54 protein-coding genes (1 of these 54 cut by a window edge) are annotated in these 56,437 nt (G+C 66.3%); 22 read left to right on the forward strand and 32 right to left on the reverse strand.

The features are described from left to right. From AC5P5V_RS13160 to AC5P5V_RS13225, 14 genes are all read right to left on the reverse strand, one after another. The coding region (locus AC5P5V_RS13160; protein WP_046430467.1) for a flagellin N-terminal helical domain-containing protein at positions 1-219 on the reverse strand (219 nt) is incomplete at its 3' end. Between the two features lie 72 nt (positions 220-291). Next, entirely contained in the window at positions 292-1,509 is a 1,218-nt protein-coding gene (locus AC5P5V_RS13165; protein WP_061478704.1) for a flagellin, read from the reverse strand. Positions 1,510-1,908: 399 nt separating this feature from the next. After that, complete coding sequence (gene flgL, locus AC5P5V_RS13170) at positions 1,909-3,111, reverse strand: flagellar hook-associated protein FlgL (RefSeq protein WP_495215905.1); 1,203 nt, start codon at positions 3,109-3,111, stop codon at positions 1,909-1,911. Further along, a complete protein-coding gene (gene flgK / locus AC5P5V_RS13175; RefSeq protein ID WP_134968533.1) occupies positions 3,108-4,988 on the reverse strand; it encodes a flagellar hook-associated protein FlgK in 1,881 nt (626 codons plus the stop codon). Before flgK ends, flgL begins: the two co-directional genes overlap by 4 nt. 8 nt (positions 4,989-4,996) lie before the next feature. Beyond that, positions 4,997-6,196, reverse strand: coding sequence for a flagellar assembly peptidoglycan hydrolase FlgJ (gene flgJ, locus AC5P5V_RS13180; RefSeq protein ID WP_134968534.1), 1,200 nt, complete (start codon positions 6,194-6,196; stop codon positions 4,997-4,999). 1 nt (position 6,197) lies between these two features. Next, a complete protein-coding gene (locus tag AC5P5V_RS13185) occupies positions 6,198-7,328 on the reverse strand; it encodes a flagellar basal body P-ring protein FlgI (protein ID WP_061478735.1) in 1,131 nt (376 codons plus the stop codon). Positions 7,329-7,336: 8 nt separating this feature from the next. Then, the gene (flgH, locus tag AC5P5V_RS13190) at positions 7,337-8,029 is read right to left on the reverse strand and encodes a flagellar basal body L-ring protein FlgH (protein ID WP_005416456.1); all 693 of its coding nucleotides are present in this window, start codon (positions 8,027-8,029) and stop codon (positions 7,337-7,339) included. A gap of 22 nt (positions 8,030-8,051) precedes the next feature. Then, positions 8,052-8,837 (reverse strand): flagellar basal-body rod protein FlgG, encoded by a 786-nt coding sequence (flgG, locus tag AC5P5V_RS13195; protein WP_005416457.1) that lies wholly within the window; start codon positions 8,835-8,837, stop codon positions 8,052-8,054. Positions 8,838-8,939: 102 nt separating this feature from the next. Further along, positions 8,940-9,689 (reverse strand): flagellar basal body rod protein FlgF, encoded by a 750-nt coding sequence (locus AC5P5V_RS13200; protein ID WP_072166971.1) that lies wholly within the window; start codon positions 9,687-9,689, stop codon positions 8,940-8,942. Positions 9,690-9,721: 32 nt separating this feature from the next. After that, positions 9,722-10,945: a flagellar hook protein FlgE gene (flgE, locus tag AC5P5V_RS13205; RefSeq protein WP_061478699.1), complete on the reverse strand. Its 1,224-nt coding sequence runs from the start codon at positions 10,943-10,945 to the stop codon at positions 9,722-9,724. 32 nt (positions 10,946-10,977) lie between these two features. Beyond that, complete coding sequence (locus tag AC5P5V_RS13210) at positions 10,978-11,661, reverse strand: flagellar hook assembly protein FlgD (protein ID WP_005416460.1); 684 nt, start codon at positions 11,659-11,661, stop codon at positions 10,978-10,980. A gap of 23 nt (positions 11,662-11,684) precedes the next feature. Further along, positions 11,685-12,092 (reverse strand): flagellar basal body rod protein FlgC, encoded by a 408-nt coding sequence (gene flgC, locus AC5P5V_RS13215; RefSeq protein WP_005416461.1) that lies wholly within the window; start codon positions 12,090-12,092, stop codon positions 11,685-11,687. Between the two features lie 3 nt (positions 12,093-12,095). Next, complete coding sequence (gene flgB / locus AC5P5V_RS13220; protein WP_005409576.1) at positions 12,096-12,491, reverse strand: flagellar basal body rod protein FlgB; 396 nt, start codon at positions 12,489-12,491, stop codon at positions 12,096-12,098. A 156-nt stretch (positions 12,492-12,647) separates the two neighbouring features. Then, complete coding sequence (locus AC5P5V_RS13225; protein WP_019659622.1) at positions 12,648-13,592, reverse strand: chemotaxis protein; 945 nt, start codon at positions 13,590-13,592, stop codon at positions 12,648-12,650. 165 nt (positions 13,593-13,757) lie between these two features. Here AC5P5V_RS13225 and flgA point away from each other — a divergent pair, with 165 nt between their 5' ends. From flgA to AC5P5V_RS13245, 4 genes are all read left to right on the forward strand, one after another. Continuing rightward, the gene (flgA, locus tag AC5P5V_RS13230) at positions 13,758-14,414 is read left to right on the forward strand and encodes a flagellar basal body P-ring formation chaperone FlgA (protein WP_061478698.1); all 657 of its coding nucleotides are present in this window, start codon (positions 13,758-13,760) and stop codon (positions 14,412-14,414) included. A 75-nt stretch (positions 14,415-14,489) separates the two neighbouring features. Then, a complete protein-coding gene (flgM, locus tag AC5P5V_RS13235) occupies positions 14,490-14,795 on the forward strand; it encodes a flagellar biosynthesis anti-sigma factor FlgM (protein ID WP_134968536.1) in 306 nt (101 codons plus the stop codon). Further along, a complete protein-coding gene (locus AC5P5V_RS13240; RefSeq protein ID WP_014037132.1) occupies positions 14,792-15,130 on the forward strand; it encodes a FlgN family protein in 339 nt (112 codons plus the stop codon). The genes flgM and AC5P5V_RS13240 overlap by 4 nt, the downstream gene beginning before the upstream one ends. Before the next feature lie 91 nt (positions 15,131-15,221). Then, on the forward strand, positions 15,222-16,442 hold the full coding sequence (locus AC5P5V_RS13245; protein ID WP_053496680.1) for an ATP-binding protein: 1,221 nt from the start codon (positions 15,222-15,224) through the stop codon (positions 16,440-16,442). A gap of 93 nt (positions 16,443-16,535) precedes the next feature. Here the strand turns inward: AC5P5V_RS13245 and AC5P5V_RS13250 are convergent, their stop codons facing one another. Together AC5P5V_RS13250 and AC5P5V_RS13255 are read right to left on the reverse strand one after the other, a co-directional pair. Further along, positions 16,536-18,308, reverse strand: a complete 1,773-nt coding sequence (locus AC5P5V_RS13250) for an EAL domain-containing protein (protein ID WP_005416466.1) — start codon at positions 18,306-18,308, stop codon at positions 16,536-16,538. 3 nt (positions 18,309-18,311) lie between these two features. Beyond that, positions 18,312-20,414 carry a sensor histidine kinase gene (locus AC5P5V_RS13255; protein ID WP_061478697.1) on the reverse strand — a complete coding sequence of 701 codons (2,103 nt, stop codon included), beginning with the start codon at positions 20,412-20,414 and terminating at the stop codon, positions 18,312-18,314. 130 nt (positions 20,415-20,544) lie between these two features. On the opposite strand from AC5P5V_RS13255, the gene AC5P5V_RS13260 reads away from it, so the two are divergent. Then, positions 20,545-23,304: a bifunctional diguanylate cyclase/phosphodiesterase gene (locus AC5P5V_RS13260; RefSeq protein ID WP_231352711.1), complete on the forward strand. Its 2,760-nt coding sequence runs from the start codon at positions 20,545-20,547 to the stop codon at positions 23,302-23,304. Between the two features lie 202 nt (positions 23,305-23,506). Here the strand turns inward: AC5P5V_RS13260 and AC5P5V_RS13265 are convergent, their stop codons facing one another. The 8 genes from AC5P5V_RS13265 to AC5P5V_RS13300 form a co-directional block, all read right to left on the reverse strand. Then, positions 23,507-24,592, reverse strand: coding sequence for a GAD-like domain-containing protein (locus AC5P5V_RS13265; RefSeq protein WP_181357863.1), 1,086 nt, complete (start codon positions 24,590-24,592; stop codon positions 23,507-23,509). A 120-nt stretch (positions 24,593-24,712) separates the two neighbouring features. Continuing rightward, entirely contained in the window at positions 24,713-25,219 is a 507-nt protein-coding gene (locus AC5P5V_RS13270) for a hypothetical protein (RefSeq protein WP_134968268.1), read from the reverse strand. A 67-nt stretch (positions 25,220-25,286) separates the two neighbouring features. After that, the gene (locus AC5P5V_RS13275) at positions 25,287-25,502 is read right to left on the reverse strand and encodes a hypothetical protein (protein WP_134968267.1); all 216 of its coding nucleotides are present in this window, start codon (positions 25,500-25,502) and stop codon (positions 25,287-25,289) included. Between the two features lie 98 nt (positions 25,503-25,600). After that, positions 25,601-26,791: a methyl-accepting chemotaxis protein gene (locus tag AC5P5V_RS13280; RefSeq protein WP_014647075.1), complete on the reverse strand. Its 1,191-nt coding sequence runs from the start codon at positions 26,789-26,791 to the stop codon at positions 25,601-25,603. Positions 26,792-26,953: 162 nt separating this feature from the next. After that, positions 26,954-27,568: a high frequency lysogenization protein HflD gene (hflD, locus tag AC5P5V_RS13285; RefSeq protein ID WP_005416473.1), complete on the reverse strand. Its 615-nt coding sequence runs from the start codon at positions 27,566-27,568 to the stop codon at positions 26,954-26,956. Beyond that, the gene (gene mnmA / locus AC5P5V_RS13290) at positions 27,565-28,707 is read right to left on the reverse strand and encodes a tRNA 2-thiouridine(34) synthase MnmA (RefSeq protein ID WP_134968266.1); all 1,143 of its coding nucleotides are present in this window, start codon (positions 28,705-28,707) and stop codon (positions 27,565-27,567) included. Before mnmA ends, hflD begins: the two co-directional genes overlap by 4 nt. Next, positions 28,704-29,165 (reverse strand): NUDIX hydrolase, encoded by a 462-nt coding sequence (locus AC5P5V_RS13295; protein WP_061478690.1) that lies wholly within the window; start codon positions 29,163-29,165, stop codon positions 28,704-28,706. Before AC5P5V_RS13295 ends, mnmA begins: the two co-directional genes overlap by 4 nt. 1 nt (position 29,166) lies before the next feature. Beyond that, positions 29,167-29,640 carry a hypothetical protein gene (locus tag AC5P5V_RS13300; RefSeq protein ID WP_005416476.1) on the reverse strand — a complete coding sequence of 158 codons (474 nt, stop codon included), beginning with the start codon at positions 29,638-29,640 and terminating at the stop codon, positions 29,167-29,169. 112 nt (positions 29,641-29,752) lie between these two features. Here AC5P5V_RS13300 and clpS point away from each other — a divergent pair, with 112 nt between their 5' ends. Then, complete coding sequence (gene clpS / locus AC5P5V_RS13305) at positions 29,753-30,079, forward strand: ATP-dependent Clp protease adapter ClpS (protein WP_005416477.1); 327 nt, start codon at positions 29,753-29,755, stop codon at positions 30,077-30,079. 175 nt (positions 30,080-30,254) lie between these two features. On the opposite strand, the gene AC5P5V_RS13310 is transcribed toward clpS, so the two are convergent. Continuing rightward, a complete protein-coding gene (locus AC5P5V_RS13310; RefSeq protein ID WP_134968265.1) occupies positions 30,255-31,067 on the reverse strand; it encodes an APH(6) family putative aminoglycoside O-phosphotransferase in 813 nt (270 codons plus the stop codon). Positions 31,068-31,205: 138 nt separating this feature from the next. Here AC5P5V_RS13310 and clpA point away from each other — a divergent pair, with 138 nt between their 5' ends. The 3 genes from clpA (at position 31,206) to AC5P5V_RS13325 (ending at position 34,250) form a co-directional block, all read left to right on the forward strand. Further along, entirely contained in the window at positions 31,206-33,491 is a 2,286-nt protein-coding gene (gene clpA, locus AC5P5V_RS13315) for an ATP-dependent Clp protease ATP-binding subunit ClpA (protein WP_061478688.1), read from the forward strand. 184 nt (positions 33,492-33,675) lie between these two features. Further along, positions 33,676-33,954: a type II toxin-antitoxin system RelE/ParE family toxin gene (locus tag AC5P5V_RS13320; RefSeq protein WP_134968264.1), complete on the forward strand. Its 279-nt coding sequence runs from the start codon at positions 33,676-33,678 to the stop codon at positions 33,952-33,954. An 8-nt stretch (positions 33,955-33,962) separates the two neighbouring features. Beyond that, positions 33,963-34,250, forward strand: coding sequence for a HigA family addiction module antitoxin (locus AC5P5V_RS13325; protein WP_134968263.1), 288 nt, complete (start codon positions 33,963-33,965; stop codon positions 34,248-34,250). Between the two features lie 48 nt (positions 34,251-34,298). Here AC5P5V_RS13325 and AC5P5V_RS13330 read toward each other — a convergent pair whose 3' ends face one another. The 4 genes from AC5P5V_RS13330 to AC5P5V_RS13345 form a co-directional block, all read right to left on the reverse strand. Next, positions 34,299-34,679 (reverse strand): hypothetical protein, encoded by a 381-nt coding sequence (locus AC5P5V_RS13330; protein WP_134968272.1) that lies wholly within the window; start codon positions 34,677-34,679, stop codon positions 34,299-34,301. Between the two features lie 203 nt (positions 34,680-34,882). Beyond that, entirely contained in the window at positions 34,883-35,101 is a 219-nt protein-coding gene (gene infA / locus AC5P5V_RS13335) for a translation initiation factor IF-1 (RefSeq protein ID WP_005409596.1), read from the reverse strand. 86 nt (positions 35,102-35,187) lie between these two features. Then, positions 35,188-35,928: a leucyl/phenylalanyl-tRNA--protein transferase gene (aat, locus tag AC5P5V_RS13340; protein ID WP_134968262.1), complete on the reverse strand. Its 741-nt coding sequence runs from the start codon at positions 35,926-35,928 to the stop codon at positions 35,188-35,190. A 65-nt stretch (positions 35,929-35,993) separates the two neighbouring features. Further along, positions 35,994-37,118, reverse strand: a complete 1,125-nt coding sequence (locus AC5P5V_RS13345) for a GNAT family N-acetyltransferase (RefSeq protein ID WP_134968261.1) — start codon at positions 37,116-37,118, stop codon at positions 35,994-35,996. 168 nt (positions 37,119-37,286) lie between these two features. Between AC5P5V_RS13345 and AC5P5V_RS13350 the strand changes: the two genes are divergently transcribed. After that, positions 37,287-38,804: an N-acetylmuramoyl-L-alanine amidase family protein gene (locus AC5P5V_RS13350; protein ID WP_231352713.1), complete on the forward strand. Its 1,518-nt coding sequence runs from the start codon at positions 37,287-37,289 to the stop codon at positions 38,802-38,804. 80 nt (positions 38,805-38,884) lie between these two features. On the opposite strand, the gene trxB is transcribed toward AC5P5V_RS13350, so the two are convergent. Beyond that, positions 38,885-39,856 (reverse strand): thioredoxin-disulfide reductase, encoded by a 972-nt coding sequence (trxB, locus tag AC5P5V_RS13355; RefSeq protein WP_005416486.1) that lies wholly within the window; start codon positions 39,854-39,856, stop codon positions 38,885-38,887. 233 nt (positions 39,857-40,089) lie between these two features. Between trxB and AC5P5V_RS13360 the strand changes: the two genes are divergently transcribed. From AC5P5V_RS13360 to AC5P5V_RS13375, 4 genes are all read left to right on the forward strand, one after another. Continuing rightward, positions 40,090-42,450: a DNA translocase FtsK gene (locus tag AC5P5V_RS13360; protein ID WP_134968260.1), complete on the forward strand. Its 2,361-nt coding sequence runs from the start codon at positions 40,090-40,092 to the stop codon at positions 42,448-42,450. Between the two features lie 39 nt (positions 42,451-42,489). Further along, on the forward strand, positions 42,490-44,427 hold the full coding sequence (locus tag AC5P5V_RS13365; RefSeq protein WP_495215907.1) for a DUF3857 domain-containing protein: 1,938 nt from the start codon (positions 42,490-42,492) through the stop codon (positions 44,425-44,427). Between the two features lie 111 nt (positions 44,428-44,538). Beyond that, on the forward strand, positions 44,539-45,177 hold the full coding sequence (lolA, locus tag AC5P5V_RS13370; protein ID WP_005413289.1) for an outer membrane lipoprotein periplasmic chaperone LolA: 639 nt from the start codon (positions 44,539-44,541) through the stop codon (positions 45,175-45,177). Between the two features lie 241 nt (positions 45,178-45,418). Next, positions 45,419-46,696 (forward strand): replication-associated recombination protein A, encoded by a 1,278-nt coding sequence (locus AC5P5V_RS13375; RefSeq protein WP_227836677.1) that lies wholly within the window; start codon positions 45,419-45,421, stop codon positions 46,694-46,696. Between the two features lie 22 nt (positions 46,697-46,718). On the opposite strand, the gene AC5P5V_RS13380 is transcribed toward AC5P5V_RS13375, so the two are convergent. Next, a complete protein-coding gene (locus AC5P5V_RS13380; protein WP_134968258.1) occupies positions 46,719-47,003 on the reverse strand; it encodes a hypothetical protein in 285 nt (94 codons plus the stop codon). Between the two features lie 261 nt (positions 47,004-47,264). Between AC5P5V_RS13380 and AC5P5V_RS13385 the strand changes: the two genes are divergently transcribed. Continuing rightward, entirely contained in the window at positions 47,265-47,654 is a 390-nt protein-coding gene (locus tag AC5P5V_RS13385) for a DUF805 domain-containing protein (protein WP_100478078.1), read from the forward strand. Between the two features lie 73 nt (positions 47,655-47,727). Here AC5P5V_RS13385 and AC5P5V_RS13390 read toward each other — a convergent pair whose 3' ends face one another. Continuing rightward, complete coding sequence (locus AC5P5V_RS13390; protein WP_134968257.1) at positions 47,728-48,102, reverse strand: hypothetical protein; 375 nt, start codon at positions 48,100-48,102, stop codon at positions 47,728-47,730. Between the two features lie 280 nt (positions 48,103-48,382). Here AC5P5V_RS13390 and AC5P5V_RS13395 point away from each other — a divergent pair, with 280 nt between their 5' ends. The 7 genes from AC5P5V_RS13395 to fusA all read left to right on the forward strand — a co-directional run. Beyond that, a complete protein-coding gene (locus AC5P5V_RS13395) occupies positions 48,383-49,411 on the forward strand; it encodes an alpha/beta hydrolase (RefSeq protein WP_134968256.1) in 1,029 nt (342 codons plus the stop codon). Positions 49,412-49,533: 122 nt separating this feature from the next. Beyond that, a complete protein-coding gene (locus tag AC5P5V_RS13400) occupies positions 49,534-50,910 on the forward strand; it encodes a YncE family protein (protein WP_134968255.1) in 1,377 nt (458 codons plus the stop codon). A gap of 51 nt (positions 50,911-50,961) precedes the next feature. Beyond that, on the forward strand, positions 50,962-52,008 hold the full coding sequence (locus AC5P5V_RS13405) for a heme/hemin ABC transporter substrate-binding protein (protein WP_061478679.1): 1,047 nt from the start codon (positions 50,962-50,964) through the stop codon (positions 52,006-52,008). Beyond that, entirely contained in the window at positions 52,005-53,048 is a 1,044-nt protein-coding gene (locus tag AC5P5V_RS13410) for a FecCD family ABC transporter permease (RefSeq protein ID WP_134968254.1), read from the forward strand. The genes AC5P5V_RS13405 and AC5P5V_RS13410 overlap by 4 nt, the downstream gene beginning before the upstream one ends. Next, positions 53,045-53,806: a heme ABC transporter ATP-binding protein gene (locus AC5P5V_RS13415; protein ID WP_495215908.1), complete on the forward strand. Its 762-nt coding sequence runs from the start codon at positions 53,045-53,047 to the stop codon at positions 53,804-53,806. The genes AC5P5V_RS13410 and AC5P5V_RS13415 overlap by 4 nt, the downstream gene beginning before the upstream one ends. Positions 53,807-53,870: 64 nt before the next feature. Continuing rightward, positions 53,871-54,620, forward strand: coding sequence for a hypothetical protein (locus AC5P5V_RS13420; RefSeq protein ID WP_134968286.1), 750 nt, complete (start codon positions 53,871-53,873; stop codon positions 54,618-54,620). 415 nt (positions 54,621-55,035) lie between these two features. Further along, positions 55,036-56,437, forward strand: partial view of an elongation factor G gene (fusA, locus tag AC5P5V_RS13425; protein WP_134968285.1) — the 5' portion only. 635 nt of this gene lie beyond the right edge of the window; the window shows 1,402 of its 2,037 coding nt (coding positions 1-1,402); the start codon lies at positions 55,036-55,038; its stop codon lies off the right edge, out of view.

Here is a 56,437-nt window from a genome sequence, read left to right on the forward strand (position 1 = left end):
CGAGATGCCGTCGTTGGCATTGCGGATGGCGACGTCGGTACCGCGGATCTGCGTGCCGAAGCGCTCGGAGATCGCCAGGCCGGCGGCGTCGTCCTTGGCGCTGTTGATGCGCGAACCGGAGGACAGGCGCTGGATGGTGGTAGCCAGCGAGCTGCCGCTGGTGCTCAGGTTACGCTGAGCATTCAACGACATCGTATTGGTGTTGATGACTTGTGCCATGAGGAGAGGTCCTTGAGCGGTTGCACGTGAGTTGGGTCAGACGCCCCCGACGTGCCCCGGGGGCGGCTCATGTCAGCGCTGCAACAGGCTGAGCACGTTCTGCGGTACCTGGTTGGCCTGGGCCAGCATGGCCGTACCGGCCTGCTGCAGGATCTGGGTGCGGGTCAGTTCGGCGGTTTCCTTGGCGAAGTCGGTATCGCGGATGCGGCTGCGCGATGCGGACAGGTTCTCCGAGGAGGTCTGCAGGTTGGCGACCACCGAGGTGAAGCGGTTCTGGATCGCGCCGAGGTCGGCGCGGACGCTGTTGACCGATTCCAGGGCCTTGTCGACGATCGACATCGCCTTCTGTGCGCCTTCGGCGGTGGTGACGTTCAGGTCCTTGACGAAGCTGGCCGCTGCACCGGTCAGGGTGCCGCCGTCGGTGCTGGTCTCGGTCAGGCCCAGGCCGGCGATGGTCGCGGCGGTGACGCCGGCCGGCGGGGTTGCTGCGCTGACGCCCAAGGCGAAGGTCTGGCCATCCTTGACCGAAGCCAGACTGATGACGCCGGCATTGACCGAGGCCACCACGCCGGTTTCACCCAGCTTGTTGTTGATCGCCGCAGCGGTGGCCGAGGTGATCGACTCGCCGGCCTTCACGGTGAAGTCGCTGATGGTGACCGTGGTGGCGGTGCCGCCCGGCGGGGTGACCGAGACCTGCAGGCCGGAGTAGGTGGTGTCGGCCGTGGCCTTGTCCACCGCCAGCGCAGTGCCGGTGTAGCCGTTGGCGAAGGTGGCAGCTCCCAGCGAATCGGCCTTGGCGTTGACCACGCTGTTGATTGCGATGGCCTGGCCGGCGTTGGCGCCCACCTGGAACAGCTGGCTGGTGAAGCTGCCGTCCAGCAGCTTGGTGCCGTTGAAGTCGGCCTGCTTGGCCACACGATCAATTTCCGAGACCAGCTGGGTCACTTCAGCCTGCAGGGCCTTGCGGTCGCTGGCCGAGTTGGTGGCGTTGGAGGCCTGCACGCCCAGTTCACGGATGCGCTGCAGGTTGTTGCCGACTTCGTTCAGCGAACCTTCGGCGACCTGGGCCAGCGAGATGCCGTCGTTGGCGTTGCGGATGGCCACGTCCAGACCACGGATCTGGGTGGTGAAGCGCTCGCTGATGGCCAGGCCGGCCGCGTCGTCCTTCGCGCTGTTGATGCGCAGGCCGGACGAGAGGCGCTGGATGGTGGTGGCGAGCGAGCTGCCGCTGGTGCTCAGGTTGCGCTGAGCGTTGAGCGACATCGTATTGGTGTTGATTACCTGTGCCATGGGGTCGTCTCCTCTTATATGGAACCCGTTGGTGAATGAAACGAAGCGCCGCCTGTTTTTTTGTGTGGCTGTGTGCTTCGCCGTTGCCAAATGAATAACGGCGCTTTGTCAACAACCTTTAGCCGTGAATTCCGCTGAAGCCAGAATTCGTTGCCTGAAGCTGTTTTCCCGGGGTTTTCAGCCCTGTTGCCAGGGTGGAAGCGACCCCGGGAGGGGCGGTCGGGCAGGGCCTGACCAGCGCTGATGAAGGTATCGGCGGGGTGCGACCCGGCTTGATGGGCAATCACGGAGAATCGGCCGGAGATGGCCAGAGGGCCGCGTGGTGGCGGGCAGGCGCGCAAACGAAAAAGGCCGCGATGCAGGGCATCGCGGCCTATCAGGGGTGACGCAGGAGAGGCGTCAGCGCAGCTTGTTGAACAGCGACATCGACTGCATCTGCGAGAAGATCGTCTGCGCCGCCTGCAGTGCGGTGCTCTGCAGCTGGTACTGGCTCAGTGCATCGGCGTAATCCAGGTCGCGCATCTGCGACAGCGTGGTCTTCAGGGTCACGCCATTGGCCTCGCGCATTTCCGCCGCGTTGTCCAGCGCCTTCAACTGCGCACCACCGGCAGCGCGCGAATCGATCATCCGCTCCGAGGCGCGCGCCACGTCGCGCAGTGCGCTCTGCAGCTGATTCTGCTGCGCAGTCATCTGCGCGGTGGTACCGGTGTCGGCACCCAGCGCGGCGACCAGGTTGTCGATGGTGGCGAAGATGTCGCGGCTGCTGGCGGCCTGTACGCTGAAGCTGTCGCCCGCTGCGGGTGCGCCGGTGATGCGCAGGCGCACACCGTTCACTTCCAGGTCGTCGCCAGCCTTGTAGGCGCCGGTGCCGGTCACATTGCCCGCACCATCCACCACCTCGTACTGGGTGCCGGTGGTGAAGCGCACGCTGAAGCCCTGGCCGTTCCAGCTGTCGCTGCCGTCGCGGGTGATGTTGGTCAGCACGCCGTTGCCGGTGTTGCCGGCCGCGGCGCTGCCGTCAACGAAGCCGTCGCCGGTGGGGATGCGCATGAAGATCTCGCTGCCGGGCAGGGCGTCGCGCACATAGGTATCGGGGCCGACTTCAACCTGGCGCTGGGTCTGGTCGCCGCGATAGACGACCTTGCCGTTGATCTTGGCAAACGGCGGGTCACCGTCGTTGGTGCCACCGAACACATAGCGGCCGGTAACATCGTCGGCGTTGGCCAGCGACAGCAGGCCATCGCGGATCTGGTTGACCTCGGTGATCAGCGTCTTCTTGTCGGCCGCGCTCAGTGCCGGATTGCTGGCCTGGATGGTCAGATCGTTGACGCGCGCCATCAGGTCGTTGACCTGCGCCAGGGTGTTTTCCTGCACGCCCAGGCGGTTCTGCACATTGCCGGCGTTGAGCTTCATGCGGTCCAGTGCGGCCAGGCTGCGGTCAAGGCCGACTGCAGTGCCGGCGGCAACCGGATCGTCCTTGGCGCTGACGATCTTGCTGCCAGTAGCGATCTGCTGCTCCAGGTGGCTGAGCTTGGCCTGCTTGGCCATCATCAGCGACACCGACTGGTTGAACATCATGCTGGTGGAGATGCGGCTGCTCATCGGCGGACGGCTCCCAGGATGGTCTGGAACATGCTGTCGGCGGTGGAGATCAGCTGCGAGGCGGCCTGGTAGGCCTGCTGCAGGCGCAGCATGTCGGCGGCCTCTTCGTCCAGGTTCACGCCGGAGACCTCGTCGCGGGCTTCCTGTGCCTTGTCATTGATCACCAGCTGCGCATCGAGCGAGTACTCGGCCGAGCGGGCGGCGGCGCCGACCTGGGTGGTCAGGCCACCCAGTGCACCGTTCAGTGTCACTGTTCCGGCGTTGAAGGCCTTCGTGCTTTCCACCTTGGCCAACCTGGAGGCGTTGCTGTTGTCCGACGAACCGGCCGGGGTCGGGGTGATGTTGAAGGTATCGCCCACCTTCGGTGCACCGTCCAGTACGAAGCTCCAGCCGTTGGCACTGATGGTCTGGCCAGGCGTATAGGTCTGAGGCGGGCCACCGTCGATGGTGTAGGTGGTCGCCGAGGTGAACACGATCGCCGACGGATTGCGCAGGTTCGCGTTGGCCGAATCAGTGACGGTGACGCCGCTCAGCTTGCCGGTACCGGTGTTGGCGGTGGCGGCTGCGCCCTTGACTGCGGCGGCCGCGGCAATGCGCGACGGATCGGTGATGGCCATCTCCAGGCTGCCGGCCACGCCAGCGGTGGGCTGCAGCAGGAAGCGGTCATTGGCTGCCGGGGTGCCGCCGACGACCAGGTTCACGCCGTTGATCACCAGCGGATCGGCGGCGGTGCCGGTACCGGTCAGGGGAATGCTGGCGCCGGTGTCGGCGCGGCTGGCCTTCCAGGTGGTGCCATCGAACTGCAGCACCACGTTCTGCGCGTCCAGTTTGCCCAGGTCGCCATAGGTGGCGCTGAGGCTGGCGGTTCCGGTATTGCTGTTGTTGCCGGTCACGCGCGGGCTGCCGATGGTGAAGAAGTCCCCGCCCATCTGGCCATACAGATCCACACCCTGGTGGTGGACCTGATTGAAGCTCTCGGCCAGACCCACCGCCAGCTTGCCCAGTTCGGCCTGCGCAGGCGTCAGCACGGTGTCGCGGAATTCCAGCAGGCCCCCGATCTGGCCACCGACCGCTTTCGGGTCGAGACGGATGGTGTTGCCCTGGGTCTCCAGTGCCAACTGCAGGCGCTCGGGCTGGTACGGATCGGCCACGGTGGTGACCTTGGTCGCCGTGGTGCCCACCACCAGCGCGTTGCCGCCGGCAGTGTAGACATTCATGATGCCGCCGTCCTGGATCACCGCGGTGCCACCGGTGTAGCCGATCAGCTGGGAGATCAGCTGATCGCGGCGGTCGAGCAGGTCCGGTGCAGCCGAGGCGATGTTGGTTCCGATGGCACCGTTGATCTGCGCGATCTCCTGCGCAAGGCGGTTGACCTCGGTCGCACCGGCCAGCAGACCGTTGTTGACCTCGCTGTTGAGATTGTTCAGGTGCGTGTTGAGCTGCACGAAGCGGTTGGCCAGCGCCTTGCCACCGTCGAGCATGTTCTGGCGGTCGGCGGTGCCGGCCGCGTTGGACGACAGGCCACTGACCGAGTCGAAGAAGTTCGACCAGACGCCGGCCACGTTGGTGGCAGCATCGGAGAACAGCGCGTTGACCCGGTCGGCCATGCCCGAAAGCTGCTTCAGGCGCGCCAGCTCACCGCTGCTGTCGAGCAGGCGCGAGATCGCCAGCTGGTCGGCCGTGCGACGGATGTCAGTGATGCGGGTGCCGTTGCCGACCGTGCCGTAGCCATAGTTCTGTGGATCGGCGGTGGCGAAGTTGACCTTCTGCCGGCTGTAGCCGGGTGTATTGAGGTTGGCCACGTTGTGGCTGGTGGTCGCCAACGCTCGCTGGAAGGCGAGCAGGGCACCGGTACCGGTGGAAAGTACGCTGGACATGGTGTTCCTCAACGACGAGTGATACCCAGCGCCGCGGTCGCGGTGCTGGCGAAGGTCTGGCCAAGGCGCGAGCCGGCGTCGGCCACGGCGGCTACGGCGCGCTCGATGGTCGGGCCGCCGGCGATCGCAGCGATCTTGGCGGCGTAGCGCGGATCGGTGGCGTAACCGGCGCGCTGGAGGCCACGGGCGAAGCCCTGCACGTCGGTGCCGGCCTGCAGGGCCTGCTGGTAGCGCGGGCTTGTCTTCAGCAGGCGCACGTAGTCGGCAAAGCTCTCGGCCGGTGAACTGTAGGCGCGGAAGCTGGCGGTTTCGTTGCGGCGCACGCCATCAACATATTCATGGGTGCCGGCCGTGGCGCGCTGGCCGGTCCAGCCAGTGGCCTTGATGCCGAACAGGTTGTGCGAGGTGCTGCCATCGGCATGCTTGATGTGGCGCTTGCCCCAGCCGGTCTCCAGCGCGGCCTGGGCGACCAGGGCGCGGGCATCCACGCCCAGTTCCCTGGCCGCGCTCTGTGCGTGCTGCCAGATACTGGCGACAAAGCCCTCCGGGGTATGCTCGCCGAGCTGGGCGACGGCGGTGCGCGTGGCCAGGGCATCGGCCCGGCTCACGGCCGTGCCGCGATTGCTGGCCGTCGCCGTCCACTGGTCGCTGTTGGCGGCCCAGTCCTCGCCCTGCAGGCTGCCGATGTACGGATCCTCGGTGCCCAGCGAGCGGTGCAGCCCGCTGCTCTCACGGCCGGCGATCAGGTCCAGTGCCTGCTCCATCGGTGCCAGCGCGGCCTGCGCACCGTGCTGCGCGCCTGCGGCCATCTGCTGCAGCATGCGCACGGCCTGGCTGCCATCTTCCAGGGGCAGCGACAGTGCCGGCCTGGCCGGCGCGTTGAGCTGGTAAGCGCGGCTGGCCTTGGCCGGATCCACGCGGGTATCCAGTGCCGGACCTTCGGTGGCCTGGCCGGACAGCTGGCGGGTGATCATGCCGGACAGGCCCAGGCCCTTGCCGCGGGTCATCGCCTCGGCAATCTTCTGGTCGTACATGTCGCGGAACATCTTGTTCTCGCCGGGAAACAGCGAGTCGCCGAAGCTGGCATCGCGCATGCTCTTGACCAGCATCTGTGCGAACTGGCCTTCCAGCTGGCGTGCGACCTTGTCGATCTTTGCGGGATCGTTCTGCTGCGCCGGGTGCAGGTCGAATGCGGGATTGATGCGCATGTCAGATCACCTCAAGCTCGGCACTCAGTGCGCCGGCCTGCTTCAGGGCTTCCAGGATCGCGATCAGGTCGCCCGGTGCCGCACCCACGGCGTTCACCGCATGCACGATCTCGTCCAGGGTGGTGCCGCCGCTGAACTTGAACATGCGGCTGCCGTCGTTGGTGGCAGTGATGGTGGATTGCGGGCTGGCCACGGTACGGCCGCCCGACAGCGCATTGGGCTGGCTGACGTTGGTGTTCTCCTGGATCGTCACCGTCAGCGAACCATGCGAAATCGCCGCAGGGCCGACGCGCACCTGCTGGCCGATGACCACGGTGCCGGTGCGTGAATTGACCACCACCTTGGCCGGGGCGCTGCCCGGGGTCAGTTCCAGGTTCTCGATGCGCGCCAGCAGGCCGATGCGTGCGCCCGGATCGGTCGGTGCGGTGACGGCGACGGTCACGCCATCGATCGCGCGTGCCGCACCTTCGCCGAACGCGTTGTTGAGCGCGGCGACCATGCGCGAGACCGTGGTGAAATCGTTGTTGTGCAGGTTCAGGGTGATGTCGCCGCCGTTGGCCAGCGGATCGGGCAGGGCACGCTCCACGGTGGCGCCGTTGGGAATACGGCCGACGCTGGGCACGTTCACCGATACACGGGAACCGTCCTTGCCCTGCGCGCCAAAGCCACCCACGATCAGATTGCCCTGGGCGATGGCATAGATCTGGCCATCGGCGCCGCGCAGCGGGGCCATCAGCAGCGAACCGCCGCGCAGCGACACCGCGTTGCCGATCGAAGACACCGTGATGTCGATCGGCTGGCCCGGCTTGGCGAACGGCGGCAGTTCGGCGTGGATCGCCACGGCGGCCACGTTCTTCAGCTGCGGGTTGACGTTCGGCGGCACGTTCACGCCCAGCTCGCCAAGGAGGTTTTTCAGGCTCTGCACGGTGAAGGGCGCCTGGCTGGTACGGTCGCCGCTGCCATCCAGGCCGACCACCAGGCCATAGCCCACCAGCGCATTGCCGCGCACGCCGCCGACCTGGGCGAGGTCCTTGATGCGCTCGGCGCTGGCCGGGGCGGCGACGATCAGCAGCATCAGCGACGCGATCAACGTCACGCGTTGCTGCCAGAAGGTAGAGAAGGAGAAGTTCATGGCCATACTCAGAACGGCGTCAGGCCGGAATTGAAGAAGCGGCTCAGCCAGCCCATCGCGTTGGACTGCGCGACCGGTCCGCGGCCGCCGTAGACGATGCGGGCCTCGGCCACGCGGCTGGAGGGAATGGTGTTGTCCTGGCTGATGTCGCCCGGGCGCACGATGCCCTGCACCTGCACCAGTTCATCGCCCTGGTTCAGCCGCAGGTTCTTCTGCCCCTGCACCACCAGGTTGCCGTTGGGCAGGCGCTGGATCACGGTGACCGTGACGCTGCCCTGCAGGCGGTTGCTCTGCGCGCTGTTGCCCTTGCCGGTGAAGTCACGCGCGCCCTTGGCGGTGGCACTGAGGATGTCCTTGCCGCCCAGGGTGACCGGTGCACCGAGGATGGACGGCGTGCCCAGGCTCAGGTTGGATTCCTTGTTGGTGGCCGTGTTGGCGCTGGTCTGCGCGGTGGTGTTTTCCAGCAGGGTGATCGTCAGCAGGTCGCCGACATCGCGTGCGCGGCGGTCCGAATACAACTGCAGGGTCGGGCCAGCGGCGTAGATCGCACCGGCGGTGGGCGCGGCCTGCGGCGGCATGATCGGCTGGATCGGTGCCATCGCCGGATAGGGGCGCACGTCGCCCGCGATCACGCAGCCACCGAGCAGGGCGACCACAGTGCAGGCGAGGGCAGTACGGGCGAGGTTGGAAATGGGCGACATGGCGGTTTCCCGGTTGGGCCGGTCAGATCTTGTTGTTGAGATAGCCGAGCATCGAGTCGGTGGTGGAGATCGCCTTGGCATTCATTTCGTAGGCGCGCTGGGTTTCGATCATCGACACCAGCTCTTCCACCACATTGACGTTGCTGCCTTCCAGCGCACCCTGCACCACGGTGCCGAGACCGTTCAGGCCGGGATTGCCGTTCTGGGCCGGGCCCGAGGCCGTGGTTTCCAGGAACAGGTTCTCGCCGCGCGCCTGCAGGCCGGCCGGATTGACGAAGTCGGTCAGGGTCAGCGCACCGACTTCCACCGACGCGGCGTTATCGGCCATCTTTACGCTGATGGTGCCGTCGCTGCCGATGGTGACCGACTGCGCGCCCTCGGGAATCTGGATGCCCGGCTGCACCGGGTAGCCGCTGTTGGTGACCAGCTCGCTGTCCTGGTTGATCTTGAACGAGCCATCACGGGTGTAGGCCGAGCTGCCGTCGGGCATCTGCACTTCGAAGAAGCCGCGTCCGTTGACCATCACGTCCAGTGCGCGGCCGGTCTGCTGCTGGCCACCCTGCTCGAAGTTCTTGGCGGTGGCGACCACGCGCACGCCGGTACCCAGCTGCAGGCCGGTCGGCAGCTGCGTCTGCGCCGACGAAGAGCCGCCCGGCTGGCGCACCTGCTGGTACAGCAGGTCCTCGAAGCTGGCGCGGTCCTGCTTGAAGCCGGTGGTGTTGGTGTTGGCGAGATTGTTGGAAACCACCGACATGCGCATCTGCTGCGCATCCAGTCCGGTTTTCGCGATCCACAATGCCTGGTTCATCTTCGGTGTCCTGTCTGGTGAAGCCGGCCGCGTGGTGCGGCCCTTGGTAGCGGGTGTGCAAGCGGTGTGCCAGCGCCGCGCCCGGGCGGCGCCGGAAATCCGTCAGCTGCCCAGGCGGAGCAGGCTGTTGGCGCTGCGCGCGTTGTCGTCGCCGTGCTTGATCACCTGCACCTGCATTTCGTACTGGCGCTGCAGCTGGATCATCTGCACCAGCGCACCGGCAGCATCGACGTTGCTGCCTTCCAGTTGCCCGCTGTGCACGGCGGTGCCCTGTGCCGGTGCGAACGGCTGGCGCGGGTCGGTGTTGCGGAACAGGCCATCCAGGCCACGTTCGAGGCGCTCGTCCGGCGCCTGCACCACCTTGATCCGGCCGATCTGCGCCATCGTCTGCGGGCCTTCGCCCTGCGGGATGATCGAGATCGTGCCGTCGGCGCCGATCTCCATCGCCTGGTAGGGCGGAATGGCGATCGGGTTGTTGTTGTCATCCAGCACCGTGCGCCCGCCAGAGGTCACCAGCTGGCCGTTCGGCGTCACCGACAGGGCTGCGCCACGCGTATACGCTTCGCTGCCATCGCTCGCCTGCACCGCCAGCCAGGTGCCGCTCTGCAGTGCAAGGTCCAGCGGCTTGCCGGTGATGTGCTGCGCGCCGGGCCGGCGGTTGAAGCCGGCGTCGACGTGCAGCGCATCCACCCGCGAGGCAAAGCCCTGACCCTTGATCGGGAAGGCTTCGGTGTTGGCCAGCGCTTCCTTGAAGCCAGGAGTATCCGAGTTGGCGAGGTTGTGGCTGAGCGTTCCCTGCGCCTGCAGGGAGGCGCGGGCACCGGTCATCGCCACGTAAAGGGCTTTATCCATGCGGGGAGTTCCGTGACAGGGTCAGCAGCTCATCAACGGATGTTGATGACGGTCTGGGTGATCTGGTCCTGCGTGGTGATCATCTGCGCGTTGGCCTGGAAGTTGCGCTGCGCGGTGATCATGTTGACCAGCTGCTCGGTGAGATCGACGGTGGACGCTTCCAGCGAGCCGGCCTGGATCTTGCCGAGATTGGAGGTGTCCGGCATGCCGGTGCGCGGCGTGCCCGACTCGAAGGTCTCCACCCACAGGTTGTTGCCCTTCGATTCCAGTCCCTGGGTGTTGTTGAAGGTGGTCAGTGCGACCTGGCCCAGGGGCTTGTCGTCGCCGTTGGAGTAGCGCGCATAGACCACGCCCGACTCGGACACAGTGATCTCGTTGAGCTTGCCGGCGGCATAGCCGTCCTGCTGAGTGTTGCGCAGGGCGAACTTCTCGCCGTACTGGGTCGAACCGCTGATGTCCAGCGTCATGTTCAGCTGGCCAGCGCCCGTGGTCGGGGTGAAGGTGCCGAGGCCAACCTTGCCGTTGGCCGGGGCGGTCAGCTTGCCGCTGTTGTCGAAGGCGACCGCGGTCGGGGTGCCGGCGGGCTGGCCATCGACATAGTTGTGCACGGTCCATTCGTTGGGGTTGGCGCCCTTCACGAAGTACGAGACCTGGATATGGCTCACGCCCAGCGAGTCGTACACGGTGATGCCGCCGCTGGAGTGGTTGTAGCTGTTGGAGTCGGTCGGGTCGAACGTGGCCACGGTCGGCTGCTTGGCGTTGGCCGGCAGGGTGAAGCCCACCTTCACTTCGCTGGTCTGCTTCGGCGGGCTGTCGGTGGTCAACAGCTGCAGGTCGACCAGGCGGCCGGCATCGAAGTTGGTGCCATCGGCATTCGGCGCGAACACCTGCAGGCGCGCGCCCTGCGGATTGACCACATAGCCGGCCGAATCGGTCTGGAAGTTGCCGGCACGCGAGTACACACGCGAACCGTTCATGTTCATGGTGAAGAAGCCCTCACCGGAAATGGCCATGTCCAGGCTGCGCCCGGTCTGCTCGTTGTGGCCTTGGATGAACTGCTGGGCGACGTTGGAGACGCGCACGCCCGAGCCGGTCTGGTTCTTCGACAGGCCATAGCTGGTGGAGGCGAACAGATCGGCGAACTCGGCGCGCGACTGCTTGAAGCCGGTGGTGTTGACGTTGGCGACGTTGTTGGCGGTGACGCTCAGGTCGGTGTTGGCGGCATTGATGCCGGACAGTGAGACATTGAAGCCCATGGGATGCTCCTGGTTGATGCGGGATGTGCGGCTCAGCTGACGCGGAGCACGTAGTCGATCGGGGCCGTGCCCAGGCCCTTGAGGTTCAGGTACAGGCCGTCGGACCCGACGGTCACGCTTTCCACCGGCGCCTGCACATAGGTGGACAGCTTGGTGCTCTTGCCGGCGGTATCGACATGGTTGGCAACGATGGAATACTTGCCCGGTTCCATGCGCTTGCCGTTGGCGTCCTTGCCGTCCCACTGGAAGGCGGTTTCGCCTGCTGCCTTGGCTTCCACGCTCAGCGAGGTGACCTTGGCGCCGGTGGCATCGGTGATATCCACGGTGATGATGCCGGCCGACGGCGCGGCCACCGTGCCCTCGACGCTGCCTTCCTTCTCCAGCACCAGCTTTTCCGATGGCACCAGCACCTGGTGGCCGACCAGCGCCGCGCCACGCAGCACCTGGTCGCTGGCCATCGATTCCTGGAAGCCCTTCACCGTCTTGTTCAGATCGGTGATGCCCTGCACGGTGGACATCTGCGCCATCTGCGCGACCATCTGCGTGTTGTCCATCGGCTTCAGCGGATCCTGGTGCTGCAGCTGCTCGGTCATCAGGCGCAGGAAGTCGGCCTGGTCGAGCGTGTTCTTCTTTTTCGTGGCGTTGCTGTTGGGGGCGTTCAGGCCCAGCGCGGAATAGACGTCCTGGCTGGTCTGGTTGTTGACGGCGGTGGTCATGGCGGTATCCGGTGCTGCGGGCCTCAGCGGCCCATGGTCAAGGTGGCCAGGGCCAGTTCCTTGGCGGTGGTCAACATCTCCACGCCGGCCTGGTAATTGCGCGAGGTCGAGATCAGGTTGACCATCTGCGCCACCGGATCGACGTCGGGCTGGTAGATGTAGCCATCGGCGTCTGCCAGCGGGTGGCCCGGCTCGTAGCGCTTGATCGGCGCCGCCTCGCTCTGGGTGATCTCCTTCACCTTCACCGAGGTGATGTTGGGATCGTTCTTGCTGGTGACGGCCTGGAAGATCGGCTCCAGCGGCTTGTACACGGCGTCGGCAGACCCGGCCACGGTGTCGGCGTTGGAGAGATTGGAGGCGATGGTGCTCATGCGCACCGACTGCGCCTGCAGCGCGGAGCCGGCGATATCGAAGATCGGCAGGTTGCTCATGGCTTATTGCCCCGTGATCGCGGTCAGCATGGAACGCACCTTGCTCTCGACGAAGCTGAGCGAGGCGCGGTACTCGAGCGCGGCTCGGCCATAGGCGGCACGCTCGGCATCGGGATCGACGGTGTTGCCGTCCAGGCTGGGCTGCACGCCCTCGCGCGCGATCTGGAACGGGTTCAGGCCACTACTGATTTCGTAGTGCTGCTCATGGGTGGTGGCCATCAGGCCGTTGGCATCCTGCCCCTGGGCATGGCGCAGGGCGGCATCGAAGTCCAGGTCCTGGGCCTTGTAGCCGGGGGTGTCGGCATTGCCGAGGTTGCTGGCGATCAGCTTCATCCGCTGTTCGCGCAACGGCATGGCCTGGGCGTGGACGCCCAGGTAGTCGGTAATCAGGTTGCGCACGGTGCACTCCCACGGGAACGTTGCCCGGGAAGCTGCAAGGGGTGTGCCAAAGCACGCGCGACATCGCGTCCGCCGGGCATGGCCCGGCGCTACCCCAGGGGTCGGGGAGGTTGTGGTAGCGCCGGGCCATGCCCGGCGGAGACCCGTGACGTGGCCCTACGCCGCCATCGCCACCTTGCGCAGGCGGTCCAGCACGAAGTCAGCCAGCTCGTGCGGCGAGTACTTGGCGACGAACGCGTTGGCGCCGACACGCTCGACCATGGCGTTGTTGAAGACGCCCGACAGCGAGGTGTGCAGCAGCACGTAGAGGCCGGCCAGGCCCGGATGGCGCCGGATTTCCGTCGTCAGCGTGTACCCGTCCATGGCCGGCATCTCGATGTCGGAGATGACCATGGCATAGCGTTCGGCCGGGTTTTCGCCCGAGGCGTGGATCTGCAACAGGTGGTCGAGAGCCTGCTTGCCATCGGAAAGCAGGGTGGCACCCACGCCCAGCTGATCCAGCACGCTGCGGATCTGCTGGCGGGCCACGCGCGAGTCGTCCACCACCAGCACCTGCAGCTGGGGGCCATCGGCGGGCATTGCCATCGCCGGATCGAGTACGGCGTCACCGCGGACCTGGGCGATATCGGCCAGCACGCTTTCAACGTCGATCACCTGGATCAGCTCACCCTGGAAGCGGGTTACCGCGGTCAGGTAGCTCGACTCGGCGCCAAGCTCCGGCGGCGGGTGGATGTCTTCCACCGCGATGTTGACGATGCGTTCGACGCCGCTGACCAGGAACCCCTGGATCGAGCGGTTGAATTCGGTGACGACCAGGTAACCCGGCGAGGTATCGGCATCGGGCTCACGTTCGGGGTGGCCGATCGCCAGGCCCAGGTCCAGCACCGGCACCGAGCGGCCGCGCACGTCGGCCACGCCGGCGAACTGGCTGGGCAGGCCGGGCACCTGGAACAGCTCCGGGCGGCGCAGGACTTCCTGCACCTTGAAGACATTGACGCCAAAAAGCTGACGTCCGCCGAGACGGAACAGCAGCAGCGCCAGGCGGTTGTGGCCGGCCAGGCGGGTCCGCTGGTCGATCCGGTTGAGCAGGTCATGGGACATGGCTGCTGTATCGGCGCGTTGGGCGCCAAACTTGAGGGCGCTCTGCCACTGCGCGCTGCACACCGCAATTGTGGTGTCGCGCCATGTTCGACCGAGGCAGCTCTGCCCCTCTGGCACACGCCTTGCACGCACCTGGGCCAGCTCTTGCCGATTGAAGGAGGCGCCATGCGCCGGGTCACATCTCTATTCGCCATCGCGCTGGCACTGGCCTCGCCGTGGGCGGCTGCCGCCGACTGGCAGCCGGTGGCGAGCATCCGCGCTGCGGCCTTGTCGACGCTGCCGGCGGGCAGCGAGGGCGAGGCCCAGGTGGCCGATGCGCTGCGCCTGCCGAAATGTGGCAGCGCGTTGCAGGTGCAACCCACCGCCAACACCACGGTGGAGGTCAGCTGTCCGGATGCGGGCGGCTGGCGCCTGTTCGTGCCGGTAAAGGTGCGGCGCAACCAGACCGTACTGGTGCTCAACCGCGGAATCGGCACTGGAGAAACCCTCACTGCCGCCGATATCACCACTGCCCAGCGTGACGCTGCCCGGATTGCCGGCGCGGTGCTGTCCGATCCCAATGCAGCGATCGGCCGCGTCGCCCGCCGTCCGCTGCAGGCCGGGGCCCTGCTGTCGAACAACGATCTGGTGGTGCAGCGTCTCATCAAGCGAGGAGACAATGTGGCCCTGGTGTCGCGTCGCGGTTCGGTCGAGGTCCGCATTGCCGGCCGTGCGATGGGTGATGCCGGTGAGAACGAACGGGTCTCGGTCGAGAACCTGTCCTCGCGGCGGATCGTGCAAGGCACGGTCGATGCCGCAGGTGACGTAATCGTGGCGCGTTGAATTACCGCAAAATATCCCTAAAGATCACGGCCCTGCGGCCGTTATCCCTTGTGAACGGCAACTCCAGGACACCCCATGAGCCAGAAAATCGACGGCAACCTGCAGGTCCCCCAGGCACTGCGCAGCGTGACGACCCCGGCCAACAAGCCCGGTGTCAGCACCGATGCGGCGGCGCGCCCGGTCGAGGCGGCCGACAGCCTGCGCCTGACCGGCGAGGCCACCAACCTGCAGGCCATCGAGCGCGAGCTGACCGCCGCCCCGGCGATCGACGCCCAGCGCGTGGCCGCCGTGCGCGAGTCGCTGCAGAACGGCACCTACAAGATCAATCCGGACGCGATTGCATCGCGCATGCTCGATCTGGACCAGCAGCTGCACGGATGACTGCGGCGATGAGCGAGCCGCTGCAGCGTCTCGCCCAGGCCCTGGACGTTGAACGCCAGGCCCTGGTCGAGCACGACGTGCACGCCCTGATCCGGGCTACCGGCGCCAAGCTGGAAGCGTTGCGTGCGCTGGAAGGCGCGCCGCCGGTGGGCGAGGGCGAACAGCTGCAGGAACTGGCCGAGCGCAACCGGGCCAACGGCGTACTGCTGTCGCGCCGCCGCCGCGAGGTGAACTGGGCGCTGCGCCAGCTCGGCCGCACCGAAGACGCCTCGGCCTACGATGCCAAGGGCCAGTCGCACACGGTCAGCATCGGCCGGCCCCTCGCCGTGGCCTGAGGCGACGGCGGTCGCATAACCCCTCCCGGCGGGCTGAAGCCCGCTGCATGACCGCGTATATTGGGCGCCTGTTCGAACGTCCCGAGTCGCCGTGTCCGCTGCCAACGCCCTGGTTACCGCCCCCCTTCCGCCGCAGCCGGTGCTGCAGGCCCTGCTTGAGCGCCTGCGCGAAGGCCTGCTGCTGTTCACCGATGACGGGCGGGTGGCCCTGGCCAATCCGGCCGCACAGAACCTGCTGGCCAGTGGCGAGGACGGCGGGTTGCCGCCGCCGCAGCGCCTGCGCGAACTGCTGCCGCCCGATGCGCTGGAACAGGCTCGCCAGCATGGTCACTGGAATGGCAGCCTGCCGCTGGGCGAGGGCGTGGTCATCGCCCATCTGTACCACCATGGTCCGGTCGGCCAGGGGCATTTCCTCGCCCTGTTCCGCCACATCGAAGGGCAGGAAGACTACGAACGGGAGCTGCAGCAGCGCCATGCCGAATTGCGCCAGGCCTACCTGCGCCTCAATGGCACCCAGGAAAAGCTGCTGCAGTCGGAGAAGATGGCGTCGATCGGCCAGCTGGCCGCCGGCGTCGCGCACGAGATCAACAACCCGATCGGTTACGTGCACTCCAACCTGGGCAGCCTGCAGGAATACCTGCGCAGCCTGTTCACCGTGATCGAAGCCTACGAGCGCGCCCTGCGTGCGCCGGACCCGAAAGCGCTGATCCCGGAAATCGATGATATCCGTGACCGCCTGGATATCGATTTCATCAGCCGCGACCTGCCGCAGCTGATGGCGGAATCGCGCGAAGGCATCGAGCGGGTCACCCGCATCGTGCGCGACCTGAAGGATTTCTCGTATTCCGGCCGCGACGAGTCGTGGAAGCTGGTCGACCTGCATGCGGGCCTGGAATCGACCATCAACATCATCTGGAACGAACTCAAGTACAAGGTCACCCTGGTGCGCGAGTTCGGCCAGTTGCCCCTGGTGGAGTGCCTGCCATCGGAGTTGAACCAGGTCTACATGAACCTGCTGCTCAACGCCGGCCATGCCATCGCCGAGCGCGGCACGATCACGGTGCGTACCGGCGTTGATGGCGATCACGTCTGGGTTGAGTTCGAAGATACCGGCGGTGGCATCTCGCCGGAACTGCGCCAGCGCATCTTCGATCCGTTCTTCACCACCAAGCCGGTGGGCAGTGGCACCGGCCTGGGCCTGTCGATCTCCTACAGCATCATCAACAAGCACCACGGCCGCATCGACCTGGACAGCACGCCCGGCGTGGGCTCGCGCTTCCGCGTGGTGCTGCCGGTCAAGCAGCCGCGCTGACCGCTTCTGGTAGTGCCGGCCGCTGGCCGGCAACCTCATTGAACCCGATATCCAGAGCAGCCGGCCAGCGGCCGGCTCTACCAGAGGGGATGGTTACCGTAATGGGCGATCCTCGCCGCCATCTCCGCTCTCCACCGGCGCCGGGCCGGCATTGCTGCGGCGCTGTTCCTCGTACGTGCGGAACGCCTGGTGGATGTGCTTGCGCAGTTCGTCGTCGTTCCACGGCTTGGTCAGGAAGCGATAGATCGCACCGCGGTTGATCGCATCGGTCACCGTGTTCAGATCGGTGTAGCCCGACAGCACCAGGCGGATCGTATCCGGGTACAGCATCTTCACCCGGCCCAGGAACTCGGTGCCGCTCATGTCGCTCATGCGCTGGTCGGACAGGATCACCTGCACGTCGTTGATCGCCAGCAGGTCGAACGCATCACGCACGTTGCCGGCAGCCAGGATGCGGTAGCCGTCGCGGCGGAACAGGCGCACCAGCGAGCGCAGCACGTTCTCCTCGTCATCCAGCAGCAGCAGCGTCCGGTCCGGGCGGGTCTCGGCGAAGGCTTCCGGACGCAGGTAGCGGCGGCGCAGGGTCATGCCGGCGGCATCAGCCGACATCGGTTCGCCGAACAGGTAGCCCTGGAACACGTCGCAGTCGTTGCGGCGCAGGAAGCCCAGCTGGGCCTGTGATTCCACGCCGTTGGCGATCACGGTCATGCCCAGCTGGTGGCCCATGGCGATGATCGCGCGGGCGATGGCCGCTTCACGATTGCCGGCCGGCGCGCTCTTGATGAAACTGCGGTCGATCTTCAGCTTGTCCACCGGGTAGCGCACCAGCGCGCTGAGGCTGGAGTCGCCGGTACCGAAGTTGTCCAGGCTCAGGCTGATGCCTTCGTTGCGCAGGTTGGCCAGCGTTTCGTGGACGAAATTGACGTTGTTGGTCAGCGCACTCTCGTTGATCTCCAGCGTCAGCATGTGCGCCGGTACGCCCGCCGCCTGCAGCAGTGACATCACTTCGGCGAAGAAGTTCGGCCGCAGCAGCTGCAGGGTGGACACGTTCACTGCGATGGTGAAGTCATCGAAGCCCTGGTCGCGCCACAGCCGCGCCTGCTTCAAGGCGCCTTCCAGCACCCAGGTGCCGATCTGCACGATGATGCCCAGGCGTTCGGCGGTGCGCATGAAGCGCTCCGGCACCAGCATGCCCAGGGTCGGCGACTGCCAGCGCAGCAGCGCTTCCATGCCCACCACGTGGCCGTCGCGCGCGCTTACCAGCGGCTGGTAGCGCAGCTTCAGCTCGCCATTGGGAATGGCATCGACGATCTGGCGCGCGATGATGCTCTCGCTGTGCGCACTCGGCGGGGTGTCCACCGCATGGATGCGCACGGCATTGCCGCCTTCGCGGGCGGCCTGGTACAGCGCATCCTCGGCATGGTCGAGCAGGCGCGAGGTGCTGCTGGCATGTTCCGGGCACAGGCTCACGCCCAGCTTGCCGGTCATGAACAACGTGTACGGCAGCACCGACAGCGGCAGCTCCATCTGCTGGCGGATCTCCTCGGCGAAATCCTCCGGCAACGGCAGATCGGCGGTGCGCGGCACCGCGATCAGGAACTCGTCGCTGCCATGCCGCCACAGCTTGCCGCGCCCGCGCAGGTAAGACTGCAGGCGCTGTGCCACCAGCACCAGCGCCTGGTCGCCCACTTCGGCACTCATGTTTTCGTTGACCGATGCGAAATGGTCGATGTCCACGTGCATCAGCATCAGCGCGATGCCGCCTGAGGCTGCCTCGGCAACCATTGCCTGCAGTTCGGGGTTGCCGGCGCCAAGGCGGTCGGGAGCGTCATCAATGCTGACCGGGGGCAGGTTGGGATTCCACATGGCTCAGTATTCCGGTGAATCGACGGCAGCCCTGCTGGCCGCCTGGTAGGGGAGGTGGACATCGACCAGGGTGCCTTCGCCATGCGCGGATTCAATCCGCACGTGGCCACCGACGCTCTGTGCGCGCTCGCGCATCACGATCAGGCCCAGGCCGCGCGGGCCGTCCGGATCGAAGCCCTCGCCGTCATCGCGGATCTGCAGGTGCAGGCCGCGCTGGCCGACATCGCGCAGCTGCAGCAGGACCTGGCTGGCGCGCGCATGGCGCAGCGCATTGGTCAGGCTTTCCTGTGCGATGCGGAAGCAGGCCTGTTCGATGCTGTTGTCGGGGCGATGCGGCAACGGCTCGATCTCGGCCAGCAGCTCCACCGGCGAGGAGCGGAACAGAACCCGCGCCTGCCAGCTGAGCGCTGCCTCCAGGCCCAGTGCATCCAGCTGCGGGGGGCGCAGCAGGGTGGAGATGTCGCGCAGTTTGGCCACGGTGGTGTCGGCCAGGCTGACGATCTGCGCCAGATCCTGCCCACGCCGCTGCGGATCGTCCTCTTCCAGCGCCGCGTGCGCCGACAGCTTGATCGCGGTGATGGCCTGGCCGATGTCATCGTGCAGGTCGCGCGAAATCGCACGACGCTCGTCCTCCTGCAGCGAGAACAGCCGCCCGGCCATCGCCTGCAGTTCGCGGTTGCTGGTTTCCAGCGCGCTGCGGATGCGTTCGGAATCACTGAGGTCGCGCACGATCAGCAGCTTGCAGTCGCGGCCACCGTAGCGCACGTCGCCCACCGCCAGGCCGGCATGGAAGCTGCGGCCGTCGCCGCGCTGCATGGCCACCACGCTGCTATGGCCCGGTCCCAGGTGTGGCTGGCCGGCACGCAGCTGGCTGCGCACCCGCGGCAGGTCTGCGGCAGCGACCAGCGCCGACAAGGGCTCGCCCAGCAGGGTATGGCTGCCGTAGCCGAACAGGCCGGCGGCCCAGGCGTTGGCGTACAGCACATGTTCGTCGGAGAGGATCACCACGCCGTCGGGCAGTACCCGCACCAGCTCGCGGAACTGCTCTTCGCGCTCGCGCAGCAGGCGCCGCGACTGCTCGCGTTCGGTCACGTCCTGCAGCGTGCCCAGCACGCGGTTGCGGCCAGCTTCATCAAGACCACTGGCGGCGCGCAGGTGCACCATCAGCGCGCGCCCGTCCATCGACAGCAGCGGTAGCAGCACGTCCACCTGCACCGGCTCGCCGGAGCACAGCTCGGCCAGCAGCTGCTCGGTCTGGGTAGCGGTGGCCGGGTCGGCCGGCACCAGCAGTTCGTCGAAGCGGTGCCAGCGGCGGGCTTCGGGCGGGCGGCGGCCGAGCAGGCGATAGACCTGGTTGGAATAGCGGCCCAGCCCGGTGGACGGGTCGAGCTCCCAGGCACCGATGCGGGCCAGTTCGTGGGCCTCTTCCACCCGTGCCAGCGCCTGGTCGCGACGCAGCTGGGCCAGATCCTCGGCGGTGCGGTCGATGGCGATCAGCAGGCGCGCATTGTGGCCGTCGTAACTGATCGCGTTGGAGCGCAGTTCCATGTGCCGCAGCGCGCCATCGCGCAGCTGCAGCTGCGCGCGCAGGATGCACAGCTCTTCGGGCGCCTCGCGGATCGCCTCCAGCTTGGCCTGCAGCGCCTGGCCCTGGCCGGGTGGCCACAAGGCGTCGATGGTCTGTTCCAGCAGCTCATCGCGCTCCCAGCCGAAAGCGGTGCAGGCGGCTGGGTTGGCATCGAGGATCGCCAATGTGTCCAGGTCATAGACGAGGATCGGGCCGGGGTTGCCCTCGAACATCTGCCGCAGGCGCAGCTCCGAGGCCTGCTGGCGGGCGTGGGTATGCAGCACATGCTCGGCCAGCGGGCGCAGCAGCAGGTACAGCAGGCCCGCGCTGGCCAAGGCGAAGAACGAGCCCTTCAGGCCCTGCCACAGGGCCGCCTGCTGCGGATCGGGCACCAGCGCCTGCACCACGCTGTCGGTGGAGATCATCCAGGCCAGCGCCATCACCAGGTAGCTCAACACCACCCGCCGCCGGTCACGGCTCAGCGCCTGCGCCATCCGCGGGTCGGGAACTGGGGCGTTGCCGGTCGGTTCTGCGGGCATGGACGGGGTGGGTGAAAGGGGCGCCGATCATCTTACCCCGCAGCGTGCCGTCACCACTCAATTATCCGCCGCAGGCGCCGTTAACCACTGCGTGCCCCGCTGACGGGCGAGTCATCCGGAGCAAGATCGCGTGGACCAAGGGATCATCGCCAGCCTGCTGCAGCACCCGCTTGCGTCGGCGCTGGTCATCGTCGACCGTACCGGGCGCCCGCTGGCGGCCAATCCGGCCGCGCGCGAGCATGGCCTGCCGGCCACCGTGGCGGCCTATGCGCCGATGCTGGAAGATCTGCGCCTGATGGCCGCCGATGGCGGCATCGTGCCCTGCACGCTGCCGGGCGGCCCGCGCGGCCACTACGACGGTCACCTGCGCGCCGTGCATGACGGTGCGGGCAACCTGCTGGCGTTCACCCTGAGCATTCCCGAGCCGGTGCCGGTCGACGGGGGCGGGCGCTGGGAACTGGCACTGGACAGCGCCGGCCACAGCCTGTGGGACTGGGACATCCCCAGTGACCGGGTGGCGCGCACGCCGGCGCTGGGCGACGAAACGGCCACTGAACTGCTGTCGCGCGTCCACAGCGAGGACATTGACCAGGTGCGCGCCGCGCTCGACGAGCACCTGCGCGGGCGCAGCGAGCAGTACAGTGCACAGTTCCGCTTCCGCCAGGCCGATGGCCAGTGGCGTTGGGTGCTGGATCGCGGCCGCGTGGTCGCGCGCACCGCCGATGGTCAGCCGCTGCGCATGGTCGGCACGCATACCGATATCGAACAGCAGAAGCAGCTCGAATCGCTGCTGCAGGAGCAGCAGCTGCACCTGAGCGAAGCCCAACGTATCGCCAGCATGGGCAGCTGGTCGTTCGACCCCAACAGCGGGCACTTCTGGTGGTCGCCGGAACTGCGCTCGCTGCTGGCACTGGAGCACGGCGCCGTGCCCGGCCAGCGGCGCTGGCTGAAGCAGCTGCACCCGCGCTCGCGTGGCGCGCTGCGTGCGGCATGGCGGCGGCTGTGGCGCGATGGTCGTGCCGCCAATCTCGAGCTGGAGCTGACCCGCGGCCATGAGCCATCACAGCACCTGCGGCTGTGGATGCAGCCGCTGCTGGACTTGGACGGGCAGCCCAAGCGCCTGCTCGGCCAGGTGCAGAACATCACCGAACAGCATCAGACCGACGCATTGATTCGTTGGCGCACCGAACTGCTGAACCGGGTTTCCGCGCTGGGCCGCATCGGTGGCTGCGAGATCGAGGTGCAGACACGGAGCATGCAATGGACCGAGGAGTGCTATCGCATCCACGGCCTGCGCAAGGAACCGATCACCCTCGACCAGGCGATGGCGCTGTACACCGAAGACTCGCGCGATGCGTTCGAGGCGGCGCTGGCCCGCATCGCCAACGGCGGCCTGCCCGAGCAGCTGGACCTGTGCTTCTACCGCCAGTCCGGCCTGCGTGTCTGGGTGCAGGTGCTGATCGAGCTGGATCGTCGTGACGGACTGCCGCCGCGCTTCGTCGTCCTGTTCCGTGACATCACCCGCGAGCGCGAGGCCAACGAGCGCATCGAACTGCTGGCCCACTACGATCTGCTGACCGGCCTGCCCAATCGCGTGCTGCTCGGTGAACAGACTGCCGAGGCCATCGAGGAGGCGCGTGATCGCGGCACCTCGTTGGCGATGCTGTTCATCGACCTGGACGGCTTCAAGACCATCAACGACAGCTTCGGCCACGCCACGGGTGATGCGCTGCTGAAGGCTGCCGCCACCCGCCTGCACCAGAACCTGCGCAACAACGATCTGTTTGGCCGTTTCAGCGGCGACGAGTTCATCGTCGTACTGCGCGACCTGGCTGAGCCCGAGGATGCGGGACATGTCGCCCGCAAGCTGATTGCCTCGCTGGCCGAGCCGTTGCGCCGCGGGGAAACCACGTTGAAGGTCGGTGCCAGCGTCGGCATCGCGATGCTGGGCGATGCGCAGACCGATTTCGATTCACTGCTGCGCGCCGCCGACGCCGCCATGTACGCGGCCAAGGAAGCCGGACGCAACACCTACCAGTACTACAGCCAGGATGCCCTGGCCCGCATCCAGCGCAGGCTGGAGCTTGAGCACGCGCTGCACGGTGCGATCGAGCGCGAGGAGTTCAGCCTGGCCTATCAGCCGCTGCTGCATGCCCACCAGGGCGAGCCGCCGGCAATCGAAGCACTGCTGCGCTGGCATCGCCCCGGCATCGGCTATTGCAGCCCGGCCGAGTTCATTCCCATCGCCGAGAAATGCGGCGAGATCGTGCGCATCGGCGACTGGGTACTGAACGAAGCCTGCCGTCAGGCAACCGCCTGGGACCGGGCAGGACTGCATTTCGACCGCATCGCGGTCAACGTGTCGGCGGTGCAGCTGCGTGATCGCGGCTTCGCCGAGCGCGTGATCGACATCTGCCATGCCCACGGCTGGCCGCCGCAGCGGCTGGAGCTGGAGCTGACCGAATCGGCGCTGATCCGTGACACCGACATCCTGCGCCACTGCTTCGACGTGCTCGAACGGCACGGCGTGCCGCTGGCGGTGGACGACTTCGGTACCGGCTTCTCCAACCTCAACTACCTCAACCGCTTCCCGGTGGGTCGCCTGAAGATCGACCGCAGTTTCGTGCAGGGCATGCTGCACGACTCCGGCACGGCCGAAGTGACCCAGGCCATCGTGCACCTGGGCCACGCGTTGGGCATGAAGGTGGTGGCCGAGGGCGTGGAGACGCACCAGGAAGAAGACATGCTGCGCCGCCAGGGCTGCGACGAAATCCAGGGCTACCTGTACTCGCGCCCGCTCAGTCCGCGCGACCTGGCGCAGTGGCTGCGGCAGCAGCGTCCGTTACCGATGCGCACCGACGCCAGTAACGAAGCAGTGCTGGTCCGCTGACGATCTGCGCTGGCAGATGCCGGCCCGGTGTGGCCTGACTCTGGTGCGCCCAGCTCTGGTGGGTGCCGACCGTTGGTCGGCACGGATGCCCTGGTGCTCGCGATCATCCACGCATGGCGTGGATCTACTCAAAGAGCCAGCATCTGGTAGTTGCCGACCTTGGTCGGCATGCACGCCGGTTCGCCCGCTCAAGTGTCCGCCGTCAGCGACGTTGCGCAAGCTCTCCGAGCACATCCAGCGTCTCGCGTTTCACCAAACTGCCCAGCCGCCAGCCGTGCTCTGACACCGGCTCCGTCGAGGTGTAAATCTCTCCGTCGCCCAGCGGCCCCAACATCTCACGGGCTCTCCAGAACATTGGCTCCCCGTCCTCCGCCAGAACATCCAGTTCGGGATCATCCAATGTCAGCAGGAAGTCGTGCAGGCGCTTGTTGCGATCGATGTTGCTTGCTGGAAGAGTCAGTGTTGCAGGCGCGCATAGGTAACCTTCGTGGGGTTCAAGCGTGAGTTCGACTCCGGTTCGCTCGCCACAGATCAGCATCTGGCCGAATGGCGAGATCGCATAAACATGGAAATCATCTTTGCCCCATAGAGGGCTGCCCGCCAGAAGGGCGGCGAGCACCGATTCGTACCCCGCGGGGTTGACCAAAGCCAGTCGATCATCGTGATAGCGCGCAAGACCGTCGCGCTGCCACAGTGCCAGCAATGCGTCCGGAAACCTGCCTTTCCAGAGGGCCAGCATGGTGTCAGTAACAGGCGAGCCTGGAGTACTGGCCTGCAGTTGAGACAGAAGGCTCGTCGTGAACGGGGCGGAAGCATCGGTATCCACAACTGCCGAGAGGGTCCCCGGGAGGTCGTCGCCCTCCGGACCTTCCGGCAGCAGGTTGAGAAATGTCAGCATGCTCTCGGCCCGTGCAAGCTCCAGGTTCGATTCCTCGCCAGGAATGGCGCCTGCCATGCTTCCGGAGACAAGCAACAACGCTCCCGTTGGAAGCTCATGCCACGGGGCTTCAAGGACCAGATAACGTCGCGGCGCCTGTTCGGCATCATCGTCAAGGATGATGACTGGCGGGCCGTCCTGCACGCACCCCGCGGACACTTCAACTGCTGAATCGATCACGCCCGCGTCAGGATTGTACGCATCGATCGGAGCGGAGTAGGGCTGCTGGAACGCTCCAAACGTCTTCAGCGCCTGCTGAAGCGCCCCAAGGGAATCGGGATCCACGGTCAATGGGACAGGGGTTGCCGGAAGCTGCAAGGCAACTGAGAGGCAGAGAAGGGCGCTGGTCATCGGGCTGGCTTGATCTGAACCGCAATCGGCCCCTTCACGATGAAGGGCGCATGGTTCACGGTCCATGCAAACAGTCGGAAATGCTGGCATGGCGGGGCATCATCCACGCGTGGCGTGGATCTATTTCGGAAACTCCGCCTTCAACTGCATGCGCAGCGCCTCGACAATGGCGGCATAGCGGCGCTTCTGGACCAGATAGCTGGCCAGGAACAGCGGCAGTACCAGCAGCATCGGCGCCACCATCGGGCGCATCGCCACCAGTGGCAACAGCAGCAGCGACAGCATCGCCACGAACCAGCTGCACAGGCCGATCACCCGCACCTCGTGCCGCCGTGCGTTGAGCACGATGCGTCCACGCATCACCGGGAAGTAGCGCAGGCCGAAGCTCGGTGCGAAGCTCTCGCGGAACGCCATGCTGCCATCGGGCAGCGCATGGAAGGCCAGCCGCAGCCACTTGTCCTGCGGCAGGTCACGCTCCAGGCTACCCAGCGAGAGCCGGGCCTGTATTGCCGGTGACGCCGCGATGCGTTCGTTGAACAGGGTGATGCCCCAGCTGAAATAGCCGGCCACCCAGACCATCAGAAGGACGGTCTCGATCAGGAGCACTGCGATCAGGGCGATGGCCATCGGTCTTCCATGAACGGGACCGGGTCATCATGCCATGCGGGATGCCCCACCCACGCATGGCGTGGATCTACTTCAGCGCTTCCCCATCCAACCCCAGGTCCCAGGCCAGGCCCAGCAGCGCCTCGTCCGCCGGCGATGGCGCCGGGCGCGCGTCCGCCAGCTGCTGCAGTTCGCGGATCTCTTCGCGGGCGACCTCTTCCAGCTGTTGCAGCTGCTCACGCACGCTCGCGTTGCGCGGGCGCTCGGTGTCGGTGAGGGAGGGCAGGGCGCGGATCAGGGTCATGGTGCGCTTACAGGATGCATCCAGCGGCGGGTCACAGGCAAAGGCCCCGGACGAACCGGGGCCTTGCGGGCTGCCGGCGAGGGCAGCGGACATCAGGATCAGAACAGCTCGACGGTGCCGGCGCCCATGCTCTGCTGGGCGACGGGCTTGTGCGGCGGGCGTTCCCATTCGCTGCGCAGCTCGCGCAGGCGGTTGCCGGTGCGCTGCAGAGCGCTGGCGATCTCTTCGTCGAACACGCCGCCATTGCGGTGCAGCAGCTCCTGCAGGGCCACCGCTTCACGGTTGATCGCGGTCAGGCGGTCCAGGTGGGTGTGCACGCCGCCCAGCGCCTGGGTGGCGATGTCTTCGAACTGCAGGGCGCGCACGGCTTCGGCCACGCTGCCATCGATCGCACGAGCGCACTCGGACACTTCGCGCATGCCGTCGCCGAGCGAGGCATTGATCTGCGCGACGTTGTCGAGCATTGCCGCCGCTTCCTGGCGCGCTTCGCGGGAGCGGTCCATGTCACGCGAGGCCATGTGCGAGACGGTCTCGCGCACCTTGGCGATGGCGTCCTTGGAGCTGTGCGCCAGCTTGCGGATCTGCTCGTTGAAGGTGGTCGAGCGCTCGGACAGGTTGCGTACCTCGTCGGCGACCACGGCGAAGCCACGACCGGCTTCACCGGCACGGGCCGCTTCGATGGCGGCGTTCAGCGCCAGCAGGTTGGTCTGGTCGGCGATCGACTTGACGTCTTCCAGCAGCGCGAAGATACCATCCAGGTGCTGCGCCATCTGGTCGATGTGCTGCACGGTGGTGCTGCTCTGGCCGCTCACCTGTTCCAGCGCTTCCACCAGCTGTTCCATGCGGTGGCTGGCGTGCTGGGCGAAACGGGCAACGTCGAGGCCGGCATTGCCTTCATCGCCGGCGCGGTCGACGATGCGCGACAGCGCCTGGCTCTGCTGGCGCGACTTGCGGTTCATCGCATCGAAGCTGCCGCCCAGGCTGGAGACCGCCTGGCGGATCAGGTCGCGGGCGCGTTCCACTTCACCACGCGAACCGTCGATTTCGTTGCCGACGAAGTTGCGCAGTTCGGTCAGCAGCTGGTCCTGCTCACGCAGGACACGGGCATGTTCCGGGGAACGATGCGCCTGGGCGCGGGTGGTCCACCACGCGAAGCCGAGCCAACTCAGCGTCATCGTGGTCAGGATCGCCCAGCGCAGGGCGGCCGGCCATTCGAATCCGATGGCGAAAGGGAGCAGCAGGGTCAGAGCCAGGGGGGCGGCCAGACGGATGAAAATGCGTGAGTACATGGACGTTCTCGGGAGGTGCACGGAGGATGTATCGGCCGTCCCCCCTTTCTCTTTAACGTCGATGTGCCTGGAAGTGCATTCTGAATGCGCCAGTTTTCCGGCGCCTGTGCGGTCTCGGGGTCGGATCCCTTTTCCATGGAAAAGGGCTCTGACCCCACACCCTCAGGCCAGCTGCCGGTCCACGGCCTCGATCATCGCCTTTCGCCCGAACAGGAAGTCCCAGTAGCTGCCGCCCAGCTGGCGCCACAGCACTGCCGAGCGCACCGCCGCCAACAGCAGGGCACGGATCTCGGCCACCACGCCGGCCTGGCCCAGGTAGTGCGGGTTGCCCTGCACCATCACACGCGGCTTGAGGTGGCTGATGGTGTCCGCGTACAGGCTTCCCAGGCTGGCCAGCACATCCGGGTGGCCGCTGTCGCCCAGTTCGGTGGCCTGGCGCTGGGCACGCTCGATGCCCGAAGCAACCTTGTTCACGGTGGCGCCATCCTGAACAAAGCGGCGCTCCAGCTGCAGCACCGACAGCGCCAGTTTCGGCAGGATCGGATCCTGGCCCTGGTTGCGGAAATAGTTGTGCAGCAGGCGCAGCCCGGCCTTCAGTGCATGGCGGTCACCGAACACCGCCTGCGGCGAGGACGCATCGACACGGAACACGCTGTCCACGGCGGTGCGCACGGCGGCGGCGTCGGAATGGCCAGTATCGGCGATGCGGCGTACCTGCTGCAGGGCCTGGGCAATGCCGGCCAAGGCCAGGACGCGGTCGTCGACAGTGAAACTCATGCAGCGATTACCTCAAAAGGGGAGGGGGTGGTGCGCAGGCGCTGTTCCAGCGGCGCATCGGTGGCGGCGATCACCGCGCCACCCAGGCACACATCACCGTCATACAGCACCAGCGATTGACCGGGGGTAACGGCACGCTGCGGGCGCGCGAAGGTGACCAGCACGCTGCCATCGTCCAGCACGTCGACCGTACACGGCTCATCGGGCTGTCGGTAGCGGGTCTGGGCGGTGCATTCGAATCGCCGCGCGGGTGGCGAGCCCGAGATCCAATGCGCCGCCTCCGATCGCAGGCGCTCGGACAGCATCCATGGGCTGTCGCGGTCCTGGTCGACGTACAGCACGTTGCTGGCCACATCCTTGCCGACCACGTACCACGGGGCGGCCGGGCGGCCGCGCACGCCGCCGATGTTCAGGCCCTCGCGCTGGCCCAGGGTGAAATAGAACACGCCCGGATGTTCGGCGATCACGCTGCCGTCGGCCGGGTCGAGGATCTGGCCGGGCCTGGCCGGCAGGTAGCGGCCGAGGAACTCGCGGAAATCCCGCTCGCCGATGAAGCAGATGCCGGTGGAGTCCTTCTTGGCATGGGTCGGCAGGCCGACGTCGCGCGCAATCCGGCGCAGGTCGGTCTTCTCCAGGTCGCCGATCGGGAACAGGGTGGCCGCCAGCTGCTCCTGGCCCAGCTGGTGCAGGAAGTAGCTCTGGTCCTTGGAACGGTCGGCGCCGCGCAGCAGCAGCCACTGGTGGCCGCGCTGGGTCACCCGCGCGTAGTGGCCGGTGGCGATGCGCTCGGCGCCCAGCTCGCGGGCGGCATCCAGGAAATGCTTGAACTTCACCTCGCGGTTGCACAGCACGTCCGGGTTCGGCGTGCGGCCAGCGGCGTATTCGGCCAGGAAGTGCTCGAACACGCCCTGCCAGTACTCGCTGGAAAAGTCCCGGAAGTGGAACGGGATACCGAGCAGGCCGCATACGGCGACCGCATCGCGGCGGTCATCCTCGGCGCGGCAGTCACCGCTGCCGTCGTCGGCCCAGTTCTGCATGAACAGGCCGGCCACGGCCTCGCCCTGCTGGACCAGGCGCCAGGCGGCGACCGAAGAGTCGACACCACCCGAGACGCCCACCATCACGCGCGGTGTACTCATGCGACCTCCCGGACCAGCGAAAGCGGATGGCGCTGGCCACCCAGGTAATCCGCCACCACCTCCCAGACCAGCGGGCTGCGCTGGCGCTCACCGGCGGCCTGCAGCTCGGCCGGGGTCAGCCACAGCGCGCGGTCGATGCCGGTATCCAGCGGTTGGGCCGGGTCGTGCGAGACCGGGCGCGCTGCGTAGCAGAAGCGCAGGAAGGCGGTGCCGTCGCCGGCAGTCCACTGGTAGCAGCCGATGAAATGGGTCAGCTGCACGGTCCAGCCGGTTTCCTCCCGGGTCTCGCGCAGGGCTGCCTCGGCCAGGCTTTCGCCTGGCTCGAGGTGGCCGGCCGGCTGGTTCAGCACCTGGCGGCCTTCAATGGTCTCTTCGACCAGCAGCACGCGGCCGCCGTCAACCACTACCGTGGCGACGGTGGCGTGCGGTGCCCAGCGCGGGTCCGGCGTGGCGTTCAACTCAGAACTCGTCCTTCTTGGTCAGCTCCAGCTCCATCGCGTCGGCGGTGCGGATGGCCGCATCGATGGCGTCGCTGAGCTGGTCCGGGGTGGCATCGGCGTCGATCTTGACCACGAACATGGCGGTGGTGTCCTGCTTCACCCAGCCGCCCATCTTGGCGTCCTGCGAATCTTCCAGCAGGCGGTTGGCCACGGCCACCGGGAACTGCTTGGTCTTGGCGTTGTAGGCCGGCGACCAGATCTCACGGATGTTGTGGCTGCCGAAATCCTCCACCGCCGAGCGCACGTAGACCATCTGGGTGCGGTCACCCTCGACGTCGAAGACCATGCGGTAGTCGCCATCCTCGTCGACTTCGTAGGTATAGCCCAGCTTGTCCAGGTGGCGGGCCACGGACTTGTCGGCGCTGGTTGCGGCAGTGGCAGAGCCGGCAGCGGCCAGCGCGATCAGCAGGGCGGGAAGAAGGGTCCTTTTCATGAAGATCCTGTGAAACAGTGTTGGGAGAGGATGCAATTGTGACGGTGGGCGTGCGTGCCGTCCAATCTGCGGCGGGCCGACGCAGGCCTGCCCGAGCCCCTATAATGGTCGGATGCCCCATGAGTCCTCCCCCGATTCCCAGCACGAGCACGGCGTTGCCGTAGAGCCCGCGCGCCCGGAAGTGGCGCCGCCGCCGTTCTACCAGGTGATGCTGCTCAACGACGACTACACCCCGATGGATTTCGTGGTGGATGTGCTGCAGCAGTTCTTCAGCATGGACCTGGACAAGGCCACCCAGGTGATGCTGCACGTCCACACCCGCGGCCGCGGCGTCTGCGGTGTCTTCACCCGTGAAGTGGCGGAGACCAAGGTTGCCCAGGTCAACGAGTACTCGCGGATGAACCAGCATCCGCTGCTGTGCACGATGGAAAAGGCCTGACCGGCTGGCGATTCTCGTCCGGGCACAACGATCCCGGACCCAGTGTGCCCACCAAGGCGGGCACCTACCGAAGCAGAGGCCTGTAGAGCCGAGCCTGCGCTCGGCTGCTTTTCGTTCAGATGTTCCGCATTCCCGGAAGCACAGCCGAGCATGGGCTCGGCTCTACAGGTCGAGATCACCCCGCCGCCAGCGCCTCCAGCGCCATCCGTGCCACCGCCTCGTCCACGTCGGCCGGGTCGCCGTCATCGCGGAACCACACCGCCGACAGCCCTGCGCTGGCAGCGACCCAACGCAGCAGGCGGGTACGGTCGAGGCCGGCCAGCGCGGTCACCTGTTCTACGCGCGCGGCAAACCGCTCGGGCCGCGTCGCAACGTGGATGCCCGGGCCACAGAGATCCGGATTGCTGAACATCGTCGTGTAGTCGAACGCACGGTCGCCCAGCAGCCGCTTCGGATCGATCGCCAGCCAGCCGCGCCTGCCGAAATCCAGCACGTTGTCGTGGTGCAGGTCACCGTGCAGGGGCCGGATCTCCTGTTCGTCACGCAGCAGCCCCTCCGCCAGTGATCTGCACTGTTCCAGCAGTGGCGGCAGCGCGGCCCTTGGCTGCAGCAGATCGGCGAACCATGTACGCAGGCAGACCAGTTCCGCTGGCGGCGCGCTCCGTGGCCGGTGCAGCCGTTGCAGGACCTGGCACAGGATCGTGGTGCAGGCCTCATCATCGCCCTCGATCGAGCGTTGCCGCAGCGAGTCGCCGCCGGCACGCTCGATCAGGATCGCCGGCCCGGCGTGGGCCAGCAGGCGGGCAGCGCCATCGCCGTCCCACCAGCGCAGCAGGCGATGGCTGTTCTGCTCCTCCGCTTCGCTGCTGATCTTCAGCATCGCCGGCTCGCCGACAGCGGTCAGCACCGGCCAGAGCCGGGCGTGAGGTGTTTCGATGGCCGGGCCATCACGCCGCAATCGCCAGCGGCTCAGGTAGGGTTCGCTCATGCCGGTTGAGGTCTTCTGGAGTGAACGAAGATCAAGCGTTCTGCAGTGCTAACGCCATCTGAACGCAGCAATCCGCTAGGGTGATGGAAATCGCGTAGTCAGGCCGCATATTGTTCCCATCTGCCGCCGGAGTAATCCATGTTCAGCAAAGACCTCGAACACACCATCGGCCAGTGCTACAAGCGCGCCCGTGAGGCCCGGCATGAGTTCATGACGGTCGAACACCTGCTGTTGGCACTGCTCGACAACCCGTCCGCCCAGGCCGTCCTGAAAGCCTGTGGTGCCGACGCCGAACGCCTGCGCCAGGAGCTGGAGCAGGCCATCGAGGCCTCGGTGTCCCGCCTGGCCGAGGATGACGGCCGTGACACCCAGCCGACCCTGGGCTTCCAGCGGGTGCTGCAGCGGGCCGTGTACCACGTGCAGTCCTCGGGCAAGAAGGAGGTCACCGGCGCCAACGTGCTGGTCGCCATCTTCGGCGAAAAGGACTCCCACGCCGTCTACTACCTCAACCAGCAGGACGTGACCCGGCTGGATGTGGTCAATTACCTGTCCCACGGCATCGCCAAGCTGGGCGAGGAAGGCGAGCAGCCGTCCTCCTCCTCCGACGGCGAGGGCCGCATGGAAGGCGGGGAGGGCGAGCCGAAGGGCGATGCCCTGACCGAATTCGCCAGCAACCTCAACGAACAGGCCCGGTCCGGCCGCATCGATCCCCTGGTCGGCCGTGGCGACGAGATCGAGCGCACCATCCAGGTCCTGTGCCGACGCCGCAAGAACAACCCGCTGTACGTGGGCGAGGCCGGCGTGGGCAAGACCGCTATCGCCGAGGGCCTGGCCCGCCGCATCGTCGAGGGCTCGGTACCCGACGTGCTGGCCGACGCGGTGATCTACTCGCTCGACCTGGGCGCGCTGGTGGCCGGCACCAAGTACCGCGGCGACTTCGAGAAGCGGCTGAAGGGTGTGCTGACCGCGCTGAAGAAGGTGCCCAACGCAGTGCTGTTCATCGACGAGATCCACACCATCATCGGCGCCGGCTCGGCGTCGGGCGGCACCATGGATGCGTCCAACCTGATCAAGCCGGCCCTGGCCTCCGGGGAGCTGCGCTGCATCGGTTCGACCACTTTCCAGGAATACCGCGGCATCTTCGAGAAGGACCGGGCACTGGCCCGCCGCTTCCAGAAGATCGATATCGTCGAGCCTACCGTGGGCGAGACCTACGAGATCCTGCAGGGCCTGAAGTCCAAGTACGAGCTGCACCACAGCGTGACCTATTCGGATGAAGCGCTGCAGGCGGCGGTGGACCTGTCGGTGAAGCACATCGGCGACCGCCTGCTGCCGGACAAGGCCATCGACGTGATCGACGAGGCCGGTGCCCGCCAGCGCCTGCTGCCGGAAGGGCAGCGCAAGGAGCTGATCGACGTCGAGGAAGTGGAGGCGATCGTGGCCAAGATGGCGCGCATCCCGACCAAGCAGGTCAGTGCCACCGACAAGGACGTGCTGCAGCATCTGGAGCGCAACCTGAAGATGGTGATCTTCGGCCAGGACCCGGCCATCGAGACGCTGTCCTCGGCGATCAAGCTGGCCCGTTCGGGCCTGGGCAATCCGGAAAAGCCGATCGGCAACTTCCTGTTCGCCGGCCCGACCGGTGTCGGCAAGACCGAGGTGACCAAGCAGCTGGCGCTGCAGCTGGGCATCGAGCTGGTCCGCTTCGACATGTCCGAGTACATGGAGCCGCATTCGATCAGCCGCCTGATCGGTGCCCCTCCGGGCTACGTCGGCTTCGACCAGGGTGGCCTGCTGACCGAGAAGATCGTCAAGACGCCGCACTGCGTGCTGCTGCTGGATGAGATCGAGAAGGCGCACCCGGACATCTTCAACATCCTGTTGCAGGTGATGGATCGCGGCGTGCTGACTGATACCAACGGTCGCGAGGCCAACTTCAAGAACGTGGTGCTGGTAATGACCACCAATGCAGGTGCGGCGCAGGCCTCGCGGCGCTCGATCGGCTTCACCAAGCAGGACCACGCCACCGACGCGATGGAGACCATCCGCCGCAGCTTCACCCCGGAATTCCGCAACCGCCTCGACGCGGTGGTGCAGTTCCAGGCGCTGGGCTTCGAGCACATCCTGCGCGTGGTCGACAAGTTCCTGATCGAGCTGGAGATGCTGCTGCAGGACAAGCACGTCAGCCTGTCGGCCACGCCAACTGCACGCGACTGGCTGGCCCACCACGGCTTCGACCCGCTGATGGGTGCGCGTCCGATGGCCCGCGTGATCCAGGACAGGATCAAGCGTCCGCTGGCCGACGAGCTGCTGTTCGGCAAGCTGGTCAATGGCGGCAAGGTGAGCATCGATGTGCGCGACGACGAGCTGGTGGTCGAAACCCAGGCCGAACCGGAGCGCCTGCTGCCGGTCACGGTGGAATGAACTGACCCCCGGCCGGTTTCGGCGGACCTGAAATGACAAGGGCGGCTTCGGCCGCCCTTGTTGTTTTGGGCCTGTCGCCTGTCGCCCGCGGCCTTGCGGGCAGGGCATGGGGGCATCGATGCTGTTCCGTAAGCGCGATCGGGCATTACTACATTTGTATCGCGAAACGATACGGGATACAGTGATGATCATCAGCTTTCGCCACAAGGGTCTCGAGCGGTTCTACCGTTCCGGTAGCAGCAGCGGGATCCGGCATAGTCACACCAGCAGGGTGCTGATGATCTTGTCCATCCTGGATGTAGCGTCGGGTCCCGAGGATCTCGCCATGCCTGGATTGCGCCTGCACAAGCTGCGGGGCGACCTGAAGGGGCATTGGTCTGTGTGGGTCAATGGGAACTGGCGGATCACCTTCCGTTTTACCGGTGGCGACGTGGAACTGCTGGACTACCTGGACTATCACTGAGGCCGCGCATGATTCATCACCATCCACATCCGGGGCAGACGATCAAGGCAATGGTCTTCGATCCGATGGGTCTCTCGGTGACCGAAGCGGCCGAGCGCTTGGCAATGTCGCGGGTGGCATTGTCGCGGGTATTGAACGGCAAGGCAGGCATCAGTCCTGATCTGGCCATTCGTTTGGAAATGGCTGGGGTCAGTACGGCGGCTTTCTGGATGGGGCTGCAATCCAGCTACGAGCTCTGGCTGGCGCGGCAGCACGAGCAGCCGCGGGTGCTTCCACTGGTTGCGCCCGTGCGGTGATACCCCTCCTGACAAGGGCGGCTTCGGCCGCCCTTGTCATGTGCGCCGTCAGCGGCTGCGCTGGCGGGCTTTCTTCTTGAAGGTTGCCTCGTCGACTGGCTCGATCTGCGACACGATGCAGCGGCTGGAATCGGTGTTCAGCTGGCTGCGGCCGGCAGCGCACAGCAGGCCCTGCTGGCCGTCCGTAGCGAAGCTCAGTTTCCGCGAGTAGCCTGCCGCCGAGCAGTCGTCCTGGAAATGCACGACGTAGTGGTCCTGGCCATTGCGCAGCAGGACGTTGCGCGAGGCGCCGGCGCGCACCAGTTGCTGGTCGCTGCCCAGCTGGACGCAGTCACTGGGGGTGGAAAGGGTGTCGGCGGCGTGCACGGGCGCTGCGCTGGCGGACACGGTAAGGGCGACGAGCAGAGCGGTCAGCGGGAGCATGTTCATGGCAGGGCAGGGGGATGGCGATCCGGACTGGACCGGGTCCCACGATGCCGCTACGGATGCAGATGCGAATCTGCCGCAAGCAGGGCTGACCGACGTCACGGTGAGTTCGGTCACGATGACCTCCGGCAGGGCCGGATTGCAGGCATGACAAAAGGCCAGCAACCAGGGCTGGCCTTGTCGAAGTGGCGCAGCGCGCCGACCGCTTACTTCATGCGGTAAGTGATACGACCCTTGGTCAGGTCGTACGGGGTCATTTCAACCTTGACCCGGTCACCGGTGAGGATGCGGATGTAGTTCTTGCGCATGCGGCCGGAGATGTGGGCGATGATTTCGTGCCCATTTTCCAGACGAACGCGGAAAGTGGTGTTCGGCAGCGTCTCGCTGACGGTGCCCTCGAACTCGATGGAATCGTCTTTCGACATGTAGTCCTGTGCGGTTCAGAAAACGGCCACGCTGGGCCTAAGGCGCGGTATTTTACGCGTGACCGGCCCAGCTTGCAAAGTTTGTGTTAACCGCCGACCAAATGCCGGGCTGGCAAGCGTCCGACGGCCTGTGTCCACGAGCCTTCACGGCCGTCATGGCGCACGGCCTGGCGCACGTGCTGCAGGAATTCCGCGCGCGGCAGGTGTTCGGCGCCCATCCGCAGCAGGTGCGGATTTTGCACCTGGGCGTCGATCAGCTCCCAGCCCCAGCCGTGAAGCGTGGACGCCAGTGCCGCCAGCGCGATCTTGGAACCACCGCTGGCGCCACTGAACATGCTCTCGCCGAAGAACATCGACCCGATGGCCACCCCGTAGATGCCGCCGACCAGCGACTGACGGTCCCAGACTTCGAACGAATGGGCGAAGCCGAGGTCGTGCAACTGGCTGTAGGCCTCGACCATCGCCGGGCTGATCCAGGTGCCGTCCTGGCCGGGCCGAGGTGCCGCCGCACAGGCGCGCATCACCTGGCTGAAGGCGGTGTCGGCGGTGACCTCCCACGTGCTGCCGCGCAGCTGGCGGCGGAAGCGGCTGGACAGGTGCACGCCATCGGTGCGGAACACCATGCGCGGGTCGGGCGACCACCACAGGATCGGCTCGCCCTCGCTGAACCACGGAAAGATGCCGCCGGCGTAGGCGTTGAGCAGGCGCGCTGGATGCAGGTCGCCGCCCACGGCGAGCAGGCCGTCGGGCTGGCGCAGGGCGGTCTCGGCCGGAGGGAAGGCAGCGTCCGGCGCATCGGCCAGGCGCCAGGGCAGCTGGCGGGTCATGCCGGCATTGTAGTCGTCGCGGCCCCGCGCGAATGCCGCGGTAGCTGCCAACCTTGGTTGGCTGGTCACCCGTCCGCGCGAAATGGGCTGTGCCCCAGCAGCTCCTGCCGGTACCGACGCACATCACGCCGTTCCTGCCGGCACCACTCCTGCAACGCCTCGGAGAAATCCGCGTCGGCCACCCAGTGCCGGCTGCGTACCAGCGTCGGCAGGAAGCCTCGCGCCAGCTTGTGCTCGCCCTGTGCGCCCGGCTCGAAACGGCTCAGCCCTTCGCGCAGGCAGTATTCGATGCCCTGGTAGTAGCAGGCTTCGAAATGCAGGCCGGGCAATGTGGCGCCGCCCCAGTAGCGACCGTACAGCGTGTCACCACCGCGCAGGCAAAGTGCGCCGGCGATTGGCTGGCCTTCCTGCTCGGCCAGGAACAGCACCAGCCCACGCCCCAATGAAATGGCCAGATGGCGCAGGAAAGCCTCGGTCAGCGCCGGGGCATTGCCGTATTCCAGGAAGGTCTGCAGGTAGAAGCGGTACATCGCCTGCAGGTCGGCGCGGCTGGCGTCGTCGCCATGCACCACGCGGAAGGTGATGCCCTGGCGGGCGACCTTGGCCCGTTCCTGGCGGATGTTCTTGCGGTGCTTGTGGTTCATCGCGCCAAGGAACTGGTCGAATGTCGCCCAGTCACCCGGGTTCTGCCACTGGAACTGCACGTCCTCGCGCAGCAGCCAGTCATCGCCGAACAGCGCCTCGTCCGCTGCGGTGTGGAAATTGATATGGGCCGATGACACGGCCAGTGCCGGCAGTGCATCGCGCAACGCCGACAGCAGCGTGGTGCGCTCTGAATCGTGACGGGCCAGCAGGCGCGGCCCGGTGACCGGCGAGTACGGCACCGCGCCCAGCCACTTCGGGTAGTAGTCGCGGCCATGGCGGGCATAGGCGTTCGCCCAGGCATGGTCAAACACGAATTCGCCGTGGGAGTTGGTCTTCAGGTAGCCCGGAATTGCGCCGATCAGGCGCTCGCCCTCCCACAGAGTGAAGTGCCGGGGCTGCCAGCCCCAGTCCTCGCGCAGGCAGCCGTGTTGTTCCAGGCCTGAGAGGAAAGCGTGGCTGACGAAGGGGTTGCGGCCGTCGTGCAGGGCATCCCAGTCGGTGGCGGGAATGGACTGCAGGGAGTCGAGGAAGCGGGGGGAGGGCATGGGGGAAGGATAGGGCAGGTGGAGTGCGAAAAGTATTGCCGCACTCGACTTGAGGATCATCCGAATTGGTCGAAATCGCGAGTCGGTTCAACGATGTAGCTGGGAGTTGGATGGGACATTCGATCTTCGCGCCCATCTGGCGCATACCCACATCGAAGGATTCGACACATGGAATGCATGCATGCTCTCCGTTGTTCTGCGTTTGCGCTGATCATTGCTGGCCTGGGCGCTGGGTCGGCAGCGATTGCCCGGCCCGTACAGGCGATCGAGAGTGATCCGGGGCTGGATCTGCTGCTGACACGAGAGGCGCAGCGGATACTTGACGCACACCAGGTCCGAACGTCGCGGTCAACTCATGTGGTCGTGAGTGCTTCGGTCGATCTGGAGCGCCAGCGACTGATCATTCGCTTCGGCCCCGGCATGTTGCCTGCAGAGGATGATCACTCGCTTGAGGATATCGAGCAGTACATCCGGAGCTCGCTTGAGACTTATGCAATGAAGTCCGGTGCGGGCGAGGTCCAGTCGGAGGTCCTGTACGAAGGAAGGCCCTACTGGGAGCACTTTCCAATCATGACTTCGGCACGATCTCAGTCATCGGATGCTTCGATGGTGAACTCGGTACTGGTCTCTGCAAGTCACGGTCTGGTTCGTGTACATCCTGGGTTGGAATGGGAGTTCCAGCGCCCCGCCATGAATGGCGTCCAGGAGGATCTGATCACCCCTGGTTATGCCGAAGAGCTGCAGCAGTTGATGGAAGAGCGCGGAGGACGGTTGGTGCACCGGGCGCGTCGCAATCAGGGCGACCTGCATCCAGAGTCCGGGCGGGCCTGGAGCGAAATGTCATCCAGATACCATCTCCGCGATCTGCTGCCGGATCGGCCGGATATCTGGAATCACTTTGCCAACAGCACGGCGACAGACAGGGAGGTTTCCGATGATATTCGTGCTCGGCCCTACTATGCGAACCATCTTGGTGCAGCGGGGTTGCTCAGCATTCACACGAATGCGGATGCCTCGGGTGCGGCCCGGGGAACGCGCGTCTATTATCATCCACGCAAGCCGGGTGATCGAAGGCTTGCCGACATGGTGCTCTGCTACATGCGCGAGCTCATTACGGCACAGGAGGGATATGCAGACTTTCCTGTGGCTGCGGCTGGTGCAGCTGCCGGCCACGGTGAGAACGGTTTCGCGCAGATGCCATCCGTGGTTGTCGAAGTTGCCTTCCACACAAACCCAACCGATGCCGCAGCTTTGCAGGACCCGGCTTTTCGCACTGCCTCAATGAAGGGTGTCGAGAAAGGCTATCGGCTGTTCCGTGAAGGGGAGGGTTGCGTGCCGTTGAAGGTGGAGCCCATCCAGTCCATCGAGCTGTCCGCGGGCAGTTCGCGGCGCGTCGATGTGGTGTTTGAGGGCCACCCCCGATATCCGATTGATCTGGTCACCACCAATGTGGGCTGTCCGCCCGGATGGACCTGTACCGACGGCAAGGTCCACATCGCTGCACCGGACGAGAAGCCCAGTCAGATCATCATGAGGTGCGAGAATGCTGGCAGTGCCCCCTTGTTCTGGAACACGCAGGTGGTCGATGCCGATGGGGTGAAATCTCCGCCGGTCAGGCACAGGGTGCAGTGCATACGGCGACCGGGCGGGGTGAGCGTTGCGGCGGCAGGGTTGGTTGGCCACTGAAAGCGAAAAGGCCGGCGCTTTCGCGTCGGCCTTTTGCCTGAGTCGAGCATGGCTCGACTCTACTGAGCAGGATCAGCGCTTCAGCTGGCCTTGCCTTGTGCGTCCAGGTAGCGCTCGGCGTCCAGCGCGGCCATGCAGCCGAAGCCGGCCGAAGTGATCGCCTGGCGGTAGTGCTGGTCGGCCACATCGCCGGCGGCGAACACGCCTTCCACCGAGGTCTGGGTGGCGTTGCCGCCCAGGCCCGAGCGGATTTCCAGGTAGCCGTTGTTCATCGCCAGCTGGCCGTCGAACAGGGTCGTGTTCGGGTGGTGGCCGATGGCCACGAAGAAACCGTGGGCGTCGATGTCGCGGGTGCTGCCGTCCAGGGTGGACTTCACGCGCACGCCGGTCACGCCGGCGTCGTTGCCCAGCACTTCCTCCACCTGGTGGTGCCAGACGGTCTCGATCTTGCCCTCGGCCACCTTCCTGAACAGCTTGTCCTGCATGATCTTTTCCGCCTTCAGGGTGTCGCGGCGGTGGACCAGGTAGACCTTGCGGGCGATGTTGGACAGGTACAGCGCCTCTTCCACGGCGGTGTTGCCGCCGCCGACCACGACCACGTCCTGGTCGCGGTAGAAGAAGCCGTCACAGGTGGCGCAGGCGGAGACGCCGCGGCCCTTGAAGGTCTCTTCAGTCGGGATGCCCAGGTACTTGGCGGTGGCGCCAGTGGCGATGATCAGCGCGTCGCAGGTGTACTCGTGGCTGTCGCCGATCAGCTTGAACGGGCGCTGCGACAGGTCGGCGGTGTGGATATGGTCGAAGATGACCTCGGTTTCGAAGCGCTCGGCGTGCGCCTGCATGCGCGCCATCAGGTCCGGGCCCATCAAGCCGTGGGCGTCACCCGGCCAGTTGTCCACCTCGGTGGTGGTCATCAGCTGGCCACCCTGCTGCAGGCCGGTGATGACGACCGGCTTCAGGTTGGCACGGGCGGCGTAGACGGCGGCGGTCCAGCCGGCCGGTCCGGAACCGAGGATGACGAGGCGCTGGTGGCGGGAGGGCAGGCTGGTGCTCATGTAAACTCGCGAAAAGGTAGATGGGGCAAGGCGCTGGCGACGTTTGCGCAGCATCCTCGGCAGGTCATAGAGTGGCGGCTGGGGCAGGGCGATTCAAGCCGATGAACAGAACGCCGTCATCCAGCGGTGGTTCCGGGCCCCGGATTGCCCTGTCGGGCGTCGCATAACTGAAAACTGACGCCGTCTCATTTATTATCAATCACTAACAGCGCATTCCAAAGGTATGGTCTAAGGTGGCGAAGCAGGTCCCCGAACGCTCCAAGTCCGACGACAGCAAGGCGTCACGTCGCACGGCCGCGGCGGCGACGACCGACAATCCACGCCGCCAGCGCCTCTGGCGCGACCTGGGCCTGATCGCCATCGCGCCGGCCCTGCTGTATCTGGCGGCCAGTCTTTTCACCTATTCAGCGACTGATCCGGGCTGGTCGCATACCGGCAGCGTGGTCGTGCCAGTGCACAACCTGGGTGGCCGCGCCGGGGCCTGGATCGCCGACGTGCTGCTGCAGCTGTTCGGCTACATCGCCTTCCTGTTGCCGGTGGTGCTCGGCGCGTTGGCGTGGATCGCCATGTTCGGCCTCAAGCGCGAGAGCAAGGGTGAGAACGATCTGGACCCGGCGCTGCGCCTGGTCGGCCTGGTCGGCTTCCTGATTGCCGGCACCGGCTTCCTGCACGTGCGCCTGTTCAGTGGCGACGTCTCCAGCGCTGGCGGCATCCTCGGCAAGCTGGTCGGCAATTCGCTCACGGTGGGCTTCGGCGCGCTGGGCGCGAACCTGTTTGTGCTGGTATTGCTGCTGGCCTCGATCACCCTGGCCACCGGGCTGTCCTGGTTTACGGTGATGGAGAAGATCGGCCGTGGCGTGATGTCGCTGGCGCCGTTGCTGGAACGCAAGAAGGAAGAAGTCACCGAGTGGAAGCAGACCCGGGTGATGCGCGAGGAGCGCCAGGAAGTGCGCAAGGCCGACGCCGAGGTGCGCGCCAAGCGCGAGCCGGTGAAGATCGAGCCGCGTCCGGAGCCGGTGATCGAGAAGAGTGATCGGGCCAAGCGCGATACCCAGATTCCGATGTTCCGTGGCGTCAACGGCGATGGTTCCGACCTGCCGCCGCTGGCGCTACTGGATGATCCCAAGCCGCAGCCGAAGGGCTACGACGAAGAAACGCTGGAAACGCTGTCGCGGCAGATCGAGTTCAAGCTGAAGGACTTCCGCATCGATGCGCAGGTGGTCGGCGCCAACCCTGGCCCGGTCATCACCCGCTTCGAGATCGAGCCGGCACCGGGCATCAAGGTCAGCCAGATCAGTTCGCTGGACAAGGACATCGCGCGCGGCCTGTCGGTGAAGTCGGTGCGCGTGGTCGACGTCATCCCGGGCAAGTCGGTGATCGGCCTGGAAATTCCCAACGTCACCCGCGAGATGATCTTCCTGTCCGAGCTGCTGCGCTCGAAGGAATATGACAAGTCGGCCAGCGTGCTGACCCTGGCGCTGGGCAAGGACATCGCCGGCCGCCCGACCGTGGCCGATCTGGCGCGCATGCCGCACTTGCTGGTGGCCGGTACCACCGGTTCGGGCAAGTCGGTGGCGGTCAACGCGATGGTGCTGAGCCTGCTGTTCAAGGCCTCGCCGAAAGACCTGCGGATGCTGATGATCGACCCGAAGATGCTCGAGCTGAGCGTCTACCAGGGCATTCCGCACCTGCTGGCGCCGGTGGTCACCGACATGAAGGAGGCCGCCAACGGCCTGCGCTGGTGCGTGGCCGAGATGGAGCGCCGCTACAAGCTGATGAGCGCGGTGGGCGTGCGCAACCTGGCCGGCTTCAACAAGAAGGTGAAGGAAGCCCAGGACGCCGGCCAGCCGCTGATGGACCCGCTGTTCAAGCCGAACCCGGAGCTGGGCGAGGCACCGCGTCCGCTCGAAACGCTGCCGTTCATCGTCATCTTCATCGACGAATTCGCCGACATGATGATGATCGTCGGCAAGAAGGTGGAAGAGCTGATCGCGCGCCTGGCACAGAAGGCGCGTGCGGCCGGCATCCACCTGATCCTGGCCACGCAGCGCCCGTCGGTGGATGTGATCACCGGCCTGATCAAGGCCAACATTCCGACCCGTATCGCCTTCCAGGTCAGCTCCAAGATCGACTCGCGCACCATTCTCGACCAGTCCGGCGCGGAGACCCTGCTCGGCCACGGCGACATGCTGTACCTGCCGCCGGGTACTGCGCTGCCCGAGCGCGTGCATGGTGCGTTCGTGTCCGACGACGAAGTGCATCGCGTGGTCGAGCACCTCAAGGCGATGGGCCCGGCCGACTATGTCGACGGCGTGCTGGACGAAGTGCAGACGATGGGCGACGGCGTGGTCGTCGGCGCCACTGGCCTGCCCGAGACCAGTGCGGCCGGCGACGAGTCCGACCCGTTGTATGACGAAGCGCTGCGGGTGGTCACCGAGACCCGTCGTGCATCGATTTCCGGCGTGCAGCGCCGGCTGAAGATCGGCTACAACCGTGCAGCGCGACTGATCGAGGCCATGGAAGCGGCCGGCGTGGTCAGCCCGCCCGAGCACAACGGCGACCGCACGGTGCTGGCACCGCCGCCGCCGAAGTAAGACCCGACGTATCCCCCACGACGTCCAAGGAACCGACGCATGCTTCACCCCGTACCAAGCGCGCTGGCGCTGGCAGCCCTGATGGCTGCCGGCCCGGCACTGGCAGAAACCGCCACCTCCGCGCCCGCCACGGCGCCGCCATCCACCAGCGGCGATACCGAAGCCAGCAATAATTTCAGCATTGTCCGTTACCGCGCCGACTACCAGGTGCGGCCCGATGCGGGCAATGTGCAGACCGAAACCTACGAAGTCCTGCTCAAGACCAAGGCCTCCGTCGAGCAGTTCAGCCAGGTGCGGCTGAGCTACAGCGAGAAGATGGAAACGCTGGAAGTGCTCGGCGCCTACACCATCACTGCCGACGGCCAGCGCCGCGACGTTCCGGCCGACCGTATCTACACGCAGGAGAGCTACTCCAGCGCTTCGGCGGCGATGTATGCCGACCGCAAGGTGCGGGTGATCGTGTTCCCGAACCTGGCCCCGGGCACGCGCCTGTACTACCAGGTGCGCCGCACCCAGGCTACGCCGTACTTCCCGGGCTATTTCGGCCTGTGGGAGACCTTCAACGTCTTCACCGAGTACGAGGACGCCGAGGTCACCCTGAGTGCGCCGGCCAACCTGCCGATGTTCGTCGACAGCCGCGGCGTGCAGGGCAGTGACCGGCCGACGGTGAAGAACGGCCAGGCGCAATGGCGCTGGCGCTACCAGCGTCGTGAGGCGATGCCGGCGCAGAACTGGTCGGCGGCGGGCTGGGAGTTCGGCCCGAACATCATGGCCAGCACGTATCGTGACTGGTCGCAGATGGGGCGCGCCTACCAGCTCAAGGCGGGCCCGGCGGCCGAGGTGACCCCGGCGCTGCAGGAGCTCGCTGATGAGATCACCGCCGGCATCAGCGACCGCCGCGAGCAGGCTGATGCGCTGTATCGCTGGGTCGCGCAGAACATCCGCTATGTGGCGGTGTACCTGGGCAACGGCGGCCTGGAGCCGAACAGCGCGCAGAGCATCCTCGACAACCACTACGGCGACTGCAAGGACCATGTGACGATCCTGGAGGCGCTGCTGGCGGCCAAGGGCATCGCCAGCTCGCCGGTGCTGATCGGTGCGGGGGGCGGCCCGACGCTGCCGAAGATTCCGGTGCTGGGCCGCTTCAACCACGCCATCACCTACATCCCCGAGTTTGATCTTTACCTGGATTCGACTACCGCGTGGGCGCGCTTCGGGCAGTTGCCGGAAGGTGACCTGGGTGCGCCGGTGATGCGTACCCGTGATGCCACGCTGGCGCGTACCCCGGCCAACACGCCGGAGCGCAATGCCACCTCGATGGAAGTGCGATTCACCTTCGACGCCGACGGCAACCTGCGCGGCGAGACGATTCCGAAACTTGGCGAGAACGCCGAGATCAGCATGCGTGCGCAGTTCTCCCAGCTCAACGCGCAGAACCGTGCGCGCGCTGAAGAGCAGATCATGGCCGCGTCCGGTTTCGATGGGCGAGGGCAGCTGCAGATCCAGGGCGTGCCGGTCGACCTGACCCGGCCGTTCGGCTACCGCATGGCGTTCCAGGCCGAGGACTACGCTGATTTCAGCGTGGCCGGCGGCATGGCCGTGCCGGACCCGCCGGGTGGCGAGTCGGTGCGGGGGTTGTATGCCACCGCCTCGGCGCCGGCCAACGAAACGCCGTTCTACTGCAATGCCAGCCTGCGCGAGGAAACCTATCGCCTGCAGTTCCCGGCCAATGCGCCGATCATCGCCATTCCGGCCAGCCAGCGCTTTACCAATGCCGCTGGCGAATACCGGGTGGACTGGAGCCGCGAGGGCCAGGACGTGATCGTGCACCACCGCTTGCGGCAGAACGCGGTGCGTGGGCCGGAGGCGCTGTGCCAGCCGCAGGACTACCCCGCGTTCCGCGCGCTGTACCGCGAAGTGCGTCGCGGCTTCCGCGGCCAGGTGCTGTACGGCAAGCTGCCGACATCTGGCGGCTGAATCGCCGATGGACGTTCAGGGCGGCATAATGTCGCCCTGATCGCCCATTCATCTTTCTCCGGGCACACTGGCAACCACCTTTCCTGGCGCCCGCGCCCACAGGATTTCCGCATGAACTTCCGCTTCCGCCGTTTCCTTGCCACCACCACGCTGGCCGTGGCCTGCGCCGCCGCCGGCAGTGCCTGGGCTGGCGCTCGCGATGACCTGAAGACCTTCACCAGTGGCCTGAAGGGCCTGGACGGACAGTTCAGCCAGCAGGTGTTCGACAGCCGCGGCAAGGTGAAGGAATCGACCAGTGGCCGCGTGGCCCTGTCGGCGCCGCGCCTGTTCCGCTGGGAATACGTGCGCCCGCACGAACAGCTGATCGTGGCCGACGGCAAGAAGGTCTGGATGTACGAGCCGGACCTGGAGCAGGCCACCGTGCGCGAGCAGGGCAAGGAAGAGCAGAACAGCCCGCTGACCGCGCTGATCAACCCGGCGCTGCTGGAACAGCAGTACGACGTCAGCGAAGAGGCCGCGCAGCGCGACGGCCTGCAGTGGCTGTCGCTGTCGCCGAAGCGCGAGACCGAAGCCAGCTTCCAGTACGCCGCGCTGGGCTTCAATGCGCAGGGCCTGGCCAAGATGGAAATCACCGATGCGGTTGGCCAGCGCACCGTGATCAGCTTCAGTGGCTGGAAGCGCAATCCAGGCTTTGCTGCCGGCACCTTCAGCTTCACCCCGCCGAAGGGCACCGACGTCATCGGTAATTGATCGGGGATGCCGGGCATGGCCCGGCGCTGCCTGCTCCGGTGGGTGTCAACCGGCACCGCCTTGGTGGGTGTCAACCTTGGTTGACGCAATTTTGATCTGCCGGCCAGCGGCCGGCACTACCGGAATCGTCGTCACCCTGTCGCGGTACAATGTGCGGGTGGCAAGACATCGTTCAACTTCCTTCCCCGGCCCCGATCTGCTGAGTGTTGATCGGGAACATCTGCGCCCGCTGGCCGAGCGCATGCGCCCGCGCACCCTCGACGAAATGGTCGGGCAGAAGCGCCTGCTGGCGCCGGACAGCGCATTGCGCCGTGCAGTCGAATCCGGGCGTGTGCACTCGATGATCCTGTGGGGGCCGCCGGGCTGCGGCAAGACCACGCTGTCGCTGCTGCTGGCCGAGTACTCCGATGCCGAGTTCCGTGCCATCTCCGCCGTGCTGTCCGGGCTGCCGGAAGTGCGTCAGGTGCTGGCCGAAGCCGCGCAACGCTTCGCCGAGGGCCGGCGCACCGTGCTGTTCGTGGACGAGGTGCACCGCTTCAACAAGGCGCAGCAGGATGCGTTCCTGCCGCACATCGAGCGCGGCACGATCCTGTTCGTCGGTGCCACCACCGAGAATCCGTCGTTCGAGCTGAACTCGGCGCTGCTGTCGCGTTGCCGCGTGCACGTGCTGGAAGCGGTATCGCCAACCGATATCGTCGAAGCGCTGGAACGCGCGCTGGGTGACCGCGAACGCGGCCTGGGCGAGGAAGGTATCGAGGTTGCGCCCGAGCTGCTGCTGGAAATCGCCACTGCCGCTGATGGTGACGTACGCCGCGCACTGACGCTTCTTGAAATCGCCGCCGAGCTGGCGGGCGGGGAGGGCGGTCGCATCACGCCGCAGACCCTGACCCAGGTGCTGGCCGATCGTACCCGCCGCTTCGATAAGGGCGGCGAGCAGTTCTACGACCAGATCTCAGCACTGCACAAGTCCGTGCGCAGCTCCAACCCCGATGCTGCGCTGTACTGGCTGACCCGCATGCTGGACGGCGGTTGCGATCCGTCCTATCTCGCGCGCCGGCTGACCCGCATGGCCATCGAGGACATCGGCCTGGCCGATCCGCGCGCGCAGAGCATGGCGCTGGAAGCCTGGGACATCTACGAGCGGCTCGGTAGCCCGGAAGGCGAGCTCGCGTTCGCCCAGCTGGTGCTTTACCTGGCCAGCACCGCCAAGTCGAACGCGGGCTACGCCGCGTTCAACCAGGCCAAGGCCGACGTGCGCCAGAGCGGTACCGAAGAGGTGCCGCTGCACCTGCGCAATGCGCCAACCAAGCTGATGAAGGAGCTGGGCTATGGCGCCGAATACCAGTACGACCATGATGCTGAAGGTGGCATCGCGCTGGACCAGACCGGTTTCCCGGATGCGATGGGCGAACGGGTGTACTACAACCCGGTGCCGCGGGGCCTGGAGATCAAGCTGAAGGAAAAGCTGGATCGGCTGCGCGCCGAGCGTGAGGCGGCAAGGGCCGCTAAGGGTCGCTGAGCCCGTGCCTGTGGCGGATACGTCAATCTGCGCCGATTAGGATCAGGTTGGTGTCTGTTGGATGAAGCCAGAGAAAGACTTCCTGCTTGCCTTTGTGAAAGCCGGACGAGCAGACCGCCTGCCAACCTTGGCCACAATTGACCTCGGGAAATCCGTAGACGGTAGGGTGAGAATACTCGCGTGGCGTCGCGACCCATCCAGCCTTTAACAGGAAACGGCGCAGCGTTTTGTAGTCCATTTCCCATTTCGCATCCATTGCTTTGAGCGCGGCAGGCATCGGAGACGGATTTGCCTTGAGGCTGCCCATTATGTAGCCGGGCTCTATGTGTCCGGGTCCTGCTGAGGGCGGTGTGGACGTCAGGAGTAACGCGATAAAGATGCTCTTCATTTGCCTAGCGTAGTGATGTTGCTGAGCTGGTCAAATGGCGTTGACGCAAATGCCCCGTGAGGAACAAATGGGTCGCTTGAAGAGGCCCCCGGTAAGGCATTCGAGCATGGTTCGTCGCCACATTGTCCTGCGCGCCTTCATTTGGCACACTGCGCGGCTACCTTTTCAAGGATTGATGCCGTGCAGGAAATGATTCTGCCGTTGAGGCGCTATGCCCAGTTCGAGGGTCGCGCCAACCGCCGCGAGTACTGGATGTACCAGCTGTTCCTGTTCCTGGTCGCAACGGCAGTGATGCTGCTGGCCGGCGTGCTGGCGATCCTGCTGCGCAACAGTGCCGATGCGCTGGCCGGCATCCTGATCGGCATGGTGGTACTGCTATGTGTGATGTGGCTGGTCACGATCGTGCCGCTGATCGCGGTGACCGTACGCCGCCTGCATGACTGCAACCAGTCGGGCTGGCTGTTCCTGTTGGCGTTGGTGCCAGGCGGCGGGATCGTGATCATGATCTTCTCGCTGCTGCCGGGCACGCCGCAGGAGAACGTTTATGGTCCGGTGCCTTCGGGGCCGTGACGTTGCGTGAGTCGAGCATGGCTCGACGCTACAGAGGCAAAGAAAAGAAGCCGGCATCTTGCCGGCTTCATCTTTACTTGATGGTGCAATCGCCGAAGGACAGGTAATCGGTGCCCGAGCTGAACTGCAGCGTGCAGCTGGCGGTGAAGGTTGCGCCTTCTTCCAGTGCGCCCAGCTTGGTGGCCTGCTGTTCATCGTCCGTGGTCAGTCGGGCCAGGACATTGCCCTGGTCGTCGCCGGCCTCGATCAGCGGCTCGCCCGCCAGGTTGCTGGAAACGCCCAGTGCTACGGCAGTGAATGTCACCGTCTGGTTGAGTTGGTCCATACCCAGTGACGAATTGCCGGCTTCTTCAAAGGCCTGGTAGAGCGTTGGCAGGTCCTGTGCGGCGTGGGCGGCGAGCGGGGCGAGCAGGCCGAGGGTAAGGGCGATCAGTGCGTTGTGCTTCAAGGGTTCTCACAATCATGGGATCCAATCCCATGGTGTTTGTGTGCAGATGAACGCGACCCGGATGGCGGCAAGTACCCGCCATCCATGGCTGCGCTGGAAGCGGGGCGATCCAATGCCCCGATGGGCCGCAAAATAGGGGAAGTGCTGCCCCTTGCGCAAGCCGGGCATGCGCGCGCGTGATACACAGTGTGACGTTTGATCGATGTGATAATCATTCGCGTTTAAGGTAGACTGCGGTCCCCTGTGAACCGGCGGCCATCGGCCGCTTCTGCCGCCGCTGATGAAGCATTTCGTCCCGCCTTTGCGCCGTGGTCCACTGGCCCGCGGCATGGCCGCCCTGTTGATGGGGGTCCTGATGGCCACGCCCTACGCCCATGCGCAGCAACGCAATCCGCTGCAGAAGATCGGCCACACCGTGCTGGACGAGCCGGCGGCCAGCTATCGCTTTGAACGTTTCGTGGTGGACAGCCCGGACCAGCAGCGCCGTTGGCGGGTGAACCTGGCGATTCCGGCCAGGGCCGGCAAGACCCCGTCCCCGGTGCTGTACGCGCTGGATGGCAATGCCGTGGCCATGGTGCTGGACCAGCCGCTGCTGGCCGAGCTGGCCGCGCGCAAGGCGCCGCCGGTACTGGTGCTGATCGGCTACGACAACGAGCTGCGCATCGATTCCAAGGCGCGTACCTTCGACTACACCGCGTGGATCGACCGTGCCGACGACGAGAGCGGCACGACCCAGGCCGTCGGCGGCGGCGCTGCGGCTTTCCTGGATGTGATCGAGCGCCGCATCAAGCCGGAAGTCGAGCGACGCGCACGCATCGATACGCAGCAGCAGGCGCTGTGGGGCCATTCGCTGGGCGGGCTATTCGTGCTCAATGCGCTGTACACGCGACCTGCCGCGTTCCAGTCCTATCTGGCAGCCAGTCCGTCGCTGTGGTGGAGCCAGGGCGCGGCGCTGGGTGATCCGGAGCAGCAGTTCGTGCAGAACGTGCACGGCCAGCCGGCAAAGCTCTGGTTGATGCTGGGCGGTGCCGAGCGTGTTGGTGATCGTGGCAAGCGTGACATGAGCAACCCACGGGTGGTCGCGCATCTGCGCCGCATCGGTGGCGCCACGCCGGATGCGGCGATGCAGTTGTCAGAACGGTTGGCCAAGGTGCCGGGCATGAGCGTGCAGTACCGCGAGTTCCCGGGGCTGGGACACGGCCCGATGCTGCCGGCCTCGTTCCATGCCGCGCTGCATGAACTGTACGGCGTGACCGACCGCAGCGCCGGTGACGGTGCCCCCACGGATGGTGACAACGCCGCCGAGTGAATCCCTTCGCACGCGATGCCGTGCGACCCCACTACCCAGGCGAGGCTGCCGGCGTGCAGCGGCCCAGGCAACCGATGAATCCCGCGTCACGTGGCGCGGCCTACGTGTGCAAGGAGCCTTCCATGTCGTTCCGTCCGTCTTTCCGTCTCACCTCTCTCGCCGCCGGCCTGTTGCTGGCGGTGACCGCCACCGCGCAGCCGGTGTTCGACCAGCCGGCCAACGCCACCTTCAAGGGTGAGGTTGTCTCGCGCGGTGAGAACGTGGTGCCCGGCAGCACTGCCGACGTAGTTGGTCGTGGCTTCGTGCCGGGCCAGAAGGTCAGCCTGCTGCGTGGCGACAGCGTGCTCAACACGCAGCCGCTGGAGGTCGATGCCGATGGCAACTTCAAGACCCAGCTGAGCATTCCGGCCGATGCGGTGCCGGGCACCCACCCGGTGGTGGTGCGCGCCAGCCAGCCGGCTGCGGCCACGGTGCTGAAGCTGCGCGTGTCGCCGCAGCTGCCGCTGTCCGGCCAGGCGCAGTTCGCCACCCAGTCCAACAAGCTGGTGCCGGGCCTGTACCAGTCCGTTTACAGCGCCGCCAGCAATGCGGTGTTCGTGACCTCGGCGGTGGGCCGTCCGCCGGTGACCCAGTCGCAGTTGCTGAAGCTGGACCCGAAGTCGCTGAAGGTGACCAGGGCGATCACCCCGGCGCAGGTGCCGGGCAGCACCAACGGCGCGGTCTATGCGGTCTACGGTGTGGGCGTGGATGACATCAATGGCAATGTCTGGGTGACCAATACCCGCCAGAATTCGATTGCGGTCTATCGCCAGAAGGACCTCTCGCTGGTCCACCAGTTCCCTGTCGACACCGTGCCGCATGCGCGCGACGTGGTGGTCGATGGCACCCACGGCAAGGTGTTCGCTTCGGCCACGGGTGAGGACCACCTGTCGGTGTTCGATGCGAAGACGTTCAAGGAGCTGCCGCCGGTGACGCTGGAGTCCGGCGTGGATGATGGCAAGTTCACGCCGATGAGCCTGGTGCTGGACGAGAAGGGTGGCAAGCTGTTCACCGTCAGCATCGGCACGCCGGAGGCGGCGGTGATCGATGTGGCCAGCGGCAAGGTCGACAAGGTCATCGACCTGGGCAATTCGATCAGCGCCTCGGGCGTGGCCTTCGACGCAGCACGCAACCGCCTGTACGTGGCCTCGCAGGGCACCGACAACCTGCTGATCGTCGATGTGGCTTCCGGCAAGGTGCTGCATGACGTGCCGGTCGGTGCCGGCGCGCTGAATGTCGCCTTCGATGATGCCTCCGGCCTGGCCTATGTCAGCAATCGCGGCGCCGGTACGGTCACCGTGGTGAACGGCGACGGCAAGGTGGTGGCCAACCTCGATGGCGGCACCCTTCCCAACCATGTGCGTGCCGACGGCAAGGGCAACGTGTTTGCGGTGAACAAGTCACGTGGCGCCGAAGATCCGAAGGGTGACCGCATCACCCGCATCACCCCGAAGCAGTAAGTCACAGGGCAGGGCGGCCTGCACGTCGCCCTGCCAGCAAGGAGAACGAGCATGAACATCGCGTCCCGTCTGCGCCTGTGTGCGCTTCCGTTGGCTGTTTCGCTGGCGCTGTCTGCCTGCAGTGGCTCGTCAACGCCGTCGGATGGCCACAAGGCCGCCGAGCCGCCCGCCGCAACCGCCGCTGCGGACACCGCGTTGCCGGCAGGCTGGCAGCGCGTGGCCGGTGCCGAACTGCCCTCCGTGCACGGCCAGAAGGCCGTGCTGCCGGCCCAGGTGCATTCCGACGATGGTGCAGACGTCGAGGTTGCCGACACCAGCCGCATCATCGCCGGGGGCGACGACGTCATCGCAGTGATCGAGGCACTGGGCCTGGGCCAGCAGGTGTACGCGGCACCGACCAACACCACCACGCAGGCCGGCCTGGCCGCGCCGCACCAGTTCCTGTTCAACCGCACCACCGGCGTGGAGGGCGTGCTGAGCCTGCAGGGCTCGCTGTTCCTCGGCAACAGCCTGCGCCGCCACACCGAGCTGGCGAAAAAGCTGCGCGAGGTGGGCGAGCCGGCGGTGGTCATCGATGACCTGCAGCCTGCGCCGGACAAGGTGCGCAAGGTCGCCGCCGCACTAGGGCTGGCCGAAGCAGGGCAAACACTGGCCACGCAGGTGCAGCGTCAGCTCGACGAGGCTGCAGCGATTGGCAAGGGCCTGGGCCATGCACCACGAGTGATCCACGTCTCGGCCACCGGCGCCGGTGGCTCCCCGACCGTTGCCGGTGCCGACAGCGCCTCGGCGCAGCTGATCGCCCTGGCGGGCGGCATCAACATCGGTACCGAGGCCGGGGTGAAGAACTACTCGCAGCTGAGCAATGAGGGCGTGGTCGCGGCGGCACCGGAAGTGATCCTGGTGACCGAGCATGACCTGCAGCTGTTCGGCGGTGCCGAAGGCCTGTGGAAGGCGTACCCGACGCTGAAGCAGACCCCGGCTGGGCAGGCCAATCGGGTCTGGGTGATGCCGGATGTGCAGCTGAAGTACACCAGTGTCGGTTCCGGTGCTGGCGCACTGGCGCTGGCCAAGGCCCTGGCGGCGTTGCCCAAGGCATGAGTCCGGCGGATCGGCGCCGCCGTCGCGGGCGGACAATGTTGCTGGTGGCGTTGCTGGCACTGCTGGGTGCGGTGCTGGCCTCGTTCGCTGTGGGCCCGCTGCGGCTGCCGCCGCTGGAGGTGATGCAGGCATTGGCGGTGAAGCTGGGCCTGCTCGATCCGCAGACGGTCAGCAGCCGTGATCTGGCGGTGGTCTGGCAGCTGCGCATACCGCGTGCCCTGTTGGGCGCGATGGTCGGTGCGTCGTTGGCGATGGCCGGTGCCAGCCTGCAGGGCCTGTTCGGCAATCCGTTGGCCGACCCCGGCATCGTCGGTGTCAGCCAGGGTGCTGCGCTGGGTGCAGTGGCTGCCATTGTTCTCGGCGCTGCGGGTGCCGCCGGTTGGCTGGTGCCGGTTGCCGCCTTCGTCGGTGGCGCCCTGGCCATCGGTCTGACCTATGCGCTGGCGCGGCCGGGCAAGGGCAGTGGCAATGCGACGCTGCTGCTGGTCGGTATCGCGATGGCGGCCTTCTGTTCGGCGCTGATCGGTTTTCTCACCTATATCGCAAGCGAAAGTGAGCTGCAGTCGCTGGTGTTCTGGCAGATGGGCTCGCTGGCACGTGCCAACTGGGCCGACGTGGCCGCCGTGGTACCGCTGTTTGCCATCGGTGTGCTGGCGCTGCAACGATTGGCAACGCCGCTGGATATGCTGGCGCTGGGCGAGCGCCAGGCCCAGCATCTGGGGCTGGATGTGACCCGCACGCGGCGTCGACTGGTGGCGTTCAGCGCGCTGCTGGTCGGGGCGGCGGTGGCGTTTGCGGGCTCGATCAGCTTCGTCGGCCTGGTGGTGCCGCACGTGGCGCGCCTGCTGGTGGGTCCCGGCCATCGCTGGTTGCTGCCGTTGTCCGGCCTGCTGGGTGCACTGCTGATCGTGGTGGCGGATACGGCCGCGCGCACGCTGGATCCGCCCGCGGAGATTCCGCTGGGCCTGTTCTCGGCCGCGCTGGGTGCGCCGTTCTTCCTCTGGCTGGTGCTGCAGCAGCGCCGCAAGGCGGTGCCATGAGTGTGCTGCTGAAGCTGCACGATGTGGTGGTGCGCCGCCAGCAACGCGAGATCCTGCACGGCATTTCGCTGGCGTTCGAACCAGGTACGGTGACCGCACTGGTGGGCCCGAACGGTGCGGGCAAGTCCACGCTGTTGGCGGTCGCGGCCGGCGACCTGCGCGCCGATGCGGGCGAGGTGAGCCTGCTGGGCAGGCCGCTGGCCAGCTACAAGGCGGGGCCGCTGGCGCGCGAGCGCGCGGTAATGCCGCAGGAGCACGGCGTGCGTTTCGCCTTCAGCGTGGAGGAGGTGGTGGCGATGGGCCGGTTGCCACACCCGCCGGACCCGATCACGGACGATGCCCGGGTGGAAGCGGCCATCGATGCCGCCGAACTGCAGGCGCTGCGCCTGCGCGAGGTGCAGCAGCTCTCCGGTGGCGAGTCCGCCCGGACCACGTTCGCGCGCGTGCTGGCACAGGACACCCCATTGCTGCTGCTGGATGAGCCCACTGCTGCGCTGGACCTGCGCCATCAGGAGCGCACGCTGCGCAGCGTGCGTGCCTGTGCCGAGGCCGGTGCGTGCGTGATCGTGGTGCTGCACGACCTCAATCTGGCCGCGGGCTATGCTGACCGCATCGTGTTGCTGGAACAGGGTAGGGTCGCGGCCGATGGCACGCCGTTGCAGGTGTTGACCGAAGACAACCTGCGGCGCGTCTACCAGCAGGACGTGGTGATGCTGGAGCATCCGCGGCGCAGGGTTCCGCTGGTGGTGGTGGCCTGAGCGAAAGTCCGGCCGATTGCTCCGGGTATCATGGCGGCTTCGTTTTCTTCAATGGACTGATCCCATGTTCCGCACCGTTACCCGCAGCGTGCTGCTTGCCGCGATGATTGCTTCCGTTTACGCAGCCCATGCAGCGTCGACCTCCCAGGTTTCGCTGACCAACGCGGCCGAGAATGCCTCGCTGATCGAAACCCGGCATTCCAGTGGCGACGGTGCCGCAGTGACGTCGATGAAGACGCAGTACTTTGCCAACGAGGAAATGTCGGTGAGCTGGGACGACCAGCAGGTGCTGGTGCTGTGCAGTGAAGCGGCGTACCTGCAGATTCCTGCCGCCAAGCTCAGGGCCGGAGCGCTGACTACCGAGCAGCGGCAGATGATCGTCTATCAGGCACTGATGTCCGGCTTGGGGGCTGTCGCGGGCGTTGTTGGGCCGGCAGGCGAGGTGGTGACCGTGGCGGATGACGGTAGCGAGACCCGCAGTGTTGGCGAGAACAGCTGGGCATACGGTATCGAGCGCTACGACGTGATCAGTCAGCGGCTGCCGGATGGTGCTCTTCGGGTCCGAACCCGTAAGACGGAAACCGTGAATACCACGCCGCCGGCGGGCCCGGACGACACATTCAGCACCGAGGATGATCAGGCGGCACGCCTGTCCGAGCTGGCGCCGGAGGGGAGCTGGATCGAGGTCGTGATTCATGGTGGCCCACGGCTGCCGCACGTGGACCCGGCGATTTCGTTGAAGGGCTGGATGTCGATGGGGGATGACCAGCCTGCAACAGTGGCCGAGGCGCGCAAGCTGCACGGCTGCAAGTGAGGGCTGCCAGGGGTCAGATCCCTTTGCCAGGGGCAAAGGGATCTGACCCCGATCGTTGTCGGCCTCATCGTTCCATTTATGTGCGCAATATTCACTTGCGCGCCAGATTGGCAGGTCTAGAATGCGCCCCATGAACCGGATGCCGCTCCTGAAGTTTTTCACCCTGACCCGCGCAAGTGCGGAACGGGCGTGTCTGCCTGGAGCTCCACAGGGCCGCTGAAGCGGCTATCGCTGGATCATCCACAGAGCGCCCTTCGGGGCGCTCTTTTCGTTTCTGCAGTTTCATTTCCCTAACCCGACGTACCGCAAGGAGAACGTGCCATGCACCAGATCGCCGAGACCGAACGCTAGCCGCGCACCCTGTCGCCAACCGGGGTGCGCGGCCCCCGTAGTTGGCTTTGCAGGAACCTATCTCATGAACACCCAAGTCCTTTCCCGCCGTCGCAACCTTGGCATCATTGCCCACATCGACGCCGGCAAGACCACGCTGACCGAACGCCTGCTGTGGAAAAGCGGCGAGATCCATCGCGTCGGCGAAGTGCACGACGGCAATGCGACCACCGACTTCTCGGCGATCGAGCGCGAACGTGGCATCACCATTGGCGCGGCCGCCGTGCAGGCGCAGTGGGCACCGCGTGATCTGCCGCCGCATCGGCTGACCCTGATCGACACCCCCGGCCACATCGACTTCGCCATCGAAGTCGAGCGATCCCTGCGGGTACTCGACGGCGCCGTGGCGGTGTTCTCGGCCGTGGATGGCGTGCAGCCGCAGTCCGAGACGGTGTGGCGCCAGGCGCGTCGCCATCACGTGCCGCTGATCGCTTTCGTCAACAAGATGGACCGCGTAGGCGCTTCGTTTGAACGCGTGCTGGAGCAGCTGCAGGACAAGCTTCGCGCGCGGCCGTGGGCGCTGGGCGTGCCGTTGGGCAGCGAAAGCGGCTTCAATGGCTGGGTCGATCTGGTCGATGAGCGCGTGCTGCAGTGGCAGGAGGACGGCGCAACCACGGTGACCCCGTGGGACGAAGTGGCGCGGGCCCAATGGCAGGCCCAGCGCGATGCGCTGGTCGAAGCTGTGGCCGATCATGACGAAGAACTGGCCGATGCCTGGCTGGAAGGTCGCGTGATCGATGCCGGGGCGCTGCGCGCGGCAATCCGCCGGGCGACGCTGGCAGGTGCAGGCGTGCCTGTGCTGGCCGGTGCTGCGTTCAAGGACAAGGGCATCGAGACGCTGCTGGATGCCGTGGTCGATTACCTGCCGTCGCCGCTGGATCGCCCTGCTGTCAGCGCCGAAAGCGATGAGGGCGAGGTGATGCTGCCGCCGGATCCGGACGGTCCACTGGCAGGCCTGCTGTTCAAGATCACCCACCAGCAGCACGGCGCGTTGAGCTTCGTGCGGCTGTACTCGGGCGCCTTGAAGGTGGGTGACGCGGTGGCCAGTTCGCAGCATCCGCAAGGGCGGCGTGTCAGTCGCCTGGTGCGGGTGCAGGCCGACCAGACCCATGACATCGAGCAGGCCGTGGCCGGTGACATCGTCGCGGTACTGGGCTGGAAGGATGCGGTCAGTGGCGAGACGCTGAGCAGCCGTGCGCAGCCGCTGCGCCTGGAGAACATCCAGGCTCAGGCGCCGGTGCTGGCCTGGCGGTTGGAGCCGGCGCGTGCGCCGGACCTGATCCGGATGGCGCAGGGGCTGGCCAGCCTGGCCCAGGAAGACCCCTCGTTCCGTGTGGAAACGGACCGGGAAACGGGTGAAACCCTGGTCTGGGGCATGGGCGAGCTGCACTTGGAAGTGATGGTCGAGCGCCTGCGCAGCGAATGGA

The organism is Stenotrophomonas sp. YJH_SMC_130, from assembly GCF_059369035.1.

Coding starts and splice junctions, on each gene's coding strand:
- AC5P5V_RS13210 (WP_005416460.1), bottom strand. CDS start 11,661: ATGACCACCGCCGTCAACAACCAGACCAGCCAGGACGTCTATTCCGCG.
- flgG (WP_005416457.1), bottom strand. CDS start 8,837: ATGAACCAGGCATTGTGGATCGCGAAAACCGGACTGGATGCGCAGCAG.
- AC5P5V_RS13345 (WP_134968261.1), bottom strand. CDS start 37,118: ATGCCCTCCCCCCGCTTCCTCGACTCCCTGCAGTCCATTCCCGCCACC.
- flgA (WP_061478698.1), top strand. CDS start 13,758: ATGCGCCGGGTCACATCTCTATTCGCCATCGCGCTGGCACTGGCCTCG.
- hflD (WP_005416473.1), bottom strand. CDS start 27,568: ATGAGTTTCACTGTCGACGACCGCGTCCTGGCCTTGGCCGGCATTGCC.
- AC5P5V_RS13395 (WP_134968256.1), top strand. CDS start 48,383: ATGAAGCATTTCGTCCCGCCTTTGCGCCGTGGTCCACTGGCCCGCGGC.
- clpA (WP_061478688.1), top strand. CDS start 31,206: ATGTTCAGCAAAGACCTCGAACACACCATCGGCCAGTGCTACAAGCGC.
- AC5P5V_RS13405 (WP_061478679.1), top strand. CDS start 50,962: ATGAACATCGCGTCCCGTCTGCGCCTGTGTGCGCTTCCGTTGGCTGTT.
- AC5P5V_RS13325 (WP_134968263.1), top strand. CDS start 33,963: ATGATTCATCACCATCCACATCCGGGGCAGACGATCAAGGCAATGGTC.
- AC5P5V_RS13300 (WP_005416476.1), bottom strand. CDS start 29,640: ATGAAAAGGACCCTTCTTCCCGCCCTGCTGATCGCGCTGGCCGCTGCC.
- flgL (WP_495215905.1), bottom strand. CDS start 3,111: ATGAGCAGCCGCATCTCCACCAGCATGATGTTCAACCAGTCGGTGTCG.
- lolA (WP_005413289.1), top strand. CDS start 44,539: ATGAACTTCCGCTTCCGCCGTTTCCTTGCCACCACCACGCTGGCCGTG.
- AC5P5V_RS13165 (WP_061478704.1), bottom strand. CDS start 1,509: ATGGCACAGGTAATCAACACCAATACGATGTCGCTCAACGCTCAGCGC.
- AC5P5V_RS13415 (WP_495215908.1), top strand. CDS start 53,045: ATGAGTGTGCTGCTGAAGCTGCACGATGTGGTGGTGCGCCGCCAGCAA.
- flgH (WP_005416456.1), bottom strand. CDS start 8,029: ATGTCGCCCATTTCCAACCTCGCCCGTACTGCCCTCGCCTGCACTGTG.
- mnmA (WP_134968266.1), bottom strand. CDS start 28,707: ATGAGTACACCGCGCGTGATGGTGGGCGTCTCGGGTGGTGTCGACTCT.
- AC5P5V_RS13410 (WP_134968254.1), top strand. CDS start 52,005: ATGAGTCCGGCGGATCGGCGCCGCCGTCGCGGGCGGACAATGTTGCTG.
- AC5P5V_RS13225 (WP_019659622.1), bottom strand. CDS start 13,592: ATGTCCCATGACCTGCTCAACCGGATCGACCAGCGGACCCGCCTGGCC.
- flgM (WP_134968536.1), top strand. CDS start 14,490: ATGAGCCAGAAAATCGACGGCAACCTGCAGGTCCCCCAGGCACTGCGC.
- AC5P5V_RS13400 (WP_134968255.1), top strand. CDS start 49,534: ATGTCGTTCCGTCCGTCTTTCCGTCTCACCTCTCTCGCCGCCGGCCTG.
- AC5P5V_RS13375 (WP_227836677.1), top strand. CDS start 45,419: ATGCGCCCGCGCACCCTCGACGAAATGGTCGGGCAGAAGCGCCTGCTG.
- AC5P5V_RS13270 (WP_134968268.1), bottom strand. CDS start 25,219: ATGGCCATCGCCCTGATCGCAGTGCTCCTGATCGAGACCGTCCTTCTG.
- flgC (WP_005416461.1), bottom strand. CDS start 12,092: ATGAGCAACCTGCCGATCTTCGATATCGCCGGCTCCGCGCTGCAGGCG.
- flgE (WP_061478699.1), bottom strand. CDS start 10,945: ATGGGCTTCAATGTCTCACTGTCCGGCATCAATGCCGCCAACACCGAC.
- flgK (WP_134968533.1), bottom strand. CDS start 4,988: ATGTCCAGCGTACTTTCCACCGGTACCGGTGCCCTGCTCGCCTTCCAG.
- AC5P5V_RS13320 (WP_134968264.1), top strand. CDS start 33,676: ATGATCATCAGCTTTCGCCACAAGGGTCTCGAGCGGTTCTACCGTTCC.
- AC5P5V_RS13350 (WP_231352713.1), top strand. CDS start 37,287: ATGGAATGCATGCATGCTCTCCGTTGTTCTGCGTTTGCGCTGATCATT.
- clpS (WP_005416477.1), top strand. CDS start 29,753: ATGCCCCATGAGTCCTCCCCCGATTCCCAGCACGAGCACGGCGTTGCC.
- trxB (WP_005416486.1), bottom strand. CDS start 39,856: ATGAGCACCAGCCTGCCCTCCCGCCACCAGCGCCTCGTCATCCTCGGT.
- AC5P5V_RS13280 (WP_014647075.1), bottom strand. CDS start 26,791: ATGTACTCACGCATTTTCATCCGTCTGGCCGCCCCCCTGGCTCTGACC.
- AC5P5V_RS13250 (WP_005416466.1), bottom strand. CDS start 18,308: ATGTGGAATCCCAACCTGCCCCCGGTCAGCATTGATGACGCTCCCGAC.
- AC5P5V_RS13240 (WP_014037132.1), top strand. CDS start 14,792: ATGACTGCGGCGATGAGCGAGCCGCTGCAGCGTCTCGCCCAGGCCCTG.
- flgJ (WP_134968534.1), bottom strand. CDS start 6,196: ATGCGCATCAATCCCGCATTCGACCTGCACCCGGCGCAGCAGAACGAT.
- AC5P5V_RS13365 (WP_495215907.1), top strand. CDS start 42,490: ATGCTTCACCCCGTACCAAGCGCGCTGGCGCTGGCAGCCCTGATGGCT.
- aat (WP_134968262.1), bottom strand. CDS start 35,928: ATGACCCGCCAGCTGCCCTGGCGCCTGGCCGATGCGCCGGACGCTGCC.
- AC5P5V_RS13185 (WP_061478735.1), bottom strand. CDS start 7,328: ATGAACTTCTCCTTCTCTACCTTCTGGCAGCAACGCGTGACGTTGATC.
- AC5P5V_RS13265 (WP_181357863.1), bottom strand. CDS start 24,592: ATGACCAGCGCCCTTCTCTGCCTCTCAGTTGCCTTGCAGCTTCCGGCA.
- AC5P5V_RS13380 (WP_134968258.1), bottom strand. CDS start 47,003: ATGGGCAGCCTCAAGGCAAATCCGTCTCCGATGCCTGCCGCGCTCAAA.
- AC5P5V_RS13420 (WP_134968286.1), top strand. CDS start 53,871: ATGTTCCGCACCGTTACCCGCAGCGTGCTGCTTGCCGCGATGATTGCT.
- infA (WP_005409596.1), bottom strand. CDS start 35,101: ATGTCGAAAGACGATTCCATCGAGTTCGAGGGCACCGTCAGCGAGACG.
- AC5P5V_RS13275 (WP_134968267.1), bottom strand. CDS start 25,502: ATGACCCTGATCCGCGCCCTGCCCTCCCTCACCGACACCGAGCGCCCG.
- AC5P5V_RS13310 (WP_134968265.1), bottom strand. CDS start 31,067: ATGAGCGAACCCTACCTGAGCCGCTGGCGATTGCGGCGTGATGGCCCG.
- AC5P5V_RS13330 (WP_134968272.1), bottom strand. CDS start 34,679: ATGAACATGCTCCCGCTGACCGCTCTGCTCGTCGCCCTTACCGTGTCC.
- AC5P5V_RS13200 (WP_072166971.1), bottom strand. CDS start 9,689: ATGGATAAAGCCCTTTACGTGGCGATGACCGGTGCCCGCGCCTCCCTG.
- AC5P5V_RS13255 (WP_061478697.1), bottom strand. CDS start 20,414: ATGCCCGCAGAACCGACCGGCAACGCCCCAGTTCCCGACCCGCGGATG.